52 protein-coding genes and 3 tRNA genes (2 of these 55 cut by a window edge) are annotated in these 56985 nt (G+C 67.6%); 43 read left to right on the forward strand and 12 right to left on the reverse strand.

The window, feature by feature from the left end; translation table 11 throughout:
- Positions 1–959 carry the 5' portion of an LCP family protein gene (locus ACIQLD_RS16030; protein WP_402609533.1) on the reverse strand. Its footprint begins 313 nt before the window's first position, so 959 of the gene's 1272 nt are visible here — the first part of the coding sequence; the start codon lies at positions 957–959; its stop codon lies off the left edge, out of view.
- Positions 960–1109: 150 nt separating this feature from the next.
- On the opposite strand from ACIQLD_RS16030, the gene ACIQLD_RS16035 reads away from it, so the two are divergent.
- The 5 genes from ACIQLD_RS16035 to ACIQLD_RS16055 are packed head-to-tail and all read left to right on the forward strand — an operon-like array spanning position 1110 to position 6608.
- A complete protein-coding gene (locus ACIQLD_RS16035; RefSeq protein ID WP_402609535.1) occupies positions 1110–2399 on the forward strand; it encodes a sugar ABC transporter substrate-binding protein in 1290 nt (429 codons plus the stop codon).
- Between the two features lie 15 nt (positions 2400–2414).
- Positions 2415–3389, forward strand: a complete 975-nt coding sequence (locus tag ACIQLD_RS16040) for a carbohydrate ABC transporter permease (protein WP_402609537.1) — start codon at positions 2415–2417, stop codon at positions 3387–3389.
- Positions 3386–4219 (forward strand): carbohydrate ABC transporter permease, encoded by an 834-nt coding sequence (locus ACIQLD_RS16045; protein WP_017828171.1) that lies wholly within the window; start codon positions 3386–3388, stop codon positions 4217–4219. The genes ACIQLD_RS16040 and ACIQLD_RS16045 overlap by 4 nt, the downstream gene beginning before the upstream one ends.
- Positions 4216–5727: a glycoside hydrolase family 3 N-terminal domain-containing protein gene (locus ACIQLD_RS16050; protein ID WP_402609539.1), complete on the forward strand. Its 1512-nt coding sequence runs from the start codon at positions 4216–4218 to the stop codon at positions 5725–5727. Before ACIQLD_RS16045 ends, ACIQLD_RS16050 begins: the two co-directional genes overlap by 4 nt.
- Positions 5728–5741: 14 nt before the next feature.
- Positions 5742–6608, forward strand: a complete 867-nt coding sequence (locus tag ACIQLD_RS16055) for a MurR/RpiR family transcriptional regulator (RefSeq protein ID WP_402609541.1) — start codon at positions 5742–5744, stop codon at positions 6606–6608.
- An 87-nt stretch (positions 6609–6695) separates the two neighbouring features.
- On the opposite strand, the gene ACIQLD_RS16060 is transcribed toward ACIQLD_RS16055, so the two are convergent.
- A complete protein-coding gene (locus ACIQLD_RS16060) occupies positions 6696–7616 on the reverse strand; it encodes a sugar kinase (RefSeq protein ID WP_402609543.1) in 921 nt (306 codons plus the stop codon).
- Between the two features lie 163 nt (positions 7617–7779).
- On the opposite strand from ACIQLD_RS16060, the gene ACIQLD_RS16065 reads away from it, so the two are divergent.
- The 6 genes from ACIQLD_RS16065 to rpoC all read left to right on the forward strand — a co-directional run bounded on the left by ACIQLD_RS16065 (position 7780) and on the right by rpoC (position 20965).
- Positions 7780–9453 (forward strand): ABC transporter substrate-binding protein, encoded by a 1674-nt coding sequence (locus tag ACIQLD_RS16065; protein ID WP_402609545.1) that lies wholly within the window; start codon positions 7780–7782, stop codon positions 9451–9453.
- 87 nt (positions 9454–9540) lie between these two features.
- Entirely contained in the window at positions 9541–10545 is a 1005-nt protein-coding gene (locus tag ACIQLD_RS16070) for an ABC transporter permease (RefSeq protein ID WP_402609547.1), read from the forward strand.
- A gap of 34 nt (positions 10546–10579) precedes the next feature.
- Positions 10580–11545, forward strand: a complete 966-nt coding sequence (locus tag ACIQLD_RS16075) for an ABC transporter permease (RefSeq protein ID WP_402609549.1) — start codon at positions 10580–10582, stop codon at positions 11543–11545.
- Positions 11542–13263: an ABC transporter ATP-binding protein gene (locus ACIQLD_RS16080; protein WP_402609551.1), complete on the forward strand. Its 1722-nt coding sequence runs from the start codon at positions 11542–11544 to the stop codon at positions 13261–13263. The genes ACIQLD_RS16075 and ACIQLD_RS16080 overlap by 4 nt, the downstream gene beginning before the upstream one ends.
- A gap of 244 nt (positions 13264–13507) precedes the next feature.
- Positions 13508–17011 carry a DNA-directed RNA polymerase subunit beta gene (locus tag ACIQLD_RS16085; protein WP_402609553.1) on the forward strand — a complete coding sequence of 1168 codons (3504 nt, stop codon included), beginning with the start codon at positions 13508–13510 and terminating at the stop codon, positions 17009–17011.
- Between the two features lie 78 nt (positions 17012–17089).
- Positions 17090–20965, forward strand: a complete 3876-nt coding sequence (gene rpoC, locus ACIQLD_RS16090; RefSeq protein WP_021199011.1) for a DNA-directed RNA polymerase subunit beta' — start codon at positions 17090–17092, stop codon at positions 20963–20965.
- Positions 20966–21194: 229 nt separating this feature from the next.
- On the opposite strand, the gene ACIQLD_RS16095 is transcribed toward rpoC, so the two are convergent.
- The gene (locus ACIQLD_RS16095; protein WP_402609555.1) at positions 21195–21785 is read right to left on the reverse strand and encodes a hypothetical protein; all 591 of its coding nucleotides are present in this window, start codon (positions 21783–21785) and stop codon (positions 21195–21197) included.
- 83 nt (positions 21786–21868) lie between these two features.
- Between ACIQLD_RS16095 and ACIQLD_RS16100 the strand changes: the two genes are divergently transcribed.
- The 11 genes from ACIQLD_RS16100 to ACIQLD_RS16150 all read left to right on the forward strand — a co-directional run bounded on the left by ACIQLD_RS16100 (position 21869) and on the right by ACIQLD_RS16150 (position 29522).
- Entirely contained in the window at positions 21869–22798 is a 930-nt protein-coding gene (locus tag ACIQLD_RS16100; protein WP_402609557.1) for a PfkB family carbohydrate kinase, read from the forward strand.
- Positions 22799–22884: 86 nt separating this feature from the next.
- Positions 22885–22969 (forward strand) — tRNA-Tyr (locus tag ACIQLD_RS16105).
- 151 nt (positions 22970–23120) lie between these two features.
- On the forward strand, positions 23121–23750 hold the full coding sequence (locus ACIQLD_RS16110) for a hypothetical protein (RefSeq protein WP_402609559.1): 630 nt from the start codon (positions 23121–23123) through the stop codon (positions 23748–23750).
- 78 nt (positions 23751–23828) lie between these two features.
- A complete protein-coding gene (locus ACIQLD_RS16115) occupies positions 23829–24728 on the forward strand; it encodes a bile acid:sodium symporter family protein (RefSeq protein ID WP_402609561.1) in 900 nt (299 codons plus the stop codon).
- Between the two features lie 9 nt (positions 24729–24737).
- Complete coding sequence (locus tag ACIQLD_RS16120; protein WP_402609563.1) at positions 24738–25229, forward strand: FBP domain-containing protein; 492 nt, start codon at positions 24738–24740, stop codon at positions 25227–25229.
- Between the two features lie 46 nt (positions 25230–25275).
- The gene (locus tag ACIQLD_RS16125) at positions 25276–26076 is read left to right on the forward strand and encodes an enoyl-CoA hydratase/isomerase family protein (RefSeq protein WP_402609565.1); all 801 of its coding nucleotides are present in this window, start codon (positions 25276–25278) and stop codon (positions 26074–26076) included.
- 117 nt (positions 26077–26193) lie between these two features.
- On the forward strand, positions 26194–27183 hold the full coding sequence (locus ACIQLD_RS16130; RefSeq protein WP_402609566.1) for a hypothetical protein: 990 nt from the start codon (positions 26194–26196) through the stop codon (positions 27181–27183).
- Positions 27180–27974, forward strand: coding sequence for an inositol monophosphatase family protein (locus ACIQLD_RS16135; protein ID WP_402609568.1), 795 nt, complete (start codon positions 27180–27182; stop codon positions 27972–27974). The genes ACIQLD_RS16130 and ACIQLD_RS16135 overlap by 4 nt, the downstream gene beginning before the upstream one ends.
- 120 nt (positions 27975–28094) lie before the next feature.
- Positions 28095–29273, forward strand: coding sequence for a peptidoglycan DD-metalloendopeptidase family protein (locus ACIQLD_RS16140; protein WP_402609570.1), 1179 nt, complete (start codon positions 28095–28097; stop codon positions 29271–29273).
- Positions 29274–29341: 68 nt separating this feature from the next.
- Positions 29342–29413: transfer RNA gene (locus tag ACIQLD_RS16145), tRNA-Thr, on the forward strand.
- 35 nt (positions 29414–29448) lie between these two features.
- A tRNA-Met gene (locus tag ACIQLD_RS16150) sits at positions 29449–29522 on the forward strand.
- Positions 29523–29578: 56 nt separating this feature from the next.
- Here the strand turns inward: ACIQLD_RS16150 and ACIQLD_RS16155 are convergent.
- Entirely contained in the window at positions 29579–30370 is a 792-nt protein-coding gene (locus ACIQLD_RS16155; RefSeq protein WP_402609573.1) for an META domain-containing protein, read from the reverse strand.
- Positions 30371–30438: 68 nt separating this feature from the next.
- Here ACIQLD_RS16155 and ACIQLD_RS16160 point away from each other — a divergent pair, with 68 nt between their 5' ends.
- Positions 30439–31503: a zinc-binding alcohol dehydrogenase family protein gene (locus ACIQLD_RS16160; RefSeq protein ID WP_402609575.1), complete on the forward strand. Its 1065-nt coding sequence runs from the start codon at positions 30439–30441 to the stop codon at positions 31501–31503.
- On the opposite strand, the gene ACIQLD_RS16165 is transcribed toward ACIQLD_RS16160, so the two are convergent.
- From ACIQLD_RS16165 to ACIQLD_RS16185, 5 genes are all read right to left on the reverse strand, one after another.
- Positions 31492–32280, reverse strand: coding sequence for a lysostaphin resistance A-like protein (locus tag ACIQLD_RS16165; protein ID WP_402609577.1), 789 nt, complete (start codon positions 32278–32280; stop codon positions 31492–31494). The genes ACIQLD_RS16160 and ACIQLD_RS16165 overlap by 12 nt on opposite strands.
- Entirely contained in the window at positions 32277–33104 is an 828-nt protein-coding gene (locus ACIQLD_RS16170; protein ID WP_402609579.1) for a CPBP family intramembrane glutamic endopeptidase, read from the reverse strand. The genes ACIQLD_RS16165 and ACIQLD_RS16170 overlap by 4 nt, the downstream gene beginning before the upstream one ends.
- A gap of 89 nt (positions 33105–33193) precedes the next feature.
- The gene (locus tag ACIQLD_RS16175; RefSeq protein ID WP_402609581.1) at positions 33194–33502 is read right to left on the reverse strand and encodes a hypothetical protein; all 309 of its coding nucleotides are present in this window, start codon (positions 33500–33502) and stop codon (positions 33194–33196) included.
- A gap of 105 nt (positions 33503–33607) precedes the next feature.
- The gene (locus tag ACIQLD_RS16180; protein WP_402609583.1) at positions 33608–35287 is read right to left on the reverse strand and encodes an MDR family MFS transporter; all 1680 of its coding nucleotides are present in this window, start codon (positions 35285–35287) and stop codon (positions 33608–33610) included.
- Positions 35288–35926: a TetR/AcrR family transcriptional regulator gene (locus ACIQLD_RS16185; RefSeq protein ID WP_402609585.1), complete on the reverse strand. Its 639-nt coding sequence runs from the start codon at positions 35924–35926 to the stop codon at positions 35288–35290.
- 177 nt (positions 35927–36103) lie between these two features.
- Between ACIQLD_RS16185 and ACIQLD_RS16190 the strand changes: the two genes are divergently transcribed.
- From ACIQLD_RS16190 to ACIQLD_RS16210, 5 genes are all read left to right on the forward strand, one after another.
- A complete protein-coding gene (locus ACIQLD_RS16190; RefSeq protein ID WP_402609587.1) occupies positions 36104–36544 on the forward strand; it encodes an Asp23/Gls24 family envelope stress response protein in 441 nt (146 codons plus the stop codon).
- A gap of 58 nt (positions 36545–36602) precedes the next feature.
- Positions 36603–36776 carry a CsbD family protein gene (locus ACIQLD_RS16195; RefSeq protein WP_029259828.1) on the forward strand — a complete coding sequence of 58 codons (174 nt, stop codon included), beginning with the start codon at positions 36603–36605 and terminating at the stop codon, positions 36774–36776.
- Between the two features lie 122 nt (positions 36777–36898).
- A complete protein-coding gene (locus ACIQLD_RS16200; protein WP_402609589.1) occupies positions 36899–37465 on the forward strand; it encodes an RNA polymerase sigma factor in 567 nt (188 codons plus the stop codon).
- The gene (locus ACIQLD_RS16205) at positions 37462–38082 is read left to right on the forward strand and encodes a hypothetical protein (protein WP_402609591.1); all 621 of its coding nucleotides are present in this window, start codon (positions 37462–37464) and stop codon (positions 38080–38082) included. The genes ACIQLD_RS16200 and ACIQLD_RS16205 overlap by 4 nt, the downstream gene beginning before the upstream one ends.
- Positions 38082–38429 (forward strand): hypothetical protein, encoded by a 348-nt coding sequence (locus tag ACIQLD_RS16210; protein ID WP_402609593.1) that lies wholly within the window; start codon positions 38082–38084, stop codon positions 38427–38429. Before ACIQLD_RS16205 ends, ACIQLD_RS16210 begins: the two co-directional genes overlap by 1 nt.
- 83 nt (positions 38430–38512) lie before the next feature.
- Here the strand turns inward: ACIQLD_RS16210 and ACIQLD_RS16215 are convergent, their stop codons facing one another.
- A complete protein-coding gene (locus ACIQLD_RS16215; RefSeq protein WP_402609595.1) occupies positions 38513–39361 on the reverse strand; it encodes an SDR family oxidoreductase in 849 nt (282 codons plus the stop codon).
- Positions 39362–39454: 93 nt separating this feature from the next.
- On the opposite strand from ACIQLD_RS16215, the gene ACIQLD_RS16220 reads away from it, so the two are divergent.
- The 8 genes from ACIQLD_RS16220 (at position 39455) to glmM (ending at position 46060) form a co-directional block, all read left to right on the forward strand.
- The gene (locus ACIQLD_RS16220; RefSeq protein WP_045263673.1) at positions 39455–39820 is read left to right on the forward strand and encodes a helix-turn-helix domain-containing protein; all 366 of its coding nucleotides are present in this window, start codon (positions 39455–39457) and stop codon (positions 39818–39820) included.
- Positions 39821–39919: 99 nt separating this feature from the next.
- Positions 39920–41461: an APC family permease gene (locus tag ACIQLD_RS16225; protein ID WP_402609597.1), complete on the forward strand. Its 1542-nt coding sequence runs from the start codon at positions 39920–39922 to the stop codon at positions 41459–41461.
- Between the two features lie 2 nt (positions 41462–41463).
- The gene (gene rraA, locus ACIQLD_RS16230; RefSeq protein ID WP_402609599.1) at positions 41464–41931 is read left to right on the forward strand and encodes a ribonuclease E activity regulator RraA; all 468 of its coding nucleotides are present in this window, start codon (positions 41464–41466) and stop codon (positions 41929–41931) included.
- 44 nt (positions 41932–41975) lie between these two features.
- Positions 41976–42824, forward strand: coding sequence for a tRNA pseudouridine(38-40) synthase TruA (gene truA, locus ACIQLD_RS16235; protein WP_402609601.1), 849 nt, complete (start codon positions 41976–41978; stop codon positions 42822–42824).
- Positions 42825–42875: 51 nt separating this feature from the next.
- The gene (locus ACIQLD_RS16240; RefSeq protein ID WP_402609603.1) at positions 42876–43544 is read left to right on the forward strand and encodes an endonuclease/exonuclease/phosphatase family protein; all 669 of its coding nucleotides are present in this window, start codon (positions 42876–42878) and stop codon (positions 43542–43544) included.
- A gap of 183 nt (positions 43545–43727) precedes the next feature.
- Complete coding sequence (gene rplM / locus ACIQLD_RS16245; RefSeq protein ID WP_047520838.1) at positions 43728–44174, forward strand: 50S ribosomal protein L13; 447 nt, start codon at positions 43728–43730, stop codon at positions 44172–44174.
- 27 nt (positions 44175–44201) lie between these two features.
- On the forward strand, positions 44202–44687 hold the full coding sequence (gene rpsI / locus ACIQLD_RS16250; RefSeq protein WP_017828210.1) for a 30S ribosomal protein S9: 486 nt from the start codon (positions 44202–44204) through the stop codon (positions 44685–44687).
- Between the two features lie 14 nt (positions 44688–44701).
- Positions 44702–46060, forward strand: coding sequence for a phosphoglucosamine mutase (glmM, locus tag ACIQLD_RS16255; RefSeq protein WP_402609606.1), 1359 nt, complete (start codon positions 44702–44704; stop codon positions 46058–46060).
- 34 nt (positions 46061–46094) lie between these two features.
- Here glmM and ACIQLD_RS16260 read toward each other — a convergent pair whose 3' ends face one another.
- Both ACIQLD_RS16260 and ACIQLD_RS16265 read right to left on the reverse strand, forming a co-directional pair.
- A complete protein-coding gene (locus ACIQLD_RS16260) occupies positions 46095–47027 on the reverse strand; it encodes a helix-turn-helix domain-containing protein (protein ID WP_402609608.1) in 933 nt (310 codons plus the stop codon).
- Between the two features lie 176 nt (positions 47028–47203).
- Positions 47204–48148: a Ppx/GppA phosphatase family protein gene (locus ACIQLD_RS16265; protein ID WP_402609610.1), complete on the reverse strand. Its 945-nt coding sequence runs from the start codon at positions 48146–48148 to the stop codon at positions 47204–47206.
- Positions 48149–48314: 166 nt separating this feature from the next.
- On the opposite strand from ACIQLD_RS16265, the gene ACIQLD_RS16270 reads away from it, so the two are divergent.
- From ACIQLD_RS16270 to alr, 7 genes are all read left to right on the forward strand, one after another.
- The gene (locus ACIQLD_RS16270; protein ID WP_402609612.1) at positions 48315–49802 is read left to right on the forward strand and encodes a dicarboxylate/amino acid:cation symporter; all 1488 of its coding nucleotides are present in this window, start codon (positions 48315–48317) and stop codon (positions 49800–49802) included.
- Positions 49799–50638 (forward strand): fibronectin type III domain-containing protein, encoded by an 840-nt coding sequence (locus ACIQLD_RS16275; RefSeq protein WP_402609614.1) that lies wholly within the window; start codon positions 49799–49801, stop codon positions 50636–50638. The genes ACIQLD_RS16270 and ACIQLD_RS16275 overlap by 4 nt, the downstream gene beginning before the upstream one ends.
- 39 nt (positions 50639–50677) lie before the next feature.
- A complete protein-coding gene (locus tag ACIQLD_RS16280) occupies positions 50678–52768 on the forward strand; it encodes a fibronectin type III domain-containing protein (RefSeq protein ID WP_402609616.1) in 2091 nt (696 codons plus the stop codon).
- 84 nt (positions 52769–52852) lie between these two features.
- Positions 52853–53806 (forward strand): type I pantothenate kinase, encoded by a 954-nt coding sequence (gene coaA / locus ACIQLD_RS16285; RefSeq protein ID WP_402609618.1) that lies wholly within the window; start codon positions 52853–52855, stop codon positions 53804–53806.
- Positions 53807–53881: 75 nt separating this feature from the next.
- Entirely contained in the window at positions 53882–55729 is a 1848-nt protein-coding gene (gene glmS, locus ACIQLD_RS16290) for a glutamine--fructose-6-phosphate transaminase (isomerizing) (RefSeq protein WP_402609620.1), read from the forward strand.
- A gap of 94 nt (positions 55730–55823) precedes the next feature.
- On the forward strand, positions 55824–56183 hold the full coding sequence (locus ACIQLD_RS16295; protein ID WP_402609622.1) for a holo-ACP synthase: 360 nt from the start codon (positions 55824–55826) through the stop codon (positions 56181–56183).
- Positions 56180–56985, forward strand: partial view of an alanine racemase gene (gene alr, locus ACIQLD_RS16300; protein ID WP_402609623.1) — the 5' portion only. Its footprint extends 301 nt past the window's final position; only the first 806 of its 1107 coding nucleotides appear in the window; its start codon is at positions 56180–56182; its stop codon lies beyond the right edge, outside the window. Before ACIQLD_RS16295 ends, alr begins: the two co-directional genes overlap by 4 nt.

Raw genomic sequence — 56985 nt, forward strand, 5'->3', positions numbered from 1 at the left:
ACGAACTCCGAGAAAGGCACGTCCTTGATCGACAGGGCCAGCTGGGCGAGTCGGATGGGGTTGCCCAGTTCGTCGCTCGGGTCGATGTTGTCGACGATCGTGTCGGCGAGCCCGAGCACCTTCCCCGGGTCGGAGAGCACCTCGTCGCTCATGATCTTCTTCACCAGGCGCGACATGTACTGCTGCTGGTTCGACACGCGCGCCATGTCGCTCTCGTCACCCACGCCGTGCCGTGTGCGGATGAACTGCAGTGCCTCGTAGCCGGAGACCGTGCGCAGGCCCGGCTCCCAGTCGATCGACGTGTGCTCGTCGCGGATGCCCTCGCCGCCGATGCACACCTCGACACCGCCGATGGCGTCGGTGACCTCCATCACCCCGTCGAAGTCGATCTTCGCGGCGAAGGGGATCTCGATGCCGGTGAGCTCGGTGACGCTCTTCGCCACACACGACATCCCGGCGTTCTGATAGATCGAGTTGATCTGCGTCTTGCTCGTCTCCGAGGCGACCGATCCGTCTTCCCTGGTGCACTCGGGCGTCGGGATCATGAGGTCGCGCGGGAGCGAGACGACCGTGACGTTGCGGGGCTCGGCCGAGACGTGCACGAGCAGGTTCACGTCGTTGAGGATCCCCCCGTCGGCCTCCGAGCATCGCGCGGCGAGGAGCCCTGTCGACACCTCACCGCACTCGTCGGTGCCGATGATGAGCATGCTGAACTCGCCGGGGTAGGCGCTGATCGAGGGCGGTTCGACCTCGGGTGCCCCTTCCAGGCTGACAGCGCCCTCGTTGAAGCGATTGAAGTAGTCGGTCACGACGAACGCGGCGACGGCGATCGCGGCGACGAGCACGACGCCCAGCGTGATTCCGGCGATCTTCAGGAATCCTCTGGCGGGCCCGGGAGAGGGGAGCGTCGCGTGGCGGGCGACCGTCGAACGGTCGTTGTCAGGGGAGCGGCGAACCATCCGGGGAGCCTACCGGGGGAACCTGATGTTACGGCCGCATGACGATTGTGAGAGGAACTTGCAGGTAATTAGTTAGTCGTGGATACTTTTTCCTAACCCCCGGTGAGTACCCGATGCTTGCCAGGACTTTTCAAAGAGGAGATCCCCGCAATGCACAAGCGCATTCTCTCGGCTGTGGCGCTCGGCGCCGTGGCCACGCTCGCCCTCGCCGGCTGTGCCGGCGGCAGCGACACCGGCTCCACCGACGGCAAGGGCCAGGAGCTCACCGTCTGGATCATGAAGGGTACGAACCCCGACGCCTCCGCCTTCTACGACAAGGTGTCCGACGCCTTCGAGAAGGAGACCGGCGCAACGGTCAAGATCGAGGAGATCCAGTGGGCCGACGCCCACGACCGCTTCGTGACCTCCATCGCCGGTGGCACGACCCCCGACGTCGCCGAGACCGGCACCACCTGGACCGCGGAGTTCGCCGACGCCGGCGCGCTCGAGCCCCTCGACGAGTACGTCGACGCCGAGAAGGGCCTCCGCGACGACCTCGTCGAGGGCCTCGAGGTCGCCGGCACCTACGACGGCGAGCTGTACGGCATGCCGTGGTACGCGGGCGTCCGCTCGCTCGTCTACCGCGCCGACGTGTTCGAGGAGCTCGGACTCGAGGCCCCGAAGACGTGGGACGACATCGTCGCCGCGGGTGACGCCATCAAGGCCGCCAAGCCCGACATGCTCCCCTTCCCGGTCCCGGGCGACGCCGAGTTCCAGGTCTACCCCTGGGTCTGGGGCGCCGGCGGCGAGATCGCCACGAAGGACGGCAAGACCTGGACCAGCGAGCTGGACAGCGAGGAGTCGCAGGCGGGCATCGAGTTCTACACGGGCCTGGCCACCGAGCACGGCTTCTCCTCCGCAGGTGCGACCACCTGGAAGGAGACCGACCTCCGTGACGCGTTCACGCAGGGCAACGTCGCCATGATGCTCTCGGGCTCGTGGACGCCGAAGTCGCTCATCGAGGCCAACCCCGACCTCGAGGGCAAGATCGGTGCAGCCGTCATCCCCGGTGAAGACGGTGGCATCGCTCCGTCCGTGCTCGGCGGATCGCACCTCTCGGTCTTCAACACGACCAAGAACGCCGACCTCGCTTGGGAGTTCGTCAAGCTCATGACCACCGGCGAGTTCGCCGAGCAGTGGTCGAACGAGACCGGGTACTTCCCGGGCGTCCAGTCCGCGATGGAAGAGGCCCTGGCCTCGACCGACCCGCTGGTCGCACCGTTCGCCGAGCAGATGGTCGACGGCGGAGCATCCGTCCCGGTCACCCCGAACTTCGGCGCCGTGCAGGCGAAGAAGACGACCAACTCCATGATCCAGGCCATCCTCAGCGGGCAGAAGGACGTCGCGACCGCGACGAAGGACGCCGCCGCCGAGATGACCGAACTCCTCAACCAGAAGTAAGGAAGCATCCCTTCCATGTCGATGGTGCAAGCGCCACTGCCGGCCACGAAGGCGGAGTCCACCTCCGCCTCCGTGGCCGGCGGCCGGAAGCGACGCGGTCTCTCGGTCGTCGCGGCCCGCCCCTGGCTCCTTCTCGCGCCCGGGCTGGCCATCCTCGCGGTGCTCATGCTCTGGCCGCTCATCCAGGTGTTCATCTACTCGCTGCAGGACTACGGTCTGCGCGAGATCAACACCGGGGAGAACAACTGGATCGGTCTCGACAACTACGTCGAGGCGCTCACCAACCCGACTCTCTGGACGGTGGTGCTGCCCAACACCGTCGGGTTCGCCGCCGTGGCCGTGTTCGTCACGGTCGCCGTCGGTACGCTCGTGGCGCTGCTGCTCGCACGCCTCGGCACCACCTGGCGCGTCATCGTCTCCAGCTGCATCATGGTCGCGTGGGCGATGCCAGCCGTGACCGGCACGTACGTCTGGACCTTCATCTTCGATGCTGATCGCGGCATCTTCAACACGGTGCTGCGTGACCTCGGCCTCATGGACGACCCGGTGAACTGGTTCACGAACCAGTGGTCGTTCTATGCCATCGTGCTCCTCAACGTGGTGCACCACGGCTTCCCGTTCGTCGCGATCACCGTGCTGGCCGGCCTGCTCGGCGTCTCGAAGGAGATGCTCGAGGCCGCCGCTCTCGACGGCGCCGGCGCGTGGCGTCGATTCTGGAAGATCATCTTCCCCACGCTCAAGCCCGTCTTCTCGGTCGTGATCATCCTCTCGACCATCTGGGACTTCAAGGTCTTCGCGCAGGTGTACCTGATGCCCGGCGGTGGGGGTGGCAACCGTCAGGTGCTCAACCTCGGCGTCTGGTCGTATGTGGAGTCCTTCGGCCAGAACCGTTACGGCTTCGGTGCGGCGCTCGCCGTACTGCTCACGCTGGTGCTGATCGGCATCACGATCGTCTACATCCGCTCCCTCATGAAGGAGGACGAGCTGTGAACCCGCGCCCGAGGCTCCGCTCCCGCATCGGAATCGGGATCGCGGTCGCCGCGGTCCTGATCTTCACGCTGTTCCCCGTCTACTGGATGGTCTCCAGCGCCTTCGACGGCAAGGCCTCCAGCGGTGGCCAGTCACTGCTCCCGCAGGAGTTCACGTGGGACAACTTCGCCTTCGTGCTCACCGACGGCGGATTCGGCACCTACCTGCGCAACTCGGCGATCGTGGCGCTCGTCACGGTTCTCGTGAGCGCCCTCGTGTGCCTGCTCGCGGCCGTCGCGGTCGCGCGCTTCAAGTTCAAGTTCCGCACCACGATCCTGATGATGATCCTGATCGTGCAGATGGTGCCGCTCGAGGCGCTCGTCATCCCGCTGTTCCTGCAGGTGAAGAGCCTCGGCCTCCTCAACAGCATCCTCGGCCTGATGGTCGTCTACGTCGCGCTGTCGCTCGCGTTCGGCATCTGGATGCTCCGCGGCTTCGTCGCCGCCGTTCCGGTCGAGCTCGAAGAGGCCGCATACATCGACGGCGCGAGCTGGTGGCGCATGTTCCGCTCGGTGCTGCTGCCGCTGGTCATGCCCGGCCTCGTCGCGACCAGCATCTTCAGCTTCATCACCGCGTGGAACGAGTTCATCTTCGCGATGACGATCCTGGGCGCCCAGACCGACCAGTACACGGTCTCGATCGGTCTGAAGTCGTTCTTCGGCCTGCACTCCAACGACTGGGGCAGCATCATGGCCGCGTCGACCATCATCACCGTCCCGGTCATGATCTTCTTCGTACTGGTGCAGCGCAAGCTCGCCTCCGGCATGGTGGCAGGAGCGGTGAAGGGATGACCGACGACCTCGAACGCCTCGCGAACGGCGTGCTGTGGCCGGGATTCTTCGGCACCGAAGCCCCGGAGTGGCTGCGCGACGAACTGCGTGACGGACTGGCAGGAGTCGTGTACTTCGGCCAGAACGTCGGCGAAGGCCTTCCCGCCCTCAGCGCCGCGATCCTCGACGCGAACCCCGACGCCCTGATCGGCATCGACGAGGAGGGCGGCAGCGTCACCCGGCTCGAGTCCGCCACGGGGTCGACGGTTCCTGGAGCCGCCCAGCTCGGTCTGCTCGACGACCTCGTCGCGTCAGAGAAGACCGGCGCGGAGCTGGCTCGTCGGGTGCGTGCGGTCGGCGCCAACGTGGTGCTCGGTCCGGTCGCCGACGTCAACACCGACCCCCGCAACCCGGTCATCGGTGTTCGGGCCTTCGGTGACGACGAGGCACTCGTCTCGCGACACGTCGTCGCGACGATCGACGGCATCCAGGACGGGGCGGTCGCCGCGTGCGTCAAGCACTTCCCCGGCCACGGCGACACCCACATGGACTCCCACCACTCGCTCCCCGAGATCACGCTCGACCTCGAGGAGTTCGAGCGTGTGCACCTCGAGCCGTTCCGCGCCGCGATCGACGCGGGCGTGGATGCCGTCATGACCGCGCACATCGTGGTCCCGGCATGGGGCGAGCAGCCGGCCACCCTCAACCCGCGTGTGCTGGGCATGCTGCGCGACTGGGGCTACGACGGCCTCATCATCACCGATGCGCTCGACATGGCGGCCATCCGCGAGACGGTCGGACTCGGCGGGGGAGCAGCCCAGGCGCTCGCTGCCGGCGCAGACCTCCTCTGCATCGGCAACCCGACCAATCCGGGCGAAGCCGCTCTGCCCGACCAGGACGAGCAGGACTTCCGTGCCGCCAGAGACGGGATCGTCGCCGCGCTGCGGGACGGTTCGCTCTCGCGTGCGCGTGTCGAGGAGGCGGCAGCCAGGGTCGCATCCCTCGCGGCCAAGCTCCGCATCGCCGCGGAGCAGACGCACGAGCAGGCCGAGACCTTCGACGCCGCGGAGATCGTGCGCCGCGTGGTCACCGTGTCCGGCGACGCCCTGGAGACGGCGTCGGAGCTCGCCGTCATCGATGCGCGCCGACGCTCGACGCTCGCCGTCGACAGTGCGGGTTCGTACGTCGCGAATGCGCTGGCCGGGGACGGTGTGCGCGTGCGCCTGGACGTGGCCTCTGCCCCGGTTTCCGAACAGGATCGGGTGATCGACGAGGTCGCGACAGCCGCGGGAACGACGGTGCTGCTGATCGACCGTCCTGACACGGATGCCGCACAGCGCGCGCTCGTCGAGCGTGCGGCTCTGCGGGATCCTCGTGCGGTGGTCGTCAATGTCGGTCTTCCCACGGCGAACCCGCTGCCGCTGCCGACCGTGGAGGTCGCCGCAGCCAGTAGGCTCGGTGCGCAGACGGCGCGTGAAGCACTCCTGGGGCGCTTCGCGGTGCAGCAGAGGATGAACAGCGCCGGCTGAGACAGGATCCCTCCATGGACGATGACGTTCTCGCTCGGGTGCGACGCTCGCTCCCCAAGGTGAGCGCTGCCGAGGCGCGCGTCGCGGAGACCATCCTGGGAGACCCGACTCTGGTCGTCGACCTGGCGATCAACGATCTGGCCCAGCTCTGCCGCACCTCGCTGTCGACGGTGGCCCGCTATGCCCAGTCGCTCGGGTACAGCGGCTATCGCGAGCTCCGCGTCGCGGTCGCCCGCGCGATCACGCTCGCTCAGGCGCAGCAGGCACGGTTCGGACTGGACACCACGGCGATCGATCCCGACGACGGGCCCACGGCGATCGCCGCCAAGCTCGCCGCGCAGGAGATCGACGCGATCGAGAAGACGGCCCTCGCCCTCGATGCGGTCGCCCTCGACCGGGTCGCCCGCGCTCTGGTCGACGCGCGTCACATCGATCTCTTCGGGCAGGCAGCGTCGTCACTGACGGCGCAGGACCTGCAGTTGAAGCTCTCTCGCATCGGCTGCTCGGTGTCGCACTCGGCGGATCCGCACCTGGCCGTCACAGCGGCCTCCCTGCGCACCTCCGACGACGTCGCGATCGCGTTCTCCCACGGCGGCGAGACCGCGGAGACCCTGCGCGCGCTCGAAGTGGCGCGGGATGCCGGTGCTCTCGCCGTGGCGGTCACCAGCGCCCCGGACTCGCCGCTGGCGTTGGCGGCGGATGCGGTGCTGCTCACCCACGCGCACGAATCGCCGTTCCGGATGGCCGCGATGTCGAGCCGCATCGCTCAGCTCGCCCTCGTGGACGTGCTGTTCGTGCGTGTGGTGCAGCACCGCGGCGAACCTGTCGCGGTCTCGTTGCAGCGAACCCACGACGCCGTTCCCGCACGACGCCGCACCTGAGGCTCGGGCGGAGTTCGCTGCGTCAGGCGGAGCTGTGGGCGTAGCCGTTCCTCCCCACGGGGTTCTTCCCGCCCGTGGCGACGAGCCTCAGTCGACGTGGTCGCGGGTGCTGACGAGAGCGCGGGTCGCGATGCGGTGACCTCGGGCGAGGCTTCCCGTGAGCGACAGGCCGGTGAGGACCCCGGCGAGGAAGCCTGCAGCGAAGGCGTCTCCCGCGCCGATGGTCTCCACCACGGGGGCGTCGAGGGCGTCGCTCTCGGCGATCTCCGTGCCGTCGAACGCCACGGCTCCGCGCGAATCGGTGATGAGCAGGTACCGCGGCCCGGGGAACAGCGCGCGCAGCTGCTGCGGATCGCTCGTCCCGAACACGGCCTCCGCATCGGGTCGGGTGCAGAAGACGATGTCGGCGCGGCCGGCGAAGTCGGAGACGATCCTCTTGCCGTCCGCCTCGCGCCCTCGCCAGAGCGCCGGTCGCCAGTTCAGGTCGAAACTGAGCAGCCGGTCGGAGTGCCGTTGCGCGAACAGCGCCTCCTGAGCCGCGAGCGCCGAGATCGAGAGCGCTGGCGTGATCCCCGAGGTGTGCACGAGTGCCGCCTCGGTGAGGAGGGCGGAGGCCAGCGGCGTCGTCAGGGTCTGCGGAGAGAGGGCGGCGGCGGCGGATCCTGCACGGTAGTAGTGCATGGTCCCGTCGACCGCTCCGTCGTCTCGGGCCGAGAGCTCCTTCACGTAGAGGCCGGTGGGCGCATCGTCGTCGACCTCGACCGCGGAATCGTAGACGCCGTGCTCGCGCAGTTCGGCCGTCAGGAAGCGCCCGAAGCCGTCGTCGCCCACACGGGACAGGACCGAGGCGCGGATGCCCGCCGAGGCCAAGGCGATCGCGGTGTTCCACTCGGCACCGGCCAGAGAGCGGTGGAAGGTCCGGCAGTCTTCGAGAGGACCGGCGGTGGCGGCGACGAGGGCGACCATGCCCTCGCCGAAGCAGACGGCGAGCGGGGTGGTGTCGGGCACGATCTGGACACTACCGGATCGGTGCCGGTCCCGCCGATACCGGATTGCAACCTGGATGCGTTTGGCATCTGAGGATCTGCTGGGTACCGTCGAGTCATCACCGTCCCCGAGGCGAAGAGGCCTCGGGACGCGCAACGAAGCGCCCGACAGGGAAGGTCACACAATGCACCAATCAGTCAAGCGTCGGCGAGGGGTCATCGCCGTAACCGGAGCCACGATCGCGGCACTCGCCCTTGCGGGGTGCGTCGCCAGCGAGCGGGGCGACGAGGGCTCGGAAGGCTCGGGCGACGTCGACGGGACGTTCGTGTTCGCCGCGTCCTCGGACCCGGCGAGCCTCGACCCCGCCTTCGCGCAGGACGGCGAGAGCTTCCGCGTCTCGCGTCAGATCTTCGAAGGTCTCGTCGGCACCGAGCCCGGTACCGCCGACCCGGCACCGCTCCTCGCCGAGTCGTGGGAGTCGTCCGAGGACGGCATGTCCCATACCTTCGAGCTGAAGAAAGACGTCACGTTCCAGGACGGGACGCCGTTCAACGCCGAGGCCGTCTGCGTGAACTTCGACCGCTGGTTCAACTGGACCGGGCTCGCCGCATCCGAGGCCTTCGGCTACTACTACAACAAGCTCTTCAAGGGCTACGCCTCCAATGCGGCAGACGCGGTGTACAAGTCGTGCACCCCCGACGGCGAGAACTCGGTCACGATCGAGCTCAACAAGCCGTTCGCCGGTTTCGTCGCCTCGCTCTCGCTGCCGGCGTTCGCGATGCAGAGCCCCTCGGCGATGCAGGAGTTCGGCGCGGATGAGGTCAGCGGATCGGCCGAGGCCCCGCAGCTGTCCGAATACGCGATGGGCCACCCCGTCGGCACCGGGCCTTACGCCTTCGACGAGTGGGCACCGGGCGAGCAGGTCACGCTCAAGGCCTACGACGACTACTGGGGCGAGGCCGGACAGATCGACGAGATCATCTTCCGCACGATCGACGACCCGACCGCTCGCCGTCAGGCGCTCGAGTCCGGCTCGATCGACGGCTACGACCTCGTCGGACCGGCCGACACCAAGGCCCTCGAAGACGACGGCTTCACCATGGTGTCGCGCCCGCCGTTCACGATCCTCTACCTCGCCTTCAACCAGGCGGTTCCGGAGCTGCAGGACCCGAAGGTCCGTGAGGCCCTGTCGTACGCGGTCGACAAGGATGCGCTGATCAGCCAGGTGCTCCCGGAGGGCACGCAGAAGGCGATCGAATTCGTCCCCGAGGTCGTCAACGGCTACAACCCCGATGTCACGACCTACGACTACGACCCCGAGAAGGCCAAGGCACTGCTGGCCGAGGCGGGCTACACCGAGGCGAACCCGCTGAAGCTCACCTTCAACTACCCGGTCAACGTCTCGCGCCCCTACATGCCGGACCCCGAGCAGATCTTCACGGTGCTGTCGTCGCAGCTCTCCGAGGTCGGCGTCGAGACCACCCCGGTCTCGGAGGAGTGGGTCGAGTACCTCGATCGCACCACCGGAACCTCGGATCACGGCATCCACCTGCTCGGCTGGACCGGCGACTACAACGACACCGACAACTTCGTCGGCGTCTTCTTCGGCCAGCAGAGCTCCGAGTGGGGCTTCGACAACCCCGAGCTGTTCCAGAAGCTGAACGAGGCGCGCGGCGTCTCCAAGCTCGAGGACCAGACGGCGCTGTACGAGGAGATCAACGAGATGGTCGCCCAGTTCATCCCGGGTGTTCCGCTCGCGCACCCGGCGCCGACCCTGGCGTTCGACCCGCGCGTGAAGAGCTACCCCGCCAGCCCGGTGAACGACGAGGTCTTCACGGACATCGTCCTCACCAAGTAGGCCTGACCACTTGATATGCCGCCCCCCGGTCCCGCGCATCCTGCGGGACCGGGGGAACGGCGTACCTTCTGATCGACGGAGATCTTCGTGCTGCGCACCATCGGCAGGCGACTGCTGTTCCTCATCCCCACCCTGTTCGGGCTCAGCATCCTGCTGTTCGCCTGGGTCAGGGCCCTTCCCGGCGGCCCCGCGGTCGCCCTGCTCGGCGAGAAGGCCACACCCGAGGCCGTCGCGAGAGTCAACGAGCTCTACGGCTTCAACAAGCCGCTCATCGAGCAGTACTTCATCTGGATCGGGCGGCTCCTCCAGGGAGACTTCGGAACCTCCATCCAGACCAACCGTCCGGTGACCGAGGAGTTCATGCGCCGCTTCCCAGCGACGCTCGAACTCAGCGTCATGGCGCTCATCTTCGCGGTCGGCATCGGCATCCCGCTGGGATACTGGGCCGCTCGCCGTCACGGCAAGTTCACCGACCACGCCTCTGTGGTGCTGAGCCTGATCGGCATCACCATCCCGGTGTTCTTCCTGGCTTTCATCCTGAAGTACGTCTTCGCCGTGCAGCTGGGATGGCTGCCGTCGGACGGGCGCCAGAATCCACGAATAGACGCGACCCATCCCACCGGGTTCTATGTGTGGGACGGCATCATCACCGGCGAGTTCGATGCCGCGTGGGATGCGATCCTGCACCTCATCCTCCCGGCGCTCGCGCTCGGCACCATCCCGCTCGCGATCATCGTCCGCATCACCAGGGCCAGTGTCCTGGAAGTGCAGAACGCTGACTACGTGCGCACCGGTCGGGCGAAGGGCGTCGGCTCCCCGACGTTGCGCAACCGCTTCATCCTGCGCAACGCCATGCTCCCGGTGATCACCACGATCGGCCTGCAGACCGGGCTGCTGATCTCGGGGGCGGTGCTCACCGAGACGGTGTTCGCCTTCCCGGGCATCGGCTCGTTCCTGGCGAGAGCGATCTTCACCAGGGACTTCCCCGTCCTTCAAGGCTTCATCATCTTCATCGCGATCGCGTACGCGCTGATCAACCTGGCGGTTGATGTCTCCTACAGCTTCATCGACCCGAGAGTGAGGGTGCAGTGATGTCCCTCCCCATCGTCCGAAAGGAGGCGGTCGCATGACCATCGCGCTCCCGCCCGCCCAGGGCCCCTCAGCGGAGAGCGGCGGCAGCATCGACACCGTCGCCATCGCCCAGGCCGATCTGAAGAACGGCTCCGGCGGCTTCTGGCGGGACGTGTTCCGCCGCCTGCGCCGGAACCCGACGGCATGGATCGGCGCGGCCATCGTCGTGGCCTTCCTGCTCGTCGCTGCGCTCGCGCCCCTGATCGCTCCCTACCCGGAGACGGCGCTGCCGGGTGCGAAGTACATCACGCCCACCTACATCCCGGGACCGGGGGAGTTGCCGCAGTTCCCACTGGGCCTCGACCGCTTCGGCGGCGACGTGCTGTCCAAGCTCATCTGGGGTGCGCAGGCGTCTCTCATGATCGGCGTCGTCTCCACGGCCATGGGCCTGGTCGGCGGCATGATCCTCGGACTGCTCGCCGGCACTTTCGGCGGCTGGGTCGACACGCTCATCATGCGCATCGTCGACATCATCCTCTCGGTGCCGAACCTACTGCTGGCGGTGTCGATCGCCGCCATCCTCGGGCAGACCCCGTTCGCGATCATGATCGCGATCGGGGCCTCCCAGGTGCCGATCTTCGCCCGGCTGCTGCGCGCGTCGATGCTGCAGCAGCGCTCCAGCGACTACGTGCTCTCGGCGCAGACCCTCGGGCTCGGGCGCGGCAAGATCACGATGTCGCATGTGCTGCCGAACGCCATCGGCCCTGTGATCGTCCAGGGGACGCTGACGCTGGCCACCGCGGTCATCGATGCGGCGGCCCTGTCGTTCCTCGGTCTCGGTGGCGGCCGTCCGGAGACCGCGGAGTGGGGACGCATGCTCACGTACGCGCAGGCCGAACTCGCGATCGCACCCTGGCTCGCCTTCCTCCCCGGTATCTGCATCGCCGTCACGGCGCTCGGCTTCACCCTGCTGGGCGAGGCGCTGCGCGAGGCGATGGACCCCCGGACGAGGGCGCGATGAACTCGCGGGAGAACGGCGCCGTGAGCGCCGCGAAGGAGAAGCAGATGTCGACCGAACCGCTGCTGTCGGTCCAGGGGCTTGCCGTGGACTTCGCCACCATGGACGGCGTCGTGCACGCCGTCGAGGGTGTCGACCTCGAGATCCGCCCCGGCGAGACCGTCGCGATCGTGGGGGAGTCCGGCTCGGGCAAGTCCACCACCGCGATGGCCATCATCGGACTGCTCGCCGGGGGAGGCCGGATCGCCTCCGGCAGCATCCGCCTCGATGGCAAGGAGATCTCCCGCGCGCCGGAGCATGAGCTGCGCACGATCCGCGGTCGTGACATCGGGCTCGTGCCGCAGGACCCGATGTCGAACCTGAACCCGGTCGCGAAGATCGGCACGCAGGTGGCGGAGACGCTGCTCGCGCACGGCCTCGCCACACGGCAGAACGTGCAGGCCAAGGTGGTCGAGGCGCTGACCGCCGCGGGGCTCCCGGATCCGGCGCGACGTGCCAAGCAGTACCCGCACGAGTTCTCCGGCGGCATGCGCCAGCGCGCGCTCATCGCGATCGGTCTGGCGTGCAAGCCGCGACTGCTGATCGCCGACGAGCCCACCAGCGCGCTCGACGTCACGGTGCAGCAGACGATCCTCGACCAGATCGGGCAGATGACGCGCGAACTGGGCACGGCCGTGCTGCTCATCACCCACGACCTGGGTCTCGCCGCCGAGCGTGCCGAGCGGGTGATCGTGATGCACCGCGGGAAGGTGGTGGAGCAGGGCGACGCGCGCCAGATCCTGGAGGATCCGCAGCATCCGTACACGCAGTCGCTCGTGAAGGCGGCGCCGTCGGTCGCAGCGGCACGCCTGCGACCCGAGGCCTTCCGAACCCAGGAGCGGGCGGCCGACCCCGACGCCGTCGCGGCGGTCGCCGTGGCCGAGGTGGCCCCGACCGACAACATCGTGGAGATCGAGAACCTCACCAAGGTGTATCCCGTGCGGGGCCGGGGCGAGGATTTCGTGGCCGTCGATGATGTGTCGCTGGTGATCCCGCGCGGGGAGACGGTCGCGATCGTGGGCGAGTCCGGTTCGGGCAAGACCACGACCGCGCGGATGCTGCTCAAGGTGATCGAGCCGACGAGCGGGCTGATCCGCTACGAGGGCAAGGACATCGCGTCGCTGAGTCGGGCGGAGACGAAGGAGTTCCGGCAACAGGTGCAGCCGATCTTCCAGGATCCGTATTCGAGCCTGAACCCGATGTTCACGATCGAGCGTCTGATCGCCGAGCCGCTGGAGTTCTACCGACGGGGGAGCGGCGCCGATCGGCGAAAGCGCGTGCGGCAGCTGCTCGACGACGTGGCGCTGCCGCAGTCGATGCTGCGGCGGTACCCGTCCGAGCTGTCCGGCGGTCAGCGACAGCGCGTCGCGATCGCACGAGCGCTCGCCCTCTCGCCGGATCTGATCGTGTGCGACGAGCCGGTGTCGGCGCTCGATGTGCTGGTGCAGGACCAGATCCTGAAGCTGCTCGGCGACCTGCAGCGGGAGTACGGCTTGAGCTACCTGTTCATCTCGCACGACCTCGCGGTGGTGCGGCTGATCAGCGACTACGTGTGCGTCATGAAGGACGGCAGACTCGTCGAGGCGGCGACGTCGGAGGAGATCTTCACCAACCCCCGCGACCCGTACACGCGCCGTCTGCTGGCGTCGATCCCCGGTAACGAGCTGGGCATCGCCTCCTGAGAACGCCTGCGGAGATGGCCGGGCCGGACGCGATCCGACCCGGCCATCGGGCCTCATACCGCAGCTTCCCAGATTGGTCAAGGACTGTGCTTGCCATGTCGCACAATCGTGCGTATAGTTAGTAGTTGCGCTCGTTTCTCCCTGCCCTCATATGGTGGTCGGCATCTGTCGAGTTCCCGGGCGCACACTCCACCTGACGACAAAGGAATCGAGAAGCCCTGCGGGGCTCACGGAGGTTATTCCCTTGGCTGCTGCTCGCAACGCATCCACATCCACCACCACCAAGAACGGACGCGGAGCTTCCCGTCTTTCGTTCGCCAAGATCTCCGACACGCTGACGGTCCCTGACCTTCTCGCCCTGCAGACCGAGTCCTTCGGTTGGCTGGTCGGCAACGACGCCTGGAAGGCGCGCGTGGCCGAGGCCAAGAAGCAGGGGCGCACCGACGTCAACGAGAACAGCGGTCTGGGCGAGATCTTCGAGGAGATCTCTCCGATCGAGGACCTCGGCGAGACGATGCAGCTGTCGTTCACGAACCCCTACCTCGAGCCGGAGAAGTACTCGATCGAGGAGTGCAAGGAGCGTGGCAAGACCTACGCCGCTCCGCTGTACGTCGAGGCCGAGTTCATGAACCACCTCACGGGTGAGATCAAGACCCAGACGGTCTTCATGGGCGACTTCCCGCTGCAGACCGACAAGGGCACGTTCATCATCAACGGCTCCGAGCGCGTCGTCGTGTCGCAGCTCGTGCGCTCGCCCGGTGTCTACTTCGACAAGACCCCCGACAAGACGTCCGACAAGGACATCGTGTCGGCGCGCGTCATCCCGAGCCGCGGCGCATGGCTCGAGTTCGAGATCGACAAGCGCGACCAGGTCGGCGTGCGCGTCGACCGCAAGCGCAAGCAGTCGGTCACGGTCTTCCTCAAGGCGCTGGGTATGACCAGCGAGGAGATCCTCGCCGAGTTCGCCGGCTACACCTCGATCGAGGAGACGCTCGCGAAGGACACGATCGTCACGAAGGAAGATGCGCTCCGCGACATCTACCGCAAGCTCCGTCCGGGCGAGCAGGTCGCCGCCGAGGCCGCCCGTGCGCTGCTGGACAACTTCTACTTCAACCCGAAGCGCTACGACCTGGCCAAGGTCGGTCGTTACAAGATCAACCACAAGCTGGGCCTGGACCAGCCGCTGACCTCCTCGGTGCTGACCGTCGAGGACATCGTGGCCACGATCAAGTACCTGGTGCGCCTGCACGCCGGCACCGAGGAGACCTTCACGGGCATCCGCGGCGGCAAGAAGGCCGAGATCCGTCTCGCGACCGACGACATCGACAACTTCGGCAACCGTCGCATCCGCGCGGTCGGCGAGCTGATCCAGAACCAGGTCCGCACGGGTCTGTCCCGCATGGAGCGCGTCGTCCGCGAGCGCATGACCACGCAGGACATCGAGGCGATCACCCCGCAGACCCTGATCAACGTGCGCCCCGTCGTCGCCGCGATCAAGGAGTTCTTCGGAACGTCGCAGCTGTCGCAGTTCATGGACCAGAACAACCCGCTCGCGGGTCTGACGAACAAGCGTCGTCTGTCCGCGCTCGGCCCGGGTGGTCTCTCCCGTGACCGCGCCGGCGTCGAGGTCCGTGACGTCCACCCCTCGCACTACGGCCGCATGTGCCCGATCGAGACGCCTGAAGGCCCGAACATCGGTCTGATCGGTGCTCTCGCGACCTTCGCGCGCATCAACTCGTTCGGTTTCATCGAGACCCCGTACCGCAAGGTCGAGGGTGGCGTCGTCACCGAGCACATCGACTACCTCACGGCTTCCGAAGAGGTCGACTTCAACATCGCGCAGGCCAACGCCCCGCTCGATGCCAAGGGTCGCTTCATCGAGAGCCACGTGCTGGCCCGCCCCAAGGGCGGCAGCGGCGAGGTCGACATGTTCCTGCCGGAGGACATCGGCTACATCGACGTCTCCCCGCGCCAGATGGTGTCGGTCGCGACCTCGCTCGTGCCGTTCCTCGAGCACGACGACGCACAGCGCGCCCTCATGGGTGCCAACATGCAGCGTCAGGCTGTGCCGCTGCTGCGCAGCGACTCGCCGCTCGTCGGAACCGGTATGGAGGGCTACACGGCCATCGACGCCGGTGACGTGCTCACCGCCGACAAGGCCGGTGTCGTCTCCGAGGTCTCCGCAGACCGCGTCGTCGTCATGCTCGACGAGGGCGGGACGCAGGAGTACCACCTCCGCAAGTTCGACCGCTCGAACCAGGGCACGTCGTACAACCAGAAGGTCGTCGTCAACGCCGGTGAGCGCGTCGAGGTCGGAGAGGTCATCGCCGATGGCCCCGCCACCGAGAACGGCGAGCTGGCCCTCGGAAAGAACCTCCTCGTCGCCTTCATGACGTGGGAGGGCTACAACTTCGAGGACGCGATCATCCTGAGCCAGGACCTGGTGAAGGACGACACCCTCTCCTCGATCCACATCGAGGAGTACGAGGTCGATGCTCGCGACACCAAGCTCGGCAAGGAGGAGATCACGCGTGACCTCCCCAACGTCAGCCCGGAGCTGCTGAAGGATCTCGACGAGCGCGGCATCATCCGCATCGGTGCCGAGGTCCGCCCCGGCGACATCCTCGTCGGCAAGGTCACGCCGAAGGGTGAGACCGAGCTGTCGGCCGAGGAGCGTCTGCTCCGCGCGATCTTCAACGAGAAGAGCCGCGAGGTCCGCGACACGTCCCTGAAGGTGCCTCACGGCGAGCAGGGCACGATCATCGCGGTCAAGGAGTTCAACGCCGAGGACGGCGACGACGAGCTCGGCTCGGGCGTCAACCGCCGTGTCGTGGTCTACATCGCCCAGAAGCGCAAGATCACCGAGGGTGACAAGCTCGCCGGGCGCCATGGCAACAAGGGTGTCATCGCGAAGATCCTCCCGATCGAGGACATGCCGTTCATGGCGGACGGTACCCCGGTCGACATCGTCCTGAACCCGCTCGGCATCCCCGGTCGAATGAACTTCGGCCAGGTCCTCGAGACCCACCTCGGGTGGATCGCGAAGCAGGGCTGGAAGGTCGAGGGCACCCCGGAGTGGGCAACCCGTCTGCCGGAGCAGGCCTTCGAGGCGGCTCCCGGCACGAAGGTCGCCACCCCGGTGTTCGACGGTGCGAGCGAGGAGGAGATCGCCGGTCTCCTCGACGCGACCATCCCGACCCGCGACGGTGTGCGTCTGATCGACTCCAGCGGAAAGGCCCAGATGTTCGACGGCCGCTCCGGCGAGCCGTTCCCGGCCCCGATCTCGGTCGGCTACATGTACATCCTGAAGCTGCACCACCTGGTCGACGACAAGATCCACGCACGTTCCACGGGTCCGTACTCGATGATCACCCAGCAGCCGCTCGGTGGTAAGGCGCAGTTCGGTGGACAGCGCTTCGGTGAGATGGAGGTGTGGGCCCTCGAGGCCTACGGCGCCGCATACGCGCTCCAGGAGCTCCTCACGATCAAGTCCGACGACATCCTCGGCCGCGTCAAGGTGTACGAGGCGATCGTCAAGGGCGAGAACATCCAGGAGCCCGGCATCCCCGAGTCCTTCAAGGTGCTCATGAAGGAGATGCAGTCGCTCTGCCTGAACGTCGAGGTCCTCTCGGCCGACGGCACGCTGGTGAACCTCCGCGACACCGACGATGAGGCGTTCCGCGCCGCAGAAGAGCTCGGTATCAACATCTCCAGCCGCTTCGAGGCCGCCTCGATCGACGAGATCTAATCCTTCGGGGGCCCGGGACACGGTTCCGGGCCCACCGAAGCAGACTTCTCAAAAAGAATTTCCGACACAGGAGAACTAGTGCTCGAGTCCACAACTTTCGATGAGCTTCGCATCGGCCTGGCGACCGCAGACCACATCCGCGCGTGGTCCTACGGCGAGGTCAAGAAGCCCGAAACCATCAACTACCGCACCCTCAAGCCGGAGAAGGACGGTCTCTTCGGAGAGCAGATCTTCGGCCCGTCCCGCGACTGGGAGTGCGCCTGCGGCAAGTACAAGCGCGTCCGCTTCAAGGGCATCGTCTGCGAGCGCTGCGGCGTGGAGGTCACCAAGAGCTCCGTCCGTCGTGAGCGCATGGGTCACATCGAGCTCGCCGCTCCCGTCACCCACATCTGGTACTTCAAGGGCGTGCCCTCGCGTCTGGGCTACCTGCTCGACATGGCACCGAAGGACCTCGAGAAGGTCATCTACTTCGCCGCCTACATGGTCATCTCGGTCGACGAGGAAGCTCGTCACCGCGACCTGGGCACGCAGGAGAACAACATCCGCCTCGAGCTGAAGACGCTCGGCGACCGCCGCGATGCCAAGATCGCGGAGCGCCTGGCAAAGCTGGAGGAGGAGCTCGCTGCCCTCGAGGCGGAGGGTGCCAAGGCCGACGCCAAGAAGAAGGTCAAGGACGCCGCCGAGAAGGAGATGTCGCTCATCCGCAAGGGTGCCGACGAGGCGATCCTGAAGCTGGAGCGCGTGTGGGAAGACTTCCGCACCCTCGAGGTCGGTGCCCTGCGCCCGGAGGACGACGTCTTCCACGAGCTGCAGGACCGCTTCGGCCAGTACTTCGAGGCCTACATGGGTGCCGAGTCGATCCAGCGTCGCCTCGCGGCGTTCGACCTCGTCGCCGAGGCGGAGAACCTGCGTCTGCAGATCTCCGAGGGCAAGGGCCAGCGCAAGATCCGTGCGATCAAGCGCCTCAAGGTCGTCAGCTCGTTCCTCGAGACCGGCATGAGCCCGGCCGCGATGGTCCTCGACGTCGTCCCGGTGATCCCGCCGGAGCTGCGCCCGATGGTCCAGCTCGACGGTGGCCGCTTCGCGACCAGTGACCTGAACGACCTGTACCGCCGCGTGATCAACCGCAACAACCGTCTTCGTCGTCTGATCGACCTCGGTGCCCCCGAGATCATCGTCAACAACGAGAAGCGCATGCTGCAGGAGGCCGTCGACGCGCTGTTCGACAACGGCCGCCGTGGTCGTCCCGTCACCGGTACCGGCAACCGTGCCCTGAAGTCCCTCAGCGACATGCTGAAGGGCAAGCAGGGTCGTTTCCGTCAGAACCTGCTCGGCAAGCGTGTCGACTACTCCGGCCGTTCGGTCATCATCGTCGGCCCGCAGCTGAAGCTGCACCAGTGCGGTCTGCCCAAGCAGATGGCTCTGGAGCTCTTCAAGCCGTTCGTGATCAAGCGTCTGATCGACCTCGGTCACTCGCAGAACATCAAGGCGGCCAAGCGCGCCGTCGAGCGCACGCGTCCCGAGGTCTGGGACGTGCTCGAGGAGATCATCCGCGAGCGTCCGGTGCTGCTCAACCGTGCACCCACCCTGCACCGCCTCGGCATCCAGGCGTTCGAGCCTCAGCTCGTCGAGGGCAAGGCCATCCAGCTGCACCCGCTCGTCTGCGCGGCGTTCAACGCCGACTTCGACGGTGACCAGATGGCTGTGCACCTGCCGCTGTCGGTCGAGGCTCAGGCCGAGGCCCGCGTGCTGATGCTCGCGTCGAACAACATCCTGAAGCCGTCTGACGGCCGTCCGGTCACCCTGCCCTCGCAGGACATGATCATCGGTCTGCACCACCTGACCACGGTCAAGGAGGGTGCTGCCGGTGAGGGTCGTGCGTTCGGTTCGGTCGGCGAGGCGATCCTCGCCAAGGACGAGGGCTCCCTCGACCTGCAGGCGAAGATCCGCATCCGCATCCCCGGTCTGACCTTCCTCGAGGGCGAAGCTCCCGAGGGCTACGAGCGTCACGGTCTCGTCGACGCCTCGCTGGGTCAGGCGATCTTCAACGACACGCTGCCCAAGGGCTACCCGTTCGTCCGCGAGCAGGCCGACAAGAACAAGCTGTCGCAGATCGTCAACAAGCTGGCCGAGGAGTACCCCAAGGTCGAGACGGCTGCCTCGCTGGACCGCATCAAGGATGCCGGTTTCTACTGGGCTACGCGCTCCGGTGTGACCGTCGCCCTGAGCGACATCCTCACCCCGCCGAACAAGGCGGAGATCGTCGCCGGCTACGAGAAGCAGGCCGCGAAGGTCCAGTCGCAGTACGAGAAGGGTCTGACGACCGACTCGGAGCGTCGCCAGGAGCTCATCAAGATCTGGACCGAGGCAACCGACGAGGTCCAGGCCGCCATGAAGGCGAACTTCCCCGAGGACAACACCATCAACCGCATGGTGTCGTCGGGTGCTCGTGGTAACTGGCTGCAGATCCGGAACATCGCCGGTATGCGTGGTCTGGTGAACAACCCCAAGGGTGAGATCATCCCGCGTCCGATCATCTCCTCGTACCGCGAGGGTCTGTCGGTTGCGGAGTACTTCATCGCGACGCACGGTACCCGTAAGGGTCTGGCCGACACCGCTCTGCGTACCGCCGACTCGGGTTACCTGACCCGTCGTCTGGTCGACGTCTCGCAGGACGTCATCATCCGCGAAGAGGACTGCGGCACGTCGAAGGGCCTCGAGCTCCCGATCGCCGCTCCGAACTCGCAGGGTGAGCTCGTGCGCGACGCGAACGTCGAGAACTCGGTGTTCGCCCGTACGCTGGCCTCCGATGTCGTGAGCGAGTCGGGCGAGGTTCTCGCCTCGGCCGGTGACGACGTGGGTGACGTGCTGATCGACAAGCTCGTCGGTCTCGGTGTCGAGAGCATCAAGGTGCGCTCGGTCCTGACCTGCGACTCCGCCGTCGGTGTCTGCGCGCAGTGCTACGGCCGTTCGCTCGCGACCGGCAAGACCGTCGACATCGGCGAGGCCGTCGGCATCATCGCGGCCCAGTCGATCGGTGAGCCCGGTACCCAGCTGACGATGCGTACCTTCCACACGGGTGGTTCGGCATCGGCGGATGACATCACGCAGGGTCTGCCCCGCGTGCAGGAGCTCTTCGAGGCGCGTACCCCCAAGGGCGCGTCGCCGATCGCCGAGGCCGATGGCCGCATCGCGATCGACGAGACCGACAAGGGCAAGAAGGTCATCCTCACGCCCGACAGCGGTGACGAGCCGGTGATCTACCCGGTGCTGAAGCGCGCGACGCTTCTCGTCGAGGACGGGCAGCACGTCACGGTCGGTCAGCCGATCCTGGTGGGCACGCTCGACCCCAAGGAGATCATGCGTGTCATGGGCGCTCGCGAGGTGCAGCGTTACCTCGTCGGCGGCGTCCAGGGCGTGTACCGCTCGCAGGGTGTGCCGATCCACGACAAGCACATCGAGGTCATCGTCCGTCAGATGCTCCGCAAGGTCACCGTCGTCGATCACGCCGACACGACCCTGCTTCCGGGTGAGATGGTCGACCTCAAGCGCTACCAGTCGATCAACCGCGAGGCTGTGGCAGAGGGCAAGCGTCCCGCGTCCGGCCGTCCGGAGCTGATGGGTATCACGAAGGCGTCGCTCGCGACCGAGTCGTGGCTGTCGGCCGCCTCCTTCCAGGAGACGACCCGCGTGCTCACCGAGGCTGCGATGCAGGGCAAGCGCGACCCGCTGGTCGGTCTCAAGGAGAACGTCATCATCGGTAAGCTCATCCCCGCCGGAACCGGTCTCTCGAAGTACCGCGACGTCACGGTCGAGGCCACAGAGGAAGCCAAGAGCGAGCGCTACCCGAACCGGATCTTCGCATCCGACGGTGCGTACGCCGACGGCGACTTCGGCTACGTCGACTTCGACGCGTTCTCGACGGACGACATCACCCCCGGTACCTACAACTGAGGCGAGAGCCCCAGTACTGAGTACTGAGTGACGCAGAAGGCCCCAGGCGATTCGCCTGGGGCCTTCTGCGTGCCCGCACGCGTCCGATGTGGCGCGAGTGCACGGGGGAAGCTGCCGAGTGCACGGCAAGCTGCCGAGTGCACGGGTAAAGCGCGCGGCAAAGCCGTGCACTCGTCGAGAAGCCGTGCAGTCGGCGGAGGATCCTGACACGCGCGGAGCGCGCTGGACGTCAGTCGAAGATGTGCTGCACGATGCTGGAGGTGTAGCCGGTCGGCGCGAGGTTCGAGTAGCGCGTGTCGATGAGCACGTCCTCGCGCCAGAACAGCGTTCGGCCGTCGGTCACGGGGTACTGCTCGTTCGGCCAGGTCTTCTCGCAGCGCGTGCCGCCGTCCGGCGTGAAACAGGAGAAGCCCTCGGTGGTGGCCAATGCGTTGAGCATGTCGAGTGCGGGGCCACGGTTCATGTAGGAGATCTTCGTCGTGAGTCGCGTGGTGTCTGCGCGCGGGTCCGCCCAATTGCAGGTGAGGGCACCGTCAGTGCCCACTCCCGAAGGCCCGAAGGCGGCGTCGTTGAGAGGGATGTCGCCGAGTTCGGCCAGCACGGCTTCCGACAAGATCGCACGACAGTCGGTCGGCAGGGCGACGGGAGCGGCCGTCGGGGTGGGGGTGGGCGACGAGGTGCTGGTCTCCTCGCTGCCTGCCGTGTGGCCTTCCGTGGGACTGGGCGAAGGGCTCCCGCCATCGCCTTCCTGCGGGGTGCACGCCGTCAGAACGACAAGGAGGAGGAACGCGGCGGCAGCGCCGGCGAGTCGGGGCTTCATGTCCACACCGTACTGCTCGTCGGCGGCGCGACGGGAGAGGAACGCGGTGCAGCCCGTGCACGGCGCCACGATAGTGTCGGCGGGTGAGCATTCAGACTTCTTCCGCCGGTTCCGTGGTCGTGATCGGCGATGCCTTGATCGATGAGATCCGCGACGATTCCGGCGTCCGCGAGCTCGTGGGTGGTGCGGCACTCAACGTCGCCGTCGGACTGCGGCGGCTGGGAGTCGAGACGACGCTGATCGCCATGGTCGGGGAGGACGAGGCAGGCGCGCACATCCGCGAGTACCTGTCCGACCACGGTGTGCGCCTGATCGGGAGTGAGGCCCCCCTCGGCTCGTCCCGCGCGATCGTGCAGCGGGCGGCCGACGGCGAACCGCAGTACGTCTTCAACGAGGCCGCCCAGAGACGCAGCATCCGATACTCCGACGACGCTCGTCAGGCGATCGCCGACGCCGGGCTCGTCGCGATCAGCTGCTTCCCCTTCGATGTGCCGGCAGAGGTCGACGCATTGAGCGATGCCCTGGGAGACGCACGCGTCGCGGTCGATCCCAACCCGCGCGCCGGGATGCTCAGCGACCGGGAGGAGTTCGTCCGCGGGTTCGAGCGTCTCGCCGCCGCATCGGCCATCGTCAAGGTCGGTGCGGATGACGCGGCGATCCTCTACGACGGTGACCTCGACGCGCTGCGCGCGCGCCTGCGGACACTCGGTGCTGCGGCCGTCCTCGCGACTGCGGGTGCCGACGGCGCCACGATCGACGCGGATGCCGGCATCGTCTCCGCCCCCATCGCGCAGCTTCCCGGTGCCGTGATCGACACCGTCGGGGCGGGAGATGCGACACTCGCCGCCGTCGCGGAAGGCCTGGTCTCGCAGTCGCCGACCGGGCTGGGGGAGTGGCGCATGCTTCTGCTGCGAGCCATGGATGTCGCCGCCGCGACCTGTCGCGCAGAGGGCGGTCTGTTGCGGACGCCTGAGTCGCTGGCCGACTCCGGGCGCGGCGTGCACGGAAGCTGACGGTTCGATTTCTTGCACCCGCCTCCGGCAGGTATGCTTGTCTCTCGTGCCCCTGGTTGGCTGTCGAAGTCGGACGGGTGCGCTCTGGCGAGTTACCCAAGCGGCCAAAGGGATCTGACTGTAAATCAGACTGCTCTGCATTCGGGGGTTCGAATCCCTCACTCGCCACCACCACCTCCGCGGAGCACCGCGGAATCCGAAGGCCCACGCGATCACCGCGGGGCCTTCTTCATTCCCGCCGCCACCCCGACGTCGCCGCCCTGAATAGGGTGGATGACATGCTCCAGACGTCCCGCGCCCGCACCGACCTCCGAGATCGCCCATGAGCGCCCCCGCCGGGTGGTACACCGACGACCAGGGCGCGACGCGGTGGTGGGACGGCTCCCGATGGGATGGCGAGGCTCCGCTCCCCGTGGCCTCGCCGGAGTTCCCGTCGGTTCCGGATGGAACGCCTGCGAACACCGTATGGGTGTGGCTGATTGTGCTCCTCCCGGTGCTCAGCACGATCGCCGCTGTCGGCTACCTCGTGCAGGTGCAGCAGGGGATGTTCGACATGCTCGCCGTCGTGCCGCTGGACGGCTCGTCGTCATTCGACGTGGAGAGATTCATCGCCGCGGAGGTCAACGCCTTCTTCACACCGTGGTACCTGGTCCTGACCCTGTCTGGTTGGGCGATCTACGGGCTCTCCGTCTGGTTCGCCGCCCTCGATGCCCGTGAGCTCGCCGGGCGCGGGTTCGTCCGCCCCTTCCCCTGGGCGTGGACCTTCCTGTCCTCGCTCGTCTACGTGATCGGCCGCCATGTCGTGATCCGTCGACGGGGAGGACGAGGGTCGGCACCGCTCATCGTGATGATCGCCGTCCAGGTGATCGCCATCCTCGCCGTCAGCATCTGGGCGTCCGTCTTCGTGGGCCTGATCTTCGAGACGGTCTTCTCGACGGTGACGACTCGATGACGTGACCGAGTGGGCGCGAGGAGGCGATACCTGCGGATGCCGTGACACCGCGGCCCTCCATCCGCCACACTGAGTCCCATGGGATCAGCGTTGACCACCATCGGACTGCCCGTCGCTCTGGGCATCATCATGCTGGGCCTCGGGCTCAGCCTCACCCTCGCCGACTTCGCGCGGGTGCTGAAGCAGCCGAAGGCGGTGATAATCGCGCTGCTCTGCCAGCTCGTCGTACTCCCGGCGATCTGCTTCGGGCTGGTGCTCGCCTTCCAGCTGCCGCCGATCCTCGCGGTCGGCATGATGATGCTCGCCGCATCGCCCGGCGGCACGACCGCCAACCTGTACAGCCACCTGTTCCGCGGTGACATCGCCCTCAACATCTCGCTCACCGCGGTGAACTCGGTCATCGCCGTGATCACGCTCCCGGTCATCACCAACTTCGCGATCGCCTACTTCCAGCCGTTCGACGACCGGCTCGGGCTGCAGTGGTCGAAGGCCCTCGAGGTGTTCGCGATAGTGCTGCTGCCGGTCGCCATCGGCATGCTCGTGCGACGCTTCTGGCCGAAGTTCGCCGCAGGCATGGACAAACCGGTGCGGATCGCCTCTGTCGTGATCCTGATCGTCGTGATCGCAGGTGCCGTCGCATCGAACTGGGCCCTCTTGGTCGCGAACTTCACGCAGCTCGCCCTCATCACCATCCTCTTCTGCCTGGTGAGCCTCACCATCGGCTTCCTCGTGCCTCGGATGCTGCGCGTCGGCAAGCGTCAGGCGATCGCGACGTCGTTCGAGATCGGCATCCACAACGCCACGCTGGCCATCGTGATCGCGCAGTCGGTTCTCGGCTCGGTCGAGCTGAGCCTTCCCGCGGCGGTGTACGGCGTGCTGATGTTCTTCATCGCGTTCGGCTTCGGCTTCCTGATCCGCGAACGCACGGGGGAGGGCTCGGCCGGTGTTCCTGCGCCGACCCCCGGGAACGGTTCCTAGACTGGAGCGATGCGACCGCTCACCGAAGCCGAAGTCCGGGCATCGTTCGTCAACGCGGATGCCGACGAGCTGCGCCTCATGGAGATGCCGCATGACTTCCTGCTCGTCGACTGGGACTATCTCGACTTCTTCGCCTGGCAGGATCCGGGGGCGAGTCGTCGCGGCTACGTGCTCATCCCTCACGACGACGAGGTGGTCGGCATCGTGCTGCGCGCGACGGACCCCGGCCGCGCGCGTTCGGGCATGTGCAACATTTGCCACACGATGCAGCCCGGCAATCAGGTCGCGTTGCTCTCCGCACGTCGGGCGGGAGAGGCGGGGAAGCGGGGCGACTCGTTCGGCACCTATATGTGCGCCGACCTCTCCTGCCACGAGAACGTGCGTCTCGCCCACCCGCTCGCACCGAACGAGGTGAGGACTCCGGGGCAGGTCGACTTCCGCCTCGACGGCACCCGTCGCCGCATGGAGAGCTTCGTCTCGCAGGTCTGGGAGCGGGTCTGATCGCGGTTACGCTGGTCCCACACGTCCTGCGCTCGAAGGAGAAGCCATGAGTGATGCCATCCTGTTCGCCGTCGAAGAGGGAATGGCCCGGCTGACGCTGAACCGCCCCGCTCGCCTCAACGCCTTCAACGCCGACCTCGCGCACGCCTGGAGAGACGCGACCGCCGAGGCGACCTCGAGGGCCGACGTGAAGGCGATCCTCATCGATGCCGCCGGCCCCGCGTTCTGCGCCGGCGGCGACGTGATCGACATGGCGACGACGATGGGGGCGTCCGGTGCGGAGATCACGGCGCTCGCCGAGGTCATCAACGCCGGCATCCGTTCGTTGACGGAGTCGGCGGTGCCCGTGGTCGCCGCTGCCCACGGCACGACCGCAGGCGGCGGTCTGGGCATCCTGCTGTGCAGCGACTACGCCGTGGTCGGTTCGCGGTCGAAGCTCGGCAGCCTCTACGCGAACATCGGTCTGACCCCGGATCTTTCCGTCTCCGCTCAGCTCGCCCGCGCCGTCGGTCAGCGCCGTGCCCTGCAGCTCGTGCTGCAGGACCGGCTGCTGTCATCGGCTGAGGCCGTGGAATGGGGGCTCGTCGCCGAAGCCGTCGAAGGTGCGGATGCCGCCTCCGAAGCGGACCGCGTACGTGCTCGCGGTGAGGAGATCGCGCGCTTCTGGTTGGCAGGGGCCGCCGATGCGTACGGTCAGGCGAAGCGGCTGGTGCGATCGCAGCCCGAGCGCACGTTCGTCGAGCAGCTGGGTGAAGAGGCGCGTTCGATCGGAGCGGCCCTCGAGACACCGGATGCGCAGGCGAGAGTCGCGGCCTTCGCAGCGGCATCGGCCAAGAAGGCCGGCTGACTCCTCCTCCCCAGACGCGGGGATCTTGAGAGGTTTTCCGCGACGAGGGCGGCGCCCGTGGCATCTGCGCGTGCGCGTGGCAGGATGAAGGCATCGCCGCACGACGAGAGGATCGCCATGTCCCAGCCGGACATCACCACGCATCAGACGCAGGGTGAGAAGAAGAACATGTCGCTGCTCATCAGGGGCTCTCTGTGGATCGCGATCGGAGCCCTCATCGCCGCAGCGCTGGTGTGCGTGATCTGGGTGCTCATCGGCGATCAAGACGGTCTGATCGGTCGCGCCTTCCTCACGATCCTGCTGCTCGCGGCGTTCGCAGGGATCGCGATCCTCGAAGCCGGACTCGCGCCGAACCGCCCCGACTGGCTCCAGCTGGCCAGCATGGTGAGTTGGATCATCGCCCTCCTCGTCGGAGCCGTGAAGATCTGGCTGCCGGAAGACGGCTTCTACTTCGGTGCCGAGCGCTTCTTCCAGCTGCTCCTCGTCGTCGGCATCCTGCAGCTCGCCCTGTTGCACGTGCGCCTCTTCACACCCGCTGCTCAGCGATACGTGACCACCTTCACACGCATCATCTACATCGTCACGATCACGTTCCTCGCCGGTCTCGTCGGCATGCTCGTGTTCTTCCTCGCCTTCCCGAACACATTCCACTACGGCGAGCTGTATTGGCGCATCGTGGTCGCTCTCACGATCCTCGTCGCCGTCGGCACGACACTGATCCCGCTGCTGAACGCGCTCTTCGCGCCGAAGAAGAAGGCGCCCGCCGATCGCGCGGTGGCCGCGGCGCCCTCCTGGCCCACCTACGCAGACGGCGTCACCCCGCTCCCGGCGCTTCCCGACGCATCGCCCGACTGGAATGCCTACTACACCGGGTACCCGACCCTCGCTCCGCAGCAACAGGCGCTCGCCTCGGCACCCTTCTCCACCTTCCCGGTCGTGCTGCAACCCGTGCCACCACAGCCGGCCGCTCCGCAGTTCGCGCAGCCGGTCGCCCCCGCTCCGACGGCTCCGGGAGAGCATCCGGTGCCGCCGGCGCCGGCCGTGCAGCAAGAGAGCTCGCCGGCATTCCCGCCGCCTCCTCCCGCTCCGCAGCAGCCCGCACCGTGACCCTGCAACTCGAGCTCCGCGATCTCGCGAGCGAGATCGCGGAAGAAGCCGGGCGGCTCGCGCGCACGCGTCGACAGGAGGGGGTGCGTCTGGCGGCCACCAAGTCGTCGCTGGCCGACATCGTCACCGAAGCCGACCGAGAGGTCGAGGCGCTCATCCGCGAACGTCTTCGTGCGGCGAGGGCCGATGACGGTTTCCTGGGGGAGGAGACCGGTGCCGAGGTCGGCAGCAGCGGGATCACCTGGGTCGTCGATCCCATCGACGGCACCGTCAACTATGCGTACGGCATCCCGGCGTACAACGTGAGCATCGCGGCAGTCCGAGGCGAGCCCGACCCCGAGACCTGGGAGGCGCTCGCCGGAGCGGTCAACGCGCCCGCGCTCGGAGAGATGTTCACGGCCGCCCGTGGCCACGGCGCCTGGGCGAACGGCGACCGTCTCGAGGTGACCGGCGAGACCCCGGCCGGAGCACTGCTCGCCACGGGGTTCGGTTACGACCCGACCACGCACGAGGGCGACATCGCCACCGTGGCGCGAGTGATGCCGATGGCCCGCGACCTGAGACGTATGGGGGCCGCAGCGCTCGACCTCGCCTTCGTCGCGGCGGGGCGACTGGACGGATACTTCGAGCGGGGCCTTCGGCCGTGGGACTTCGCTGCCGGTGCCCTCCTCGTCGAGGAGGCAGGTGGGGTGGTGTCGCGCATCGACATCGACACTCCGCGCCCGATGCTGATCGCGGGCGGAGCGGATGTGCACTCCCGGCTACGCGCCATCCTCCACGACGAACATTGAACGATTCATGGCATTCTCAGACTGATCAAGATATGGTTTATGCGATCGTTACTTTCACCACCCGAAGGTGAAAGTCAAAGTTTGCGCCCCCGAGCTTGACGCACAACCGAGAGAAACGCTTTGCCCTTCGAGAATCCCCAGGCTGCCTCTGCGCCCACGCGCCGGTCCAGCCGACTCCGCACTGCGGCCTCTGAGGCCCTCGCGGCGGGACCGACGGCACCTGTTTCCGCCGCCGACTCCACTGCCGTCGACTCCACTGTCGTCGCCCTCGCCGCCGTCGCCCCGCTTTCCCGCCGCGCCGCCCGTCAGCGCCCGGTGAGCGACGACGTCGTCGCCGAAGCGCTGGTCGAGCCCTTCATCGCCGCGAGCTCGGAGCCGATCATCGCCGATGTTCCCGACGTGCCCGGCGACGATGCCGACGCGTTCGAGCGTGCCTCCCGTGCGTTCCGCGCGACAGGCACGGTGCCCACGGTCTCCGCGGCTGATCGGCCGCGCCCGCAGCCCGAGCGCACATCCGACGACGAGCCCGGCGTTCCCGCGCACGTGGCCGCCCGTCGGCCCCGCAACATCCGCAAGGCCGTGACTCTCAGCGCGACCGTCGGGGTGATGAGCCTCGCCGGTCTTCTCGCGGTGTCCATGACGCTCCCCGCCGAGGCGGTCGCCGGCGTACAGGGTGCTTCGACGGCGTCGATGTCGCTGGTGTCGGCTTCCGCCGCCGAGTCGAAGGACGCTGCCGAGGGTGAGATCCAGGCCTTCGTCGCCCCGTCCGGTGTCGAGAGCGAGGCGCTCACCCGTGCCGACGACTTCAGCACGGTCTCGCTCGCCGAGGTCGCCGCCGAGCAGGGCATCAACTACTCGGGTGAGATCTTCACGAACGACCCCGACGCCGCGATCCAGTGGCCGTTCCTCGTCGGCGTGGGCATGAGCTACGGCTACGGCATGCGCAGTGGCCGTCTCCACGAGGGCATCGACTTCGTGCCCGGTAACGGGGCGCCGATCCAGGCCATCGCCGACGGCACTGTCCGCATCGCGACCGAGCAGGGCGGCGCTTTCGGCGTCACGGTCTACATCGACCACGTCATCGATGGTCAGGTCATCACGAGCCACTACTCGCACATGCAGTACGGTTCCCTGAACGTCAAGGCCGGTGACACGGTGACGGTCGGCACCATCGTCGGCAAGACCGGCAACACGGGCCGTTCCTACGGCGCCCACCTGCACTTCGAGCTCATCGTCAACGGATCGACCATCGACCCGATGCCCTGGCTCAAAGCGAACGCCGGTCGAACGTCGTACTGACCAGCTCGATTTCATGAGGACGCCACAGTGGTGGTATTCTCGTACGGTTGCCCCGCGAGGGGCAGCACGCCCCGATAGCTCAGTGGCAGAGCACTTCCATGGTAAGGAAGGGGTCGTCAGTTCAATCCTGACTCGGGGCTCGCAAGCATTCTTCTCACGCGGACGGATGCCTCGCGGCAGGGTAGCTCAGCTGGTTAGAGCGCACGACTCATAATCGTGAGGTCGCGGGTTCAAGCCCCGCTCCTGCTACAGAATGAAACCCCGGTTCGCCGGGGTTTTTCTGGTTCCGGGGTGCGATTCGCGTCTCAGCGCGCCGGTTGCAGGCCGCCGATGGGTGAATCCATGTCGCCGTTGACGTACATGTACCCGTCGACGATGTCGGCCGACCGTCCGACGCTCAGCCAGGTGTCGACGCCATCGCACACGTTCGTCGTCTGGGGGACGAGCGCTTCCAAGCCGATCCTGCCTGTGGAGCCCTGCGTCCATCGGCCACTCAGGTCGTTGCATCCGTCGTTGCCGTCGACGGTGCCGTCGGCGGAGAACCGCAGGTACGGGGTGCCGCCGACGCTCGCCTCCCAGTCTCCGACGGGGTCGGGGAGCGGCGGTGGCGTCTCGACCGGAATCTCGCCGCTCGCGATCCTGTCGTTCCGCTCGTGCATCGGGGCCAGGCCGACCTGGAACAGGATGCTGGTCACGATCGCCGAGAGCAGCACGAGGACGACGCCGAGCAGCGGGCCCCAGTACGCGGGCTTCCTCATGCGTCGGCACACCACAGCCACGACCACCGCCGCGAGGACCGAGGCGCCGATCGCCCACGGATAAGCGGCGCGGGCGCCGAAGGCGAGCTCCAGATCGCAGTCGCCTTCGCAGCCGACAGCGCTGAACGACTCGAGGATCTGCGCAAAGTATGCAACGAGGAGGATCAGAGGGATGAGGATCCAGAGGCTGACCGCGAGTCCGCGCCGCTCCGGTCGTTCCTGGTTCGCTGTCCTGACCGGGGAGTTCGCCGCGCGCATGCCGTTGAATGTAACACCCGCGACGCTGAGGCGCGGCCGCGACGGGGGCGCTCCGCCGAGGTCGCCTGTCTCGACAGACACAAGGCAGTATCTTCTGGATACCAGGAGCGCTTGCGGGTAACTAGAGGGCTTCGGATAGCGTGACGCGCATGGCAACCACGAACATCTCCGACTCCGCTCCCTCTCCGCTCTCGCTCCCCGAGCGCATGCCTGCGATCGGCGCCCGCGGTCGACGTCCCGTGACCGATCCCACGTCGCTCGGCGACATCTCGCTTCCGGTACCGAGCCCCGAAGGCCGAGATCTTCTCGTCGAGGTGCAGGGTGTGTCGGTGAATCCCGTCGACGTGAAGGTGCGCGCCGGTGCTCCCACCACGGGTGCGCCGCGGATCCTCGGATATGACGCGGCGGGGGTCGTGGTCGCCGTCGGCGACGGGGTCACGCGTTTCGCGGTGGGGGATCGCGTCTACTACGCCGGCCAGATCGATCGCCCCGGCACTGACGCCCGATTCCACCTCGTGAACGAGAACATCGTGGGGCATGCTCCGCGCACGCTGTCGGTCGCCGAGACGGCCGCGTTGCCCCTCACAGCCATCACTGCTTGGGAGAGTCTCTTCGACCGTCTCGCCCTCACCCGCGAGAGTGAAGGCGTGCTCCTGGTGATCGGGGCCGCAGGGGGCGTCGGGTCGTTGGTCATCCAGCTCGCGAAGGCACTCACACGCCTCGAGGTCATCGCGGTGGCCTCTCGGCCCGAGACAGCCGAGTGGGTGCGGCGGATGGGCGCCGATCACGTCGTCGGCCGCGACTTCGCCACCGCGGTGTCGGCGCTCGCTCCCGCCGGTGTCGACTATGTGTTCACGTCGTTCACCCCCGGCAACGTCCGCGCGATCGCCGACGTCATCCGACCGCGTGGACAGGTGGTCTCCATCGACGAGACCGGGGGCAGCATCGATGCGCTCAAGGCGAAGAGCGTCACCTGGCACTGGGAGCTCATGTTCACGAGACCGGTCACCGACCCCGCCGATCACTACCAGCACGACCTGCTGGGAAGTGTCGCCGCTCTCGTCGACGACGGCACCCTCCGCACCACGCTGACGACCCACCTCAGTCCGCTGAACGCCGAGACCATGCGTCAGGCGCACGAGATAGTCGAGTCGTCTCGCACCATCGGGAAGGTCGTGGTGACCGACTGGCCGGAGGCGAGCCTACTGCCGTGAGGTCGACCCGAGCGAGGGGGTGCGCTCGTCCGTTCCGCGTATCACGACCCAGACGATCGCCACGCCGATGATCCCGACCAGCAGATAGACGAGGTTGGCGATCGCGGAGATGCCGTTCGGCGTGCCCACCCCCGCTGCGAAGACCGAGAAGTCCCAGACTCCGTGCAGCAGCATCGCCCAGATGAGCGAACCCGTCACCCGACGCAGGATGTAGAGCGCCGTTCCCATGAGGAAGGCCGTGCCCACCTGACTGACGGTGCCTGCGAACGGCGCTCCGAGCAGCACGTTGACGAAGTGCATCACCGCGAAGAGGGCAGAGGAGATGAGCCACACCCAGACCTCGGAGAACCGCGAACGCAGTGCTGTGAGCAGCAGTCCGCGGTGCACGATCTCTTCGGTGAAACCGACCAGGAGGAGCACGAGGGATGCGCCGAGGAAAGCGCCGCTGTACGCACTCCAATCGGTACCGGCCAGATTCAGCACGGCGGCCACGGCGACCAGGATCGGAACGAAGATCGGCCAGGTGTGACGGCTGCGTTGCGTCTCGTGGATCGCCGGACCCCACCAACCGAGCAGGCTCGTGGTGATCGCGAGGAGAACCGTCGCGACGATGAGAGAGAGTCCGGCTCCGAAGAAGAGGTTGCCGGCGCTGTCGCCCCACGTGTCGTAGGGGATTCCCGTGGACTTCTGGATCGCGAACACCAGAACGATGTAGCCGACCCAGATGACCAGGCCGATCCAAACCCGCGGCTGCACGCGGAGCGACGTCGCCGTCATGCGGGACGCGTCTCCGAGAAAGTCGGCTCAGCGTCGCCGACCCGGCCGCGGATGAAGAAGATCAGCACGAAGCCGGTGATGATCACGGCGATGTTGCCGAACGCGGCGAAGGCCGTGAGCGCGCCCTCCGCGGGATACGCGGACTGCAGGAAGATGCTCGGGTCGGTGCTCGCGTGCAGCAGGATCGGTGCGAGCAGCGTCCCGGTGACACGGAGGGCGAGGTACATCAGGATGCCGAACGCGAAGGTGTACAGGACCTGGATGACGGTGGTCAGCAGGGGCTGTCCCGAGAGCAGGTTGCCGGTGTGGAGGAGGGAGAACAGCGTGGCCGAGATCACCGCGACGACGATCTCGCGGTAGCCGGCCTTGCGCATCAGGTTCACGACCAGGCCGCGGGTGAGGAACTCTTCCGTGAAACCGATGAGGAGTCCGGTGAGCAGCCACGTCAGGACGACGTCGACGCCGACATCTCCATAGTCGATCGTGGCGAACCGGAGGACGTTGAAGATCAGGACGACGACGATCGCGATCCACATCCAGCCGCGGCCGCGGATCGGCTGGCGAGCGAAGAGTTCTCGCCACCACCTGACCGACAGGGTGAAGAGGGCCAGGATCACAGCTCCGATGATCTCGGGCAGCAGGTAGAACACCGTGACGCCGGCTGTGCCCGCCGGGTCCTGGACCTGCTCGGCGAGAGGGGCGAGCGCCAGCGACAACAGTTGGAACAGGGCGAAGTAGACGGCGGTGAGCAGGAGGGCCCGCCACCAGCCGCCCTTCTCCCAGAAGGTCTTCCAGAAAGACGTGGAGGATGCGGGTGACGACATGGGGGGCTCCAGGCGGGGTGGGGGATGTCCTACTGGTCGCAAGTTTGGCGCAGACCGGCATATCGCGTCCACCTGATCGTCACGGCGTGTCAGCGTGGCGCGGATCGCCTCCCGTTCGCGCCGTGCGCCGGGGGAAGATGCGGGATCGGGATCGGGCGCGTCGCACGCGAGGTGTCCTGGAACCGCCGCACGGCCTCGAGGACGTCTTCGGCGGAGGAGTAGCGCAGGGCGAGCGGGAGGTCGCGGCGCCACAGAACTTCGACCTCGGTCGGGGCGTCCTCGAAGATCGTGCAGACGACTCTGCGGTGGTCGTTCTCCGGGTATTGCAGATCGTGGATCGCCCAGTCGCTCGCGCTGACCTCCACCAGTGTGAACCTCCGGTATGGATCGTGCTCCATCATTCTCCTCGCTGCCCCCACGATGAAGACTGCTCGATCCGGTCATGAAAGGGGAGCCCCTTGACAGAAAGCCGCCCCTGCCGCAGGTGGGCAGGGGCGGCTTTCTCAGCGCACGACGGGCCGGGAGCCGGTGTCGGTCGGTCCGGCGTCGGTCCTGGCGTCTGCGACGGCAGCATCCGACCGCCCGACCCCTCGCTGCTCGGCCTCCAGCCGCTCCGCCTCCTCACCGCTGATGGCCTCGCCACGCGCGACGAGTCCGGCCTGATCCGACAGGGGGATCTGCTTCAGGAACAGCGACAGCAGGAGCGCGAGCACGATGAACGGGACGAGATACCAGAACACCGGAGCCAGGGCGTCGGCGTAGGCGGTGACTATACCTTCGCGGACCTCGTCAGGCAGGGAGCTGAGCGTCGACGGGTCGATCGTGGATGCGGCCTCGGACGCGGCGTCGGGCGAGGCTCCGGCGCCGGCGAAGACGCCGAGCAGGTTCTCCGTCAACCGCGTGGTGAAGATGGTTCCGAACACCGCGGTGCCGAGCGAGGCGCCCGCCTCGCGGAAGTAGTTGTTCGTGCTGGTCGCGGTGCCGATCTCGCCGGCCGGGACAGCGTTCTGCACGACCAGGACGACGACCTGCATGATGAGGCCGAGTCCGGCGCCGAACACGAACAGGAACACGCAGATCAACCAGATCGGGGTCGACGCCGACAGTGTGGTCATCGAGACCATGGCGATGCCGGTGATGATCGTGCCGAGGATCGGATAGATCTTGTACCTGCCGGTCTTCGAGATCGCGATGCCCGAGAAGATCGACGTGCCCATGAGGCCGACCATCATCGGGATCATCAGCAGGCCGGATTCCGCGGCCGAGGTGCCGGACGACATCTGCAGGAAAGTCGGCACGAAGCCGATCGCCGCGAACATGCCGATTCCCAGGACGAGTCCGATCGCGGTGGCATTCACGAAGATCGGGTTCCGGAACAGGCTCAGCGGGATGATCGGGTCCTGGACCCGCGACTCGGTGATCACGAAGGCGGTCGCCGCCACGACCAGACCGGCGCCCCAGGCCCAGGTGGCCAGCGAGTCCCAGCCGAACTCCTTGTCTCCGCCGAAGTCGGTGAAGAAGATCAGGCACGTGGTCGCGATCGAGAGGAAGATCACGCCGAAGATGTCGATCGGTTTCTCGGCCTTCTTGCTCGGCAGCTTCAGGGCGACCAGGGCGATGATGAATGCCGCGATGCCGACCGGGATGTTGATGTAGAACGCCCACTGCCAAGTGAGGTGGTCGACGAAGTAGCCGCCGAGAAGGGGACCGGCGACAGCCGAGAGACCGAAGACCGCACCGAGCGGCCCCATGTACTTTCCGCGCTCGTTGGCCGGGACGATATCGGCGATGATCGCCTGGGACAGGATCATCAGGCCGCCACCGCCGAGGCCCTGCAGCGCGCGGAACACGACGAACATCCAGAAGTCGGTCGCGAAGGCGCAGCCGACCGAGGCGAGCGTGAACAGCGCGATCGCGACCAGGAACAGGTTGCGTCGGCCCAGCACATCGCCGAACTTGCCGTAGATGGGCATCACGATGGTGGTGGCGAGCAGGTACGCGGTGGTGATCCAGACCTGATGGTCCACGCCGCCGAGCTGCCCGACGATCGTCGGCATGGCGGTGGAGACGATGGTCTGATCGAGGCTGGAGAGCAGCATGCCCGCGATGAGGGCGCTGAAGATGATCCAGATGCGGCGCTTCGTGAGCAGGAAAGGCGCATCCTTCGTGGCGGCGGCGGACATTCAGAGGGCTTTCTGTGACGGTGCGTAGAGGGATCGGGCGAGGTCGAGGCGTCGCGTGATGAGGTCGGCGAACGGCTCGGTGGACTGGTGATGCAGGAGCTGGTCCATGCTCATACGCACGAGCGCGCCGACGGTGTGCACGACGACCTCGGCGCGCAACTCGGCGTCGACGGCGCCGACGGTGCGATCGGTGCGATCGGTGTCGACGGTGCGACGCAGGATCAGGCCGACATCGCGTCGTTCGTTCTTCGCGAGCTGCTCGAAAGCGGCTTTGAGCAGTCGCGGCTCCTGCTCGATCACGGCGAACATGGCCGGGGCGTCCTCGACCGGATTGAAGAGCTCGAAGCGGCTGATCGTCAACTGGATGAAGTCGTCGAGGAGATCTCCTCGACGGGTGGCGAACTCCTCCTCGAGGGCCTCCTGACGGGAATCGATCGTCGCGAACCCGAAGACCGCGTTCTCCTTGCTCTCGAAGTAGTTGAAGAACGTGCGACGCGAGACTCCGACCTCGGCGCACAGCTCCTCGACCGTGAATCCGGCGAATCCCTTCTCGGTCGTCAACCGCCGCGCGGCATCGGTGAGGGCGCGGGAGGTCTCCCGTTTGCGTTGCTCTCGCAATGAATCTGCACTCTCGCTCATGGAGTGCAATATTGCACTCTCAACCTTGGAGTGCACTGAGAGCGGTTCGCCGGGACCGCTCGAAGTTTTTTCGACCAATCTGTGACATCCGCCGTCCGGCGTACGTCCTAGTGGTGGCGTCGCCGACCGCGACCTGCGCTCCGCACTGCGGGCGGCATATGGATGAAGGAGCTCACGATGACGGACACGGCAGGTGGCACTCAGCCCGAGATTCAGGTCGTCACCCCGGTGCAGGGGGCTGCAGTGGGGACGACCACGATCGAGGATGCGGTGGTCGCGAAGATCGCCGGCATCGCCGCGCGTGATGTCAGTGGGGTCCATGCGCTCGGCGGGGGCGCCGCGCGCATGGTGGGAGCGATTCGGGATGCGCTCAACACGACCGACCTCTCGCAGGGGGTCAGCGTCGCGGTCGGCGAAGCACAGATCACGGTCGATGTGACGATCGTCGCGGAGTACCCGGTGTCGCTGCAGAAGGTCGCCGACGACGTGCGCGCGGCTATCCATCGGGACATGGTCGAGCTGGTGGGGGTGGAGGTCGTCGAGGTCAACGTGACCATCGACGACGTGCACGTCCCCGCGGATGATGCGGACGACACGGACGACGCGCCGAGCGCATAGGCGCCTCGTCGAGGACGCGGCCCCGAGACCCGGGGTCGGTAGGGAAGAAGGAAAAGCCATGAGTGCTGAAGACAAGATCAAGGCCGCTGCGGAGAAGGTCTCCGGCAAGGCGAAGGAGACCGTCGGCAAGCTGACCGACAACGACAAGCTCGTCGCCGAGGGCAAGGCCGAGCAGGCCAAGGGCGACGTCCGCGATGCCGCCGAGAACGTGAAGGATGCCTTCAAGAAGTGATGGGGCGGGGGAGAGGCCCGCACGGCCTCTCCCCGATCCTTCCCAGGTGGGTGAGAAATGATCCGATCCGGTGGGGCATCTGTTCCGAACCTCTCAGGGGATCGGATCGAGGGGTGGGGTAGATGGAAGACGAACGCTTTCGCACAGCGCTCGAACATGCGGACGACGGCATCGTCGCCGGCCGCGCGATGGATGGTGATGTCGAGGCGTTCGCTATCCTCGTGCGCAGGTACACGCCCATGATGCGCGCGTACACGCAGCGGATGCTGAACGCATCGGCCGATGTCGACGACATCGTCCAGGAGTCGTTCGTCACCGCCTGGCAGCGGTTCGGTGAACTCGACGACCCGGCACGGGTCAAGAGCTGGCTGATGAGGATCGTCAGTCGCAAGGCCGTCGATCGCATCCGTGCGACCCGACCGGCTGTCGACATCGACTCGATCGATCGTTCCGCCCCGCTGCATGCGTCGCCCACCGCGGTCGTCGAAGCGCGAGCGGGCGTCGCGGCCCTGGGTGCCGCCCTTCGCGAGCTGCCGGATGCGCAGCGCGAATGCTGGGTGCTGCGTGAGATCGGCGGGTACTCCTACGAGGAGATCTCCGAGGAACTCGACATCCCCGTCTCGACCGCGCGCGGGCTGCTCGCCCGGGCGCGGAAATACATGATCGTACGGATGGAGGAGTGGCGATGACCGACGACAGAGAGACTCCCGACGTCCGCCGGCTCGGCCTGGAACCGACGGATCTCGACGGGCACACGCTCGACGAGCTCACCGACTATCTCGATGCGGGACGACAGCCCGCCGATCGCTCGATCGACGAGTCTCCGGGATGTCAGCTCGCGCTGGACGCTTTGGCGCGGCTGCAGGGGCTCGGCGCGGAGCTCATCGCCGCGGAAGCCGCCGCCGAACCTCCGGTCGACGAGAACTGGGTCGATCGCATCCTCAGCGGCATCGCCATGGACGCGCGTGCCGGAAGACGCATCCCGTTCGAGTCCCCGGATCCGCAGGTGGATCTCGCGATCACCGAGGGAGCGGTGCGCGGCCTCATCCGGTCGGCCGAGAACGCCGTGCCCGGCCTTCTCATCGGACGGTGCCGACTCGACGGGGACGTGACGCAGCCGGGAACCCCGATCCGTGTCGAGATCGACGCGAGTGCGCTGCACGGACAGTCGATCCCGAAGGTCGCGGCTGAGCTGCGAGCCGAGGTGGATCGGGGGCTGCGCGCGCACACCGAGTTGAACATCGTCGCGATCGACATCGCGATCAAGGGCATCCGAGAGGTGTCGTCGTGGGCGGGGGAGAGCTGATGGATGCACAGGAGCGCGGCGAGCTCGCCGCGGCGATCGAGGCGGTCGCGCGGTCCACGCCCGGAGTCCGCAGCGTCTATCGGTCCGGTTCCCTGATCTCGAACCTGCTGCGCGCGGGAGCCGAGGCGATCGGCGTGCGCAAGGATGACGAACCGATCGTCTCGGTCGCCGCCGACGGTGACGGGGTGGTGGTGGAGGCGACGCTCGGTGTCGACTCCGCCGCGCGCTCGGCAGATGTCCTCCACTCCGTGCACGCGGCTGTCGATGCGCTGCTCACGGAGCGAGGTGTCCGGCGCGAGAGCATCACCCTCACGGTCGCTCATGTGCAGGCCTCGGTGCATGCCTAGGGCTGTGTGCGTCACGGCCCGGCGATGAAACCACCGCGTGCCGCCGTCCGGGGGGACGGCGGCACGCGGTCTTCCCGCAGCGGTCAGGCGGAGACTGTGCGCAGTCCCTCGACGAGCGGGGTCGTCGGGCGACCGATCAGGCGGGCGAGCGTGCCGTCGGTGTCGCCGAGGGCGCCGTCCTTGATGCCGGCGTCGAGCGCGGCGACGAATCCGGCCGTGCCCTCGTCGAGACCGGCGTCGCGCAGCGCGGCGATCTGGTCGTCGAATCCGAGCCGAACGTACGAGACCTCGCGTCCCGTCACCTCGGAGAACGCGGCGGCGAGATCGGAATAGTCCCAGGCGACGTCGCCGCCCAGCTCGTAGACCTCACCGACGTGCCCGTCCTCGAGTGCCACGGCGGCCGCAGCCTCGGCGAAGTCCTTGCGGCTCGCCGATGCGACGCGTCCGTCGCCGGTGCCGGCGGCGAGCACGCCCGTCTCGGCAGCGCGAGCGAGGTCGGCGGCGTAGTTCTCGGTGTACCAGTTGTTGCGGAGGATCACCGCGGGCAGCCCCGCCGCGGCGATGAGCTCTTCGGTCGCCTTGTGCTCCGGTGCCAGGATCAGGTCGCTCGTCGTGGCCTTCGGGGCGCTCGTGTAGACGAACTTGGAGACCCCGGCGGTTCGGGCGGCTTCGACGACCGCCTGGTGCTGCGCGACGCGCTGGCCGACCTCGGAGCCGGAGACCAGCACGACGGTGTCGACGCCATCGATGGCTGCGGCGACCGATGCAGGGTCTGTGTAATCGAGAGGGACGACGCGCACGCCCAGATCGGCGGCCTTGGTCGTGTCGCGGGCTCCGGCGACGATCGACTGCGGGTCGGTTCCGCGTTCGAGCAGGCTGGCGATGATGAGGCGGCCGAGGTTGCCGGTCGCACCGGTGACGAGGATGGTCATGACGGTCCTTTCGTAAGTGACACCTTCGACAACCCCCGTGTGGGCATCGGGCATTCCGATCTGTGGGTACCCACTTTGAAGTAAGATACCCACATGACGGTTAGTTTCGCGCAGATAAAGGAATCCACCCCGTTCGTCTTCGATCAGAACTGCGGTACGCGCGTCGTCCTCGATCACATCATGAGCAAGTGGGGAGTGCTCGTGCTCTCCTGCCTGTCCGACGGCACCCACCGCTGGGGCGCTCTCCGGCGGGAGGTCGACGGCATCAGCGAGAAGATGCTCGCGTCCACCCTGCGCACCCTCGCCGACGACGGACTGGTGCACCGGGAGTCGCTCCCGACGGTGCCCCCGCACGTGGAGTACAGCCTGACCCCGCTCGGCCGGGATCTGATGGAGCGCATGCTGCCGCTGATGGAGTGGGTGGCCGATCACGCTGACGGCATGCTCGAAAGGGGCTGAATCGACGGAATCCGTCGTCAAGGTGCATCTAGCGCTTCGGATTCGGATGGTCGAAGAAACCCGTTGACGCGATAACCGCGGTGGCTCTACTGTTCTGACATGGCAGCAACGACGCCGATTCATCTGGAACGACCCGACGGCAAGGGTCTGGCTGCGGGAACTCTGGGACTCTGGGGGTCGACCGTCATCGGTCTCGCCTCGACCGCTCCCGTCTACTCGCTGGTCGCGACGCTCGGCTTCGTGGTGCTCGCCGTCGGTGCGCAAGCGCCGATCGCCTTCATCATCGCCTTCGTCCCGATGCTCCTGATCGCCTTCGCGTATCGCGAGCTCAACAACGCGGTGCCCGACTGCGGCACCACGTTCACCTGGGGCACCAAGGCGTTCGGTCCATGGGTGGGCTGGATGGGCGGTTGGGGCGTGGCCGTCGCCGGAATGGTCGTGCTCGCCAACCTCGCCCAGATCGCCTCGGTCTACTTCTGGTCGCTGATCGGGCAGGACCTCGAGAACAACGACTGGCGCGTCGTGATCGTCGCCGTGCTCTTCATCGCCGCGATGACGTGGGTCAGCTGGCGCGGGGTCGAGATCGGCGAGCGCATCCAGAACATCCTGCTCGGCATCCAGTACCTGGCGCTCGCGATCTTCGTCGTGACCGCGCTGTGGCAGTTCTTCGCCGGGACCGCCCCCAACCCCACGCCCTTCGACTGGGAGTGGATGAACCCGTTCGCGTTCACCGACTGGTCGGGGTTCACCGAGGCGATCCTGCTCGCGCTCTTCATCTACTGGGGATGGGACACCTGCCTCGCCCTGAACGAGGAGACCAAGGACCCGAAGCGCATCCCCGGCCGCGCCGCGCTGCTGACCACCGTGATCCTGCTCTTCACCTACGTGGCCGTGACCATCGCCGCCATGATGTACGCCGGCCTCGGCGAGGACGGCACGGGGCTGGGCAACGAGGCGAACGCCGACGACTTCTTCCTGGCGATCAAGGACGGGCTGCTCGGACCGTTCGGCTGGGTACTGGTGGTCTCGGTGATCATCTCGGCGATCTCGTCCACCCAGACCACGATCCTGCCGACGGCGCGCGGCACGCTCGCAATGGGCGTCTACCGTGCCTTGCCCGCGAAGTTCAAAGATGTGCACCCGACCTACAAGACGCCGTCGTTCTCGACCATCGTCATGGGTGTGGTCGCCTCGGTGTACTACGTCGGGATGACGCTGATCAGCGACAACATCCTGCAGGACTCGATCCTCTCGCTCGGCCTCGCGATCGCGTTCTACTACGCCATCACCGGCTTCGCCTGCGTCTGGTACTTCCGCAAGGATCTGACCTCGTCCGCGCGCGAGTTCTTCTTCAAGGGTCTGTTCCCTTTGCTGGGGGGTCTCATGCTGGCCTGGGCGTTCATCCAGTCGGCGATCGACATGTGGGACGTCGACTACGGCTACACGGTTCTGTTCGGCATCGGCGGCACGTTCGTGATCGGCGTCGGTTCGCTGGCGTTCGGCCTGGTGCTCATGTTCGTCTGGTACCTGTTCCCGCGCTCGAAGCGGTTCTTCCGTGGTGAGAGCCTCAACCGCGAGACCCAGGTGATGGTGCCGGATGAGCCGGCCGTGACCATCCGTTCGATCGACGGAGGCATCTGAGGATGCCGGTCGCCACAGCCGATCTCTACGACGAGCTCGAAGAGGGGATCCAGTCGCTCTCGCTGCAGTTGCGCTCGTTCGGAGGCAGATCGGCCTTCGACGGGCCGATCCGCACCGTCCGCTGCTTCGAGGACAACGCGCTCGTGAAGACCGTGCTGGCGACCCCCGGTGCGGGCGCCGTTCTCGTCGTCGACGGCGGCGGCTCGCTCGAGACGGCGCTCATGGGAGACCTGATCGCGGCGTCGGCGGTCGCGAACGGCTGGGCGGGCGTCGTGATCAACGGTGCCATCCGCGACCGGGTCGCGATCGACGCCCTCGATCTCGGGGTCAAGGCGCTGGGCACCAACCCCCGCAAGAGCGCCAAGCTCGGCACGGGCGAACTCGATGTCCCCCTCGTGATCGGGGGAGTGGTGTTCCGGCCCGGTGCGCACCTCTACAGCGACGAGGACGGGATCCTGATCGAACGCTGAGGTGCGTCGGGTGGTGCCGTCGGGCTTTGTCCTAGGCTTGCGGGGTGCGCATCCGGCTCGACATCGCCTACGACGGCACCCACTTCCGCGGGTGGGCGAAGCAGCCGACGCTGCGCACGGTGCAGGGAACGCTGGAAGCCGCACTCGCGCGGATCGTGGGTTCCGATGTGCAGTTCGTGGTCGCCGGCCGCACCGACGCCGGGGTGCACGCGAGTGGACAGGTCGCCCACGTCGACCTCGACGACAAGCAGTGGGCGCGCATCGAGGCCAGGCAGGGACGCGCGCCGCTGGAGCCCGCCGAGACCATCGCCGGTCGCATGCGGGGCGTGCTCGGCGCCTACTCCGACGTCACCGTCACGCGGACGTCGATCGCTCCGGAGGGCTTCGACGCCCGATTCTCCGCCGTGTGGCGCCGCTACCGCTACCGCCTCGCCGACGGGCAGGCGGGGTACGATCCGCTGCGCCGTCACGACACCACCGTCGTCCGCGGTCGCCTCGACGAGCAGGCGATGGATGCTGCGGCGATGACGCTGATCGGCCTGCACGACTTCGCGGCGTACTGCAAGCCTCGTGAGGAGGCGACGACGATCCGCACCCTGCTCGACTACCGCTGGGAGCGCGATACCGACGGCGTGCTCGTCGCCGAGGTCAAGGCCGACGCCTTCTGCCACAGCATGGTGCGTGCTCTCGTGGGTGCCTGCGTCGCGGTGGGCGAGGGGCGCCTCGACATCGACGACCTCGTGGTACTCCGTGATGCACTCACGCGCACCAGCGAGTTCAAGGTGCTGGCCGCTCGCGGACTGATCCTCACCGAGGTCGGCTACCCCGCAGACGAGCTGCTCTCGTCGCGCGCCGTCCAGACCCGCGCGCGCCGCGACGGAGCGCGCGACTGAGCTCGGATTTCCACCCCACCCCAAGGTGGACGCGATAGCGTGTGACGAGTCATGAAGGTCATCTCGTACAACCTCCAGAAGCATCGGGCGGCCGGTGAGCTCGCGGCGCTCGTGCGCGAGCACGACCCGGACATCCTCTGCCTGCAGGAATGCGATGTCCCCGAGCTGCCGACCGAGATCGGCGACCTCGTCCTGGCCGATGCCACCCAGGGGAACCGCCTGGGGCTGGCGCTCTTCTACCGTTCGAGCACCTTCCATCTGCAGTCGATCCGCATGCTGGGCCTCAAGAAGTCGCTGCACGACCGCATCGCGAAGCCCGCCCACGAGCGTGTGCTCGGCGCACGGCTGCGCGACATCGACGACGGCCAGGACTTCATCGTCGCCTCGTTCCACGCCGCGCCGCTGACCGCGCTGAACTCGCTGCGACGCCACCAGATCCGTGCCGCCCTCACCGAGCTCGCCGCACTCGGGGAAGGGCTGCCGCAGCTGATGGTCGGCGACTACAACTATCCGATCTTCAAAGAGAACCTCGGTCAGGCCGTGCGTGACCACGGGTACGCGCTGTCGCTCAGTGACGACCACACCTATACCCGCTATCGGGTGTTCCGGGGGCACTACGACTTCGCGACGTCGACCGGATTCGAGATCGAGCGCATCACCACGCTGCCGCAGGGTGCGAGCGATCACCGACCGATCCTCGTCACGGTCAAGCCCGACTGAGGCCGCGGTTTGGGCATACGGCACGGCGTGGCGTATGATCTCTCTTTGGTGCCTTTCCCGTTCGCGGGGATGGGCATCGTCCGAACGTGAGCCCTCCACTGGCGTGTTCCTCCCTGTCGGGAAGAACCACCCCGGAGTGGGATTCACGAACTTCTCCGTTCGACACAAGAAAGCAGCACTATCGTGACGCGCACTTACACCCCCAAGGCTGGCGAAGTCCAGCGCGACTGGGTCGTCATCGACGCCACCGACGTCGTTCTCGGCCGTCTGGCTTCGCACGCCGCTACGCTCCTGCGTGGCAAGCACAAGCCGACCTTCGCCAACCACATCGACTCGGGTGACTTCGTCATCATCGTGAACGCAGAGAAGGTCGCGCTCACCGGTCAGAAGCTCCAGAAGAAGCTGGCCTACCGCCACTCCGGTTACCCGGGCGGCCTGAAGTCGGTCACCTACGCCGAGCTCCTCGAGAAGAACCCGGTCCGCGCTGTCGAGAAGGCCATCCGTGGCATGCTCCCCAAGAACAGCATCGGCCGCCAGCAGCTGTCCAAGCTCAAGGTGTACGTCGGTGCCGAGCACCCGCACGCCGCGCAGCAGCCGACGCCGTACACCCTCGACCAGGTCGCCCAGTAAGCGCCGTAAAGACTTAAGGACATACTCGTGGCTGACATCCAGGACACCACCGAAACCCCCCAGAACTTCTCGACGTCGACTCCCGAGACCGACGTGGTCGAGGCGGCTCCCCGCCCCGTCCTCAGCGTCCCGGGTGCCGCTGTCGGCCGTCGCAAGCAGGCAATCGCCCGCGTGCGCATCGTCCCCGGCTCGGGCACGATCACGGTCAACGGCCGCACGATCGAGGACTACTTCCCGAACAAGCTGCACCAGCAGCTGATCAACGACCCGTTCACCGTGCTGAACCTCGCCGGTGCATACGACGTCATCGCGCGCATCTCCGGTGGTGGCCCCTCGGGCCAGGCCGGTGCGCTCCGCCTCGGCATCGCACGTTCGCTGAACGGCATCGACGAGGAGAACAACCGTCCGACTCTGAAGAAGGCCGGCTTCCTCTCGCGCGACGCTCGCGTCAAGGAGCGCAAGAAGGCTGGACTCAAGAAGGCCCGTAAGGCGCCTCAGTACTCGAAGCGTTAAGGTCAACTGCTCCGATGCCGATCTTTGGCACGGACGGTGTGCGAGGACTCGCCAATGGCATCCTCACCGCCGACCTGGCGCTCACCCTGGCCCAGGCGACTGCTGTCGTCCTGGGCCAGGGCCGTACTGCGGAGGCTCGCAAGGCCGAAGGCAAGCGACTCACCGCAGTGGTCGCCCGGGACCCCCGGGTCTCCGGACACTTCATCGCCGCGGCCGTAGCCGCGGGTCTCGCCTCTTCCGGAGTCGATGTGCTCGAGGCGGGGGTCATCCCGACGCCCGCCCTCGCATTCCTCGTCGCCGACCGTGACGCCGATTTCGGCGTGATGATCTCGGCGTCGCACAATGCCGCGCCCGACAACGGGATCAAGATCTTCGCCCGCGGGGGACGCAAGCTCCCCGACGTGGTCGAGCTGCGCATCGAAGAGGCCCTGAACGGCGACAAGCTGCGCCCGACGGGTGCCGGTGTCGGTCGCATCGACCGGTTCTCCGACGCGGAGGACCGCTACGTCGTGCACCTTCTCGGCTCGCTCCCGAACCGGCTGGACGGCATCCATGTGGTGCTCGACTGCGCCCACGGCGCGGCCTCGGGCGTCTCTCCGGAGACGTTCCGGGATGCCGGAGCCGAGGTCACGGTCATCGGTGCCGACCCCGACGGCTGGAACATCAATGACGGCGTCGGCTCGACCCACCTCGACAACCTCGCCGAGGCGGTCGTGCGTCTGGGCGCCGACATCGGGATCGCTCACGACGGTGACGCCGACCGCTGTCTCGCCGTCGACGCCGAGGGCAATCACATCGACGGCGACCAGATCATGGCCATCCTCGCGGTGTCCATGAAGGAGCGCGGGCACCTCACCGACGACACCCTCGTCGCGACGGTGATGAGCAACCTCGGTCTGCACGTCGCGATGCGCGAGCACGGGATTACGGTTCGACAGACCGCTGTCGGAGACCGCTATGTGCTCGAGGACATGAACGAGGGCGGATACGCCCTCGGCGGTGAGCAGTCCGGTCACGTGATCATGAGCGAGTACGCCACCACGGGTGACGGAATCCTCACGGGCCTGCACCTGGTGGCCGAGATGGCTCGGCAGAAGAAGTCGATCGCCGAGCTCGCCTCGGTGATGACCGTCTACCCGCAGGTTCTCATCAACGTGCGCGACGTCGACAAGGAACGCGTCTCGGATGACGAGATCGTGCAGCAGGCCGTCCGCGACATCGAGTCCGAGCTGGGCGATTCCGGCCGGGTGCTGCTGCGCAAGTCGGGCACCGAACCGCTGGTGCGCGTGATGGTGGAAGCTGCCGACGCGGAGTCGGTGCACGCCTACGCCGGACGCCTCGCTGAGGTGGTCCAGGAGCGTCTGTCGCTCTGACCCGAACCGATTCGGAAACGGCCGCCCGCTGATCTCAGCGGGCGGCCGTTTCACGTTCGTCGCTCCGTTGTCCTGCACCACGGTGGGCCCGCAGTCCGCGTGGCGTGGTCCCGTAGTCCTCCTCGAGCGCGCGACGCAGGCTGATGGGCGAATGGAAGCCGGCGCGCTGCGAGATCTGCTCGATGCTCAGCACGTCGAAGCGGCTGTCGACCAGAAGCGACCGGGCGAGGCGCGCGCGTTGATGTCTGATCTCGCCTGCCACGCTGTTCTCCGCCTCGGCGAAGACCAGCTGGAGCTGGCGGAGAGAGGACTGCACCTCGCGGGCGACAACGGCGGGATTCAGCCCCGGGTCACCGCACTGCTGTGCGATCACGGCGACCGCACGGTCACGCAGCGCCGCGTGCGGCGAGCGCTGCGCTGACGCCGTGTCGACGCGGTCGAGCAGGATCGCCCCGCTCATCTCCACGATCAGATGCTCCATGGCATAGCGCTCTATCGCCGTCGCCTCGTCGTCGACGTCGAGCACCTGCTCGACGAACGCCTGCATCGCCCGATCGAGCGGGCGTCGCTCTTCGAGCACCCGGGTGGTGGCCGGCAGCGCCGAGACGAACGCGCCGAGCGCGGCTCGAGGAACATACGCGGCCGTGATATGCCAGGGGCCGGCGCAACGAACGTGCTGGGCTATCCCGGGTGGGGCGACCACGAGCCCACTCTCGATCGGCAGCCACGGGCCGTGCTGTTCCTTCGCCGAGAGCCCTGAACCCTCGACGAAAGCGAAGACGGCGTGGTCGGGGTGAGCGGTGACGGTGTCGATGGCCAACTCGGTGGCCGGGCCCTGCAGCGACAGCAGGATCACGGGGCCGGGCGTCCGCTGCGTCGCACGGAGCGTGGTGCGGTCGTCGACGGCGCGCACACCGTGCGTGATCAGCTCGACCGAGCCGATCTCCGACACATCTCCGGGATTCACTCAGCACCCCCCGACGCCGATGATCATGGGACGGCGCCGACCAGGAGGCCGGTGCTCGCCGGGCTCGTGCCTCCCGTTCCGCTTTCCACACGGCCGGGGAAGTGCGCGCTTCGTCAGAGGATACCGGCGCGGACACGGACGGCAACAGAGCCTGTTCGCACCGCGTCATCCGTCGCTCAGGTTCGGGAGTCGTTCCAGTTCAGTTGTTCGATGTACCGCAGCAGCACACCTTCGCGCAGAGCCCACGGTGACACCTCGAGCTCGTCCACACGGAGGGCCGTCATCGCGGCGTGGAGAGACACGGCAGCGGCCACGATCTGGAACGTCCGGTCCGCAGTGATGCCGGGCAGCTCCTGTCGCGCGGAGGCGGGCAGGCGCGCGAGGCGAGGGATCCACGACCCGAGGGAGGCGCGAGGGAGCAGCATCCGCTCGCTTCCCGACCAGCCGGGTACCGGATAGCCGACCAGTCGGGCCAGAGAGCGGATCGCCTTCGATGAGCCGACGACGTGATCGGGCCGGGGGAGTGCGACGAATCGCGGCAGCACGTCGGCCAAGGTCGCCGTCGCATGCGCACGCAGGCGCTCCACCTCGGCCTCGCCCGGAGGATCGTTCGGCAGGAACTGCACGGTCATGCGTCCGGCCCCGAGCGGTACGGATGCGGCGGCGTCCGGCATCTCCTCCGCCCCGGCGGCGATCTCCAGTGAACCGCCGCCGATGTCGAGGAGCAGGATCTGTCCGGCTGACCAGCCGAACCAGCGCCGCACCGCGAGGAAGGTCAACTCGGCCTCGGTCTCGCCGTCGAGCACCTGCAGCGGCTGGCCGAGGGCCGCTTCGATGCGGGCGATGACCTCGGTGCCATTGCGTGCGTCACGCACGGCGCTCGTCGCGGTGGCCAGGAGCGCATCGACGCGCTCGCTCTCGGCCACCCGTCGTGCCTGCGCGACGGCGGACTCGAGGGCCACGACGCCCTCCTCCGAGATGGAGCCGTCGGGGGTGAGATAGCGCATGAGGCGCAGCACTGTCCTGTCGCTCGTCGTCGCGAGCGGTCGTCCACCGGGGCGCACGTCGGCCGCCAGCATGTGGACGGTGTTGGATCCGATGTCGAGGACTCCCAGGCGCACGGGAAGAGACTACTCGCCCTCGGAGGTGCGTCGTGTCCCTACCGCACTGCCGTTCGACGTCACAAGCCGCTGACTCCGTTCTTCATGCGGCGGAACAGAGCGACCCGTGTGGCAACAGATCGACCAGCCCGAACGCGTCTCACAGCAGATCGATAACGTCGGCCCCATGCCCGATAGCGCCGTCCTCCTGCCCCTCGCCGCGCTCGCCGTGACCCTGGCCGCGTTCGTCGGCATCGTCGTGCTCCGTCGACGCGGTGCGGGTTTCACCACACTCGTGCTGATCGCCCTCGGCGTCGGGATCGGGATCGGCATCGGCTTCCGTGACGGCCTCGCGTACGTGACAGTGCTCGGCGACCTCTACGTGCAGGTGATCACCGCGATCGTCGCTCCGCTCATCTTCATCTCGATCCTCTCCAGCATCACGTCGCTGGGGTCGGCCCGGAAACTGCGCACGATCGGATTGTCCAGCGCCTTCTGGCTGCTGCTCACCAACGCGATCGCCATCGTGCTCACACTCGCCGTCGCCCTCAGCGTGGGACTCGGGCAGGGAGTGGAGCTCGAACTCAGCGAGGGCAGCGGCGACACGCTGACGGGGCTGATCAAGCCGCTCGACCAGGTGCTGCTGGGCTTGTTCCCCTCCAACATCGCGGGAGACTTCGTCAGCAACAACATCACGGGGATCATCCTGTTCGCGCTGCTCTTCGCGGTCGCCTACCTGGTGGCGAACCGGGGCGACGACCCGAACCTGCGCTCGTTCAAGAGCGTGATCGACGGCGCGAGGAAAGTCGTCATGACCGCCGTGGGATTCATCATCGAGCTCACGCCCTACGCCGTCCTGGCCCTCGTCGCGACCACGACGGCCACGGCCGTCACGCGAATCGAGACCGTCATGGCGCTGGTTCTGGTTCTGGTGCTGGCGCTCGGCGTCGCCTTCGTCGATGCCTACGTCGTCAACGGCGTGCTGCTGCGGGTGTTCGCCGACGTCAACCCGATCCGCTGGTTCCGCCTGCTGACCCCGGCCCAGTACACGGCGTTCACGACGCAGTCGAGCGTGGGCACACTGCCCCTGACGATTCCGACGTTGACCCGCAAGGTGGGGGTTCCCGAGGACGTCGCCGCGTTCACCGCTCCGATCGGCACGACCATCGGGATGCCCGGGTGCGCGGGTATCTGGCCCATCATCGTCGCGGTCTTCTCGATCAACGTCCTCGGCATCCAGTACACGGTGTGGGACTATCTCGCGCTCGCCGGGCTGTGCCTGCTGGTCTCGCTCGGAACCGCCGGAGTCCCCGGCACCGCCATCATCACCGCCACCGCCGTGCTCAGCGCTTCGGGGCTGCCCGTCGAGGTCCTCGTCGTTCTCATCCCGATCAGCGCCGTCGCCGGAACCGCCTCGACGATGGCGAACGTCACGGCGGCTGCGACGGCGGCGACGATCGTCGCTCGGCGCCTGGGCGTGCTCGACGATGCGGTCTTCCGTGGCGAACGTCCTCCCGTGGCGGCGCCGTCGGAGCCTGCATCGCGGCGCGAGCTCCGGCGCACGCAGACCGCACCGACATCCACCGTCGCCGACCTCGGCATCCCCGCCGATCTCCCCATCGGGCAGTGCGAGCTGCCCGCTCCCCGTTCGACTCACGAGAAGGTCTCCCGATGAAATCCCCCGCCCGCCCTCGGCTGCTCTCCGCACTCGCGGTCTCCGCAGCGATCCTGCTCGCTCCGATCGCGATTCCCACCGCCGCGCACGCGGCGGGGGACGTCTGCGACCTGTGCTCCATCAACTTCGACCTCGGTGCGTGCGAGAAGCTCGGCGGCTACCCGTACGACTCGACGGTGGAGGCGCCGCCGGCAGCGGTCGGCGGCGGATCCGCGCCCAAGCCCGCGCCGGCGCCGGCGCCCGCTCCCGCCCCTGCGCCGGCTCCGGCTCCCGCCCCCGCGCCGGCGCCGGTGAAGCCCTCCGCGACGAACGACAAGCCCGCGGTGGGCACGTCGACCACGACCACCGTGCCGGACGAGGCGACCACCGTGGCGGCGACGGTCCCGACGGCACCCGCCGGTCTCTCCCACACCGTGGACGGCCGCAGCCTCTCCCTGACATGGACGACCCCCGCAGACGGCGGCTCGCCCCTCACCGGCTACAAGCTGATCGTCAACGACGGGACGCCGATCATCATCCCGGCCGACGCCACCACGTACGAGATCGACCTCGGCGAGGGCACCTACGACCTCGCGTTGATCGCCACGAACGCGGTGGGGGACTCCCTGGCGTCCGAGTCGATCGAAGGTCTCGAGATCGCCGCGGACGAACCGGAGAAGACCACGCTCGTCACGGCCGATGCCCCCGCAGAAGCCGGTGTGCCGCTCGCCGCACCGCTGACGCTCGGCGGGATCGTCGTCATCGCCGGTGGGCTGCTCACCTGGTGGTGGCTGCGTCGCCGCGCCGCGGCGGGCGCCCCGACTCCCGCTTCCGACGCCACCACCCCGATCCTCTGACCCGAACCGATCACGCACCGAGAACAGGAACCCATCGCCATGTCCACACACGCACGAGGAAGACGCCTCGCAGCAGGAGCCGTCATCGCCGCCCTCGCCGCCGGAGGAACCGTGGGACTCGCCGCCCTCCCGGCGTCCGCTGCACCGACCCCCGCCTTCGACTACTTCGCCGACACCATTGCGGGCCTGCGCGCCGGCTCGGTGTTCGAATCGGTCACCTTCGAGAGATTCGAGAGCCTCCTCAGCAGCGACGGCACTTACGCTTTCCTGCTCGGCGGACCGGAGGACCCGACGACAGCGGCGACGGCAACGGAGATCGATCGCGTCGCGCAGCAGTACGGAGTCGACGCGATCTACACGTTCGATCCGCTGCTCGACGGCGATTCGGTCGACATCCGCACCTTCGTCACCGGCGTCGCAGGCGAGGCGCCCGGTGCGCTCTACACGCGCCTCGTCGACGGCTATCTCAACAAGGACACGACCCCGGAGTTCGGCGCTGGCACCGATCCCTACCTCTTCATATACGACGGTGACCGCACGGTCGGGGGCGTGGACGACCGCATCGTCGCCTCGCTCGGCGGTACCGAGGATGCCACCACGGCAGCGACGGACGAGTACCGCCAGCAGGTGGCCGCGGTGTTCGAGGCGGTCGCCGTGAACGGGGCTGCGCGGCTGGACACCCAGTCGCAGTACGACTTCTTCTCGAACGCCGTCAACTCCCGTCACCGCGCGGCGTACAGCACCAACCTCACCGCGTACGGCGAGACGATCTTCACGCCGGCGGACGCGGAGGGCTTCGTGCTGCAGTCGATCACGTATCCCGAACTCGTCGACCTGCTCGAGTCCGACGGAGACCACACGATCCTGTTCGGCGGCACCTGGTGCCACAACACACGCGCGGTGATCCGCGACGTGAACCACAAGGCCGCAGAGTCGGGTGTGCAGACCGTGTACGTCTTCGACCTTCGTCTGGACGGCTGGAGCGGGGCGAACGCGCATATCCGCGACACCAACTCGTCGATCGCCCACCTCTACGGCGACCTGGTGCAGAAGCATCTTCCGAACCTCAAGACCCAGTACGTGCTCGATGGCAGCGCCGGACAGCGCGTAGAGTACCACCCCGGCGGTGACACGGCGGCGGCGACGGCGACCGCCCGCAAGCTCCAGGTGCCGTATCTGTTCGAGTACGACGGCTCCGACACGGCCGCCCCCATCACCAAGAACTGGATCCAGGACAACGGCCAGGCCGGGTACCGCGAGTACATGACCGAGTGGTGGTGGATCTCCGACCTGCAGGGGCCGGCCAAGCGCCCCAATCAGACCGACGAGCAGTACGAGGCCGGTCGCGCGACGAACCTCGCCTTCGCCGATGAAGCGCTCGCGAAGCTCGACGAGTTCTTCGGGATCGTCCCGCAACCCCAGCTGACCGCACCGGCGGCACCGGCGGCACCGACGGCGACGGCTGCCGGCACCGACGTCACCGTGACGTGGACGGCGCCGACCTCCGACGGCGGCTCGCCCGTCACCGGGTACTCGGTGACGCTCGGAACGGCGACCGCGGACACGGCTGCCGGCGCGACGACGCATACCTTCCGCGGAGTGCCCGCAGGCACTCACACGGTGACGGTGACTGCGGCCAACGCGATCGGCCGCTCGCCGGCCTCGGCCGCCGCATCCGTCACCATCGGCGGAAGCCAGCCCGGCGGGGGAGAGTCGCCGGGGACGGGGAACGCCGCCGTCACCGTGACCGGCGACCTCCGTCCCGGTGGCGAGATCACGGTGCGCGGCACGGGTGTCGCTTCCGGGTCGGACAGTGTGCGCGTGGAACTGCACTCCACCCCGACGACCCTCGGATCGACGGCAGCAGCGGCCGACGGCACCTTCACCCTGCGCGCACGGATCCCCGCGGCTGTGCCCGCGGGTGCACACTCCGTGGTCGTGTTCGTCGACGGCGTCGAGGTGGCGAGGGCATCGGTGACGTTGAGCGCATCGGGAGCGGCGAGCACGGGGCTGGCGAGTACGGGTGGGGACGCCGGTCTGCTCGTCGCCGGCACCGTCTCCGCCGCGCTCCTGCTCGGGGTCGGCACCGCGCTGGTCATCCGCCGCCGGCGAGGAGCCCTCGGATCCTGACGGGCGCTCGACGCGACCGGATGCCCCTGCGCTCCTCGGGGAGCAGGGGCATCCGCGCGTCCCGCACTCGAGCACGCCGATACGATGTACTCCGTGACCACCGTCGACCCCACGCTGCCGCTGTCGCCCTATCGGGAGATCGGACGCGCGGAATGGGCGCGGTTGGCCGCCGGCCTCGACCAACCGCTCACCGAGACCGAGGTCGTCGAGCTCCGCGGCATCGGGGATCGGCTCTCGCTCACCGAGGTGCGCGAGGTGTACCTGCCCCTGAGCCGCCTGCTCAGCCTCTATGCCACCTCGACGAAACGGCTCGGCGCCGCGACCTCGTCGTTCCTGCAGGAGGACGACACCACGACGCCGTTCGTCGTGGGCGTCGCCGGTTCGGTGGCGGTGGGGAAGTCGACCATCGCCCGTCTGCTGCGCGAACTCATGAGCCGCTGGCCGGGAACGCCCCGGGTCGAGCTGGTCACCACGGATGGCTTCCTGTACCCGAACGCCGAGCTCGAGCGTCGGGGGATCATGGACCGCAAGGGCTTCCCCGAGTCGTATGACCGTCGAGCGCTGATCGAGTTCCTCACCGAGGTCAAGAGCGGTGCCACCGAGGTGCGCGCTCCGTTTTACTCGCACATGCGCTACGACATCGTGCCGGACGCGAACGTCGTGGTGCGTCGCCCCGACGTGGTCATCGTCGAGGGACTGAACGTGCTGCAGCCCCCACCCGCCCCGAACGACGTCGCCGTGAGCGACCTGTTCGACTTCTCGATCTTCGTCGACGCCGACACCTCGCACATCGAGAAGTGGTACGTCGACCGTTTCCTCGCCCTCCGCCAGGCGGCCTTCAGCAACCCCTCGTCGTACTTCAACGTGTTCGCGCACCTCACGGACGAGGAGGCGATCACCACGGCGCTCGGCTATTGGAACGAGATCAACATGCCCAACCTCGTCGAGAACGTGATGCCCACGAGACACCGCGCGCGCCTGGTGCTGCGCAAGGGCGCCGACCACGATGTCGAGACGGTGCTGCTGCGCAAGCTCTGACGTCGGGGACGGGCCACCGCCCGCCCGTAAGAATGTACGGACGACTCGCAAAAAACTCGTCTTACTCTTGATCGCATGTGTGGAATCGTCGGATACGTGGGCCCGCGCCCCAGCCAGGACATCCTTCTCGCAGGCCTCGCACGTCTGGAGTACCGCGGATACGACTCTGCGGGGGTCGCCGTCATCGACGGTGAAGGCTCGCTCGGCATGCGCAAGAAGGCGGGAAAGCTCGCCGTGTTGCGCGATTCGCTCGCCGACGCGCCGCTCCCTGACGGGTCGACCGGCATCGGGCACACCCGCTGGGCGACGCACGGCGGCCCGACGGACGGCAATGCGCACCCGCACCTCGCCGACGACGACAAGCTCGCCGTCATCCACAACGGCATCATCGAGAACTTCTCCGCCCTGCGTGACGAGCTCCTCGCCGACGGCGTCGTGTTCCGCAGCGAGACCGACACCGAGGTCGCCGCGGCGCTCCTCGGACGAGAGTACGCGGGCAACGGCGGCGACCTGCAGCTGGCCTTCCGCAGCGTCGTCAACCGCCTGGAAGGCGCGTTCACCCTGCTGGCCATGCACCAGGACCACCCGGGTCTCGTGGTCGGCGCCCGCCGCAACTCCCCGCTCGTGATCGGACTCGGCGAGGGCGAGAACTTCCTCGGCTCCGACGTCGCCGCGTTCATCGAGCACACGCGCAAGGCGCTCGCGATCGGGCAGGACCAGATCGTCTCGATCACCCCGGACGCGGTCACCGTCATGGACTTCGCCGGCACTCCCGTCGAGCCCGAGCCGTTCGACGTGTCGTGGGACGCCGCCGCCGCCGAGAAGGGCGGATGGTCGAGCTTCATGGCGAAGGAGGTCGCGGAGCAGCCCGAGGCCGTCGCCAACACCATCCGCGGTCGTATCCACGACGGCCAGGTCGTCATCCCCGAGCTCGACGGGCTGGATGAACTCTTCGTGGGCATCAACCGCGTCATCATCACCGCCTGCGGCACTGCGTCGTACGCGGCGCTGGTGGGCAAGTATGCGATCGAGCAGTGGGCACGCGTGGCCGTCGACGTCGAACTCGCGCACGAGTTCCGCTACCGCGACCCGGTGATCGGCGCCGACACCCTCGTCGTGTCGATCAGCCAGTCGGGCGAGACCATGGACACGCTGATGGCCGTGAAGTACGCCCGTGAGCGCGGCGCCCGCACGCTGTCGATCTGCAACACGCAGGGCGCCACGATCCCTCGTGAGTCGGATGCCGTCGTCTACACCCACGCCGGCCCCGAGGTCGCTGTGGCCTCGACCAAGGCGTTCTCCGCGCAGATCACTGCTCTTCTGCTGCTGGGTCTGCACATGGGTCGGGTGCGCGGCGCGGTCGCCGATGCCTCGGTCGACGTCGCGGAACTCGCCGCTCTTCCCGAGAAGATCGCCGAGGTGCTCGAGAGCGAGCAGGAGCACGTCACCCAGCTCGCCGGATGGATGGCCGACACCCGCTCGGTGCTCTTCCTGGGTCGCCATGTCGGATACCCGATCGCCCTCGAAGGTGCGCTCAAGCTCAAGGAGATCTCCTACATCCACGCCGAGGGCTTCGCCGCCGGCGAGCTCAAGCACGGCCCGATCGCGCTGATCGAACCGGGGCAACCGGTGTTCGTGCTGGTTCCCTCCCCGCGTCATTCGGCCCTCGTGCACTCCAAGGTCGTCTCGAACATCCAGGAGATCCGCGCGCGCGGCGCCCGGGTGATCGTGATCGCCGAGGAGGGCGACGCCGCCGTGCTGCCGTTCGCCGACGAGGTCATCCACATCCCGCTCGCCGGAGCGATGTTCGAGCCGCTGCTCGCGGTCGTGCCGCTGCAGATCTTCGCGATGGCCCTGGCCACGGCGAAGGGCCTCGACGTCGACCAGCCGCGCAACCTCGCCAAGTCGGTCACGGTCGAGTAGAGCGTTCTTCGAGATACCCGAATGGCTTCGTTTCCACCGGAAACGGAGCCATTTGGGCGATCTCAACAGGAAGCAGGCTCGGTAGGCTGAACGGGTGATCATCGGTACCGGCATCGACCTCGTGGACATCCCACGATTCGAGCGGACGATGGAACGCACGCCACGATTGCGCGAACGACTCTTCGCCCCGTCGGAGCGCACCCTCCGCCTTCCTTCCCTCGCCGCCCGCTACGCGGCCAAGGAGGCCCTGATCAAGGCGCTCGGCGGCTCTGACGGCGTGCACTGGACGGAGATCGAGATCGCCTCCGAGCCCTCCGGCCGCCCGCACTTCGTGCTCTCCGGCTCGACGGCCGCCGTCGTCGAGGAACGGGGCATCCGCACGCTGCATCTGACCCTCACCCACGACGCCGGTCTCGCTGCGGCGTTCGTCGTCGCCGAAGGAGCACCGCTGTGACCGTCCCGTTCCGCGAAGCGACCATCGATCTCGACGCGATCGCCGACAACGTCCGGCACTTCCGCCGCCTCACCGGCGTCGAGGTGATCGCCATCGTGAAGGCCGACGCCTACGGCCACGGCGCGGCGTCGGCAGCGGTCGCTGCGCTCTCCGCCGGTGCCACCCGCATCGGTGTCGCCGAGATCCCCGAGGCGCTCGAACTGCGCAGGCAGGGTGTGCATGCGCCGATCATGGCGTGGCTGCACGCGCCGGGGGAGCGGTTCGAGCACGCTGCTGCGCAGGACATCGAGGTCGGGATCTCGTCGTTCGACCAGCTCGAGGCGGCCGGCGCCGCGGCAGCCGTCGATCGTCCGGTCGGGGTGCACCTGAAGTTCGAGACGGGGCTGTCGCGCAACGGCATCGCCCCGGCCGACTGGCCTCGAGTGCTGGCCGAGGCCGCGCGCCTCGAGCGCATCGGACGTCTGCGCATCGTCGGGCTGTTCAGCCACCTCTCCAACACCTCGGCCGAAGACGACAGAGCCGCGCTCGCGAAGTTCGAGGAAGGGGTCGCCACCGCGGCGGGCTTCGGCATCCGGCCGGAGATCCGGCACATCGCGGCCACGGCTGCGGCGATCGACCTGCCCGAGATGCGCCTCGACGCGGTGCGTATCGGCGTGGGCCTCTTCGGCCTTTCGCCCTTCGACGACCGCACTTCCGCCGAGCTCGGTCTGCGCCCGGCGATGACGCTCCGCGGGGCGATCGCCGCCGTCCGCCGAGTGCCGGCCGGAACCGGCGTCTCGTACGGGTACGACCACCGCACCGA

The sequence above is a fragment of the Microbacterium sp. NPDC091662 genome (assembly GCF_044756705.1).
Lineage (GTDB): Bacteria > Actinomycetota > Actinomycetes > Actinomycetales > Microbacteriaceae > Microbacterium.

Bases quoted from the DNA above. Each gene is read 5' to 3' on its own strand.
- ACIQLD_RS16035 (WP_402609535.1), top strand. From the start codon at position 1,110: ATGCACAAGCGCATTCTCTCGGCTGTGGCGCTCGGCGCCGTGGCCACG.
- ACIQLD_RS16040 (WP_402609537.1), top strand. From the start codon at position 2,415: ATGTCGATGGTGCAAGCGCCACTGCCGGCCACGAAGGCGGAGTCCACC.
- ACIQLD_RS16050 (WP_402609539.1), top strand. From the start codon at position 4,216: ATGACCGACGACCTCGAACGCCTCGCGAACGGCGTGCTGTGGCCGGGA.
- ACIQLD_RS16055 (WP_402609541.1), top strand. From the start codon at position 5,742: ATGGACGATGACGTTCTCGCTCGGGTGCGACGCTCGCTCCCCAAGGTG.
- ACIQLD_RS16065 (WP_402609545.1), top strand. From the start codon at position 7,780: ATGCACCAATCAGTCAAGCGTCGGCGAGGGGTCATCGCCGTAACCGGA.
- ACIQLD_RS16075 (WP_402609549.1), top strand. From the start codon at position 10,580: ATGACCATCGCGCTCCCGCCCGCCCAGGGCCCCTCAGCGGAGAGCGGC.
- ACIQLD_RS16080 (WP_402609551.1), top strand. From the start codon at position 11,542: ATGAACTCGCGGGAGAACGGCGCCGTGAGCGCCGCGAAGGAGAAGCAG.
- ACIQLD_RS16095 (WP_402609555.1), bottom strand. From the start codon at position 21,785: ATGAAGCCCCGACTCGCCGGCGCTGCCGCCGCGTTCCTCCTCCTTGTC.
- ACIQLD_RS16110 (WP_402609559.1), top strand. From the start codon at position 23,121: ATGAGCGCCCCCGCCGGGTGGTACACCGACGACCAGGGCGCGACGCGG.
- ACIQLD_RS16115 (WP_402609561.1), top strand. From the start codon at position 23,829: ATGGGATCAGCGTTGACCACCATCGGACTGCCCGTCGCTCTGGGCATC.
- ACIQLD_RS16120 (WP_402609563.1), top strand. From the start codon at position 24,738: ATGCGACCGCTCACCGAAGCCGAAGTCCGGGCATCGTTCGTCAACGCG.
- ACIQLD_RS16125 (WP_402609565.1), top strand. From the start codon at position 25,276: ATGAGTGATGCCATCCTGTTCGCCGTCGAAGAGGGAATGGCCCGGCTG.
- ACIQLD_RS16130 (WP_402609566.1), top strand. From the start codon at position 26,194: ATGTCCCAGCCGGACATCACCACGCATCAGACGCAGGGTGAGAAGAAG.
- ACIQLD_RS16160 (WP_402609575.1), top strand. From the start codon at position 30,439: ATGGCAACCACGAACATCTCCGACTCCGCTCCCTCTCCGCTCTCGCTC.
- ACIQLD_RS16165 (WP_402609577.1), bottom strand. From the start codon at position 32,280: ATGACGGCGACGTCGCTCCGCGTGCAGCCGCGGGTTTGGATCGGCCTG.
- ACIQLD_RS16170 (WP_402609579.1), bottom strand. From the start codon at position 33,104: ATGTCGTCACCCGCATCCTCCACGTCTTTCTGGAAGACCTTCTGGGAG.
- ACIQLD_RS16175 (WP_402609581.1), bottom strand. From the start codon at position 33,502: ATGGAGCACGATCCATACCGGAGGTTCACACTGGTGGAGGTCAGCGCG.
- ACIQLD_RS16180 (WP_402609583.1), bottom strand. From the start codon at position 35,287: ATGTCCGCCGCCGCCACGAAGGATGCGCCTTTCCTGCTCACGAAGCGC.
- ACIQLD_RS16185 (WP_402609585.1), bottom strand. From the start codon at position 35,926: ATGAGCGAGAGTGCAGATTCATTGCGAGAGCAACGCAAACGGGAGACC.
- ACIQLD_RS16190 (WP_402609587.1), top strand. From the start codon at position 36,104: ATGACGGACACGGCAGGTGGCACTCAGCCCGAGATTCAGGTCGTCACC.
- ACIQLD_RS16195 (WP_029259828.1), top strand. From the start codon at position 36,603: ATGAGTGCTGAAGACAAGATCAAGGCCGCTGCGGAGAAGGTCTCCGGC.
- ACIQLD_RS16200 (WP_402609589.1), top strand. From the start codon at position 36,899: ATGGAAGACGAACGCTTTCGCACAGCGCTCGAACATGCGGACGACGGC.
- ACIQLD_RS16205 (WP_402609591.1), top strand. From the start codon at position 37,462: ATGACCGACGACAGAGAGACTCCCGACGTCCGCCGGCTCGGCCTGGAA.
- ACIQLD_RS16210 (WP_402609593.1), top strand. From the start codon at position 38,082: ATGGATGCACAGGAGCGCGGCGAGCTCGCCGCGGCGATCGAGGCGGTC.
- ACIQLD_RS16215 (WP_402609595.1), bottom strand. From the start codon at position 39,361: ATGACCATCCTCGTCACCGGTGCGACCGGCAACCTCGGCCGCCTCATC.
- ACIQLD_RS16220 (WP_045263673.1), top strand. From the start codon at position 39,455: ATGACGGTTAGTTTCGCGCAGATAAAGGAATCCACCCCGTTCGTCTTC.
- ACIQLD_RS16225 (WP_402609597.1), top strand. From the start codon at position 39,920: ATGGCAGCAACGACGCCGATTCATCTGGAACGACCCGACGGCAAGGGT.
- rraA (WP_402609599.1), top strand. From the start codon at position 41,464: ATGCCGGTCGCCACAGCCGATCTCTACGACGAGCTCGAAGAGGGGATC.
- ACIQLD_RS16240 (WP_402609603.1), top strand. From the start codon at position 42,876: ATGAAGGTCATCTCGTACAACCTCCAGAAGCATCGGGCGGCCGGTGAG.
- glmM (WP_402609606.1), top strand. From the start codon at position 44,702: ATGCCGATCTTTGGCACGGACGGTGTGCGAGGACTCGCCAATGGCATC.
- ACIQLD_RS16270 (WP_402609612.1), top strand. From the start codon at position 48,315: ATGCCCGATAGCGCCGTCCTCCTGCCCCTCGCCGCGCTCGCCGTGACC.
- ACIQLD_RS16275 (WP_402609614.1), top strand. From the start codon at position 49,799: ATGAAATCCCCCGCCCGCCCTCGGCTGCTCTCCGCACTCGCGGTCTCC.
- ACIQLD_RS16280 (WP_402609616.1), top strand. From the start codon at position 50,678: ATGTCCACACACGCACGAGGAAGACGCCTCGCAGCAGGAGCCGTCATC.
- coaA (WP_402609618.1), top strand. From the start codon at position 52,853: ATGTACTCCGTGACCACCGTCGACCCCACGCTGCCGCTGTCGCCCTAT.
- glmS (WP_402609620.1), top strand. From the start codon at position 53,882: ATGTGTGGAATCGTCGGATACGTGGGCCCGCGCCCCAGCCAGGACATC.